The 57,671-nt window shown below is 46.9% G+C and carries 49 protein-coding genes and 1 riboswitch; of the genes, 27 read left to right on the plus strand and 22 right to left on the minus strand.

The features are described 5' to 3' along the window. The 4 genes from moeB to VNN20_00020 all read right to left on the minus strand — a co-directional run. Positions 1-1,127 (minus strand): molybdopterin-synthase adenylyltransferase MoeB (moeB, locus tag VNN20_00005; protein HWP90570.1); only part of this gene is annotated, 1,127 nt, incomplete at its 3' end. A 358-nt stretch (positions 1,128-1,485) separates the two neighbouring features. Further along, positions 1,486-2,121, minus strand: coding sequence for a hypothetical protein (locus tag VNN20_00010; protein HWP90571.1), 636 nt, complete (start codon positions 2,119-2,121; stop codon positions 1,486-1,488). 89 nt (positions 2,122-2,210) lie between these two features. Further along, a riboswitch (cyclic di-GMP riboswitch) is annotated at positions 2,211-2,319 on the minus strand. A 200-nt stretch (positions 2,320-2,519) separates the two neighbouring features. Beyond that, positions 2,520-3,281, minus strand: a complete 762-nt coding sequence (locus tag VNN20_00015) for a DUF4159 domain-containing protein (protein HWP90572.1) — start codon at positions 3,279-3,281, stop codon at positions 2,520-2,522. 170 nt (positions 3,282-3,451) lie between these two features. Further along, entirely contained in the window at positions 3,452-3,676 is a 225-nt protein-coding gene (locus VNN20_00020; GenBank protein HWP90573.1) for a cold-shock protein, read from the minus strand. A 514-nt stretch (positions 3,677-4,190) separates the two neighbouring features. On the opposite strand from VNN20_00020, the gene VNN20_00025 reads away from it, so the two are divergent. Beyond that, positions 4,191-5,294: an aminotransferase class V-fold PLP-dependent enzyme gene (locus VNN20_00025; protein HWP90574.1), complete on the plus strand. Its 1,104-nt coding sequence runs from the start codon at positions 4,191-4,193 to the stop codon at positions 5,292-5,294. A gap of 84 nt (positions 5,295-5,378) precedes the next feature. Here VNN20_00025 and VNN20_00030 read toward each other — a convergent pair whose 3' ends face one another. Continuing rightward, a complete protein-coding gene (locus VNN20_00030; protein ID HWP90575.1) occupies positions 5,379-5,954 on the minus strand; it encodes a hypothetical protein in 576 nt (191 codons plus the stop codon). A 185-nt stretch (positions 5,955-6,139) separates the two neighbouring features. On the opposite strand from VNN20_00030, the gene VNN20_00035 reads away from it, so the two are divergent. The 3 genes from VNN20_00035 (at position 6,140) to VNN20_00045 (ending at position 8,004) form a co-directional block, all read left to right on the plus strand. After that, positions 6,140-6,730 (plus strand): hypothetical protein, encoded by a 591-nt coding sequence (locus VNN20_00035; protein ID HWP90576.1) that lies wholly within the window; start codon positions 6,140-6,142, stop codon positions 6,728-6,730. A gap of 95 nt (positions 6,731-6,825) precedes the next feature. Next, positions 6,826-7,389, plus strand: a complete 564-nt coding sequence (locus VNN20_00040; GenBank protein HWP90577.1) for an OmpA family protein — start codon at positions 6,826-6,828, stop codon at positions 7,387-7,389. 33 nt (positions 7,390-7,422) lie between these two features. Beyond that, on the plus strand, positions 7,423-8,004 hold the full coding sequence (locus tag VNN20_00045; GenBank protein ID HWP90578.1) for a hypothetical protein: 582 nt from the start codon (positions 7,423-7,425) through the stop codon (positions 8,002-8,004). A 134-nt stretch (positions 8,005-8,138) separates the two neighbouring features. On the opposite strand, the gene VNN20_00050 is transcribed toward VNN20_00045, so the two are convergent. From VNN20_00050 to VNN20_00060, 3 genes are all read right to left on the minus strand, one after another. Then, positions 8,139-9,170, minus strand: coding sequence for a mechanosensitive ion channel family protein (locus tag VNN20_00050; protein ID HWP90579.1), 1,032 nt, complete (start codon positions 9,168-9,170; stop codon positions 8,139-8,141). Between the two features lie 129 nt (positions 9,171-9,299). Further along, the gene (gene mgtE, locus VNN20_00055) at positions 9,300-10,610 is read right to left on the minus strand and encodes a magnesium transporter (protein ID HWP90580.1); all 1,311 of its coding nucleotides are present in this window, start codon (positions 10,608-10,610) and stop codon (positions 9,300-9,302) included. A gap of 32 nt (positions 10,611-10,642) precedes the next feature. Then, positions 10,643-11,890 (minus strand): diadenylate cyclase, encoded by a 1,248-nt coding sequence (locus VNN20_00060; GenBank protein ID HWP90581.1) that lies wholly within the window; start codon positions 11,888-11,890, stop codon positions 10,643-10,645. A gap of 808 nt (positions 11,891-12,698) precedes the next feature. On the opposite strand from VNN20_00060, the gene VNN20_00065 reads away from it, so the two are divergent. From VNN20_00065 to VNN20_00105, 9 genes are all read left to right on the plus strand, one after another. Further along, positions 12,699-13,013 (plus strand): hypothetical protein, encoded by a 315-nt coding sequence (locus tag VNN20_00065; GenBank protein ID HWP90582.1) that lies wholly within the window; start codon positions 12,699-12,701, stop codon positions 13,011-13,013. 160 nt (positions 13,014-13,173) lie between these two features. Beyond that, complete coding sequence (locus VNN20_00070) at positions 13,174-15,147, plus strand: methyltransferase domain-containing protein (GenBank protein HWP90583.1); 1,974 nt, start codon at positions 13,174-13,176, stop codon at positions 15,145-15,147. A 341-nt stretch (positions 15,148-15,488) separates the two neighbouring features. Continuing rightward, positions 15,489-15,659 (plus strand): hypothetical protein, encoded by a 171-nt coding sequence (locus tag VNN20_00075; protein HWP90584.1) that lies wholly within the window; start codon positions 15,489-15,491, stop codon positions 15,657-15,659. 9 nt (positions 15,660-15,668) lie between these two features. Next, on the plus strand, positions 15,669-17,651 hold the full coding sequence (locus tag VNN20_00080; protein HWP90585.1) for an alpha-1,4-glucan--maltose-1-phosphate maltosyltransferase: 1,983 nt from the start codon (positions 15,669-15,671) through the stop codon (positions 17,649-17,651). A 143-nt stretch (positions 17,652-17,794) separates the two neighbouring features. Then, on the plus strand, positions 17,795-21,175 hold the full coding sequence (treS, locus tag VNN20_00085) for a maltose alpha-D-glucosyltransferase (protein ID HWP90586.1): 3,381 nt from the start codon (positions 17,795-17,797) through the stop codon (positions 21,173-21,175). A 95-nt stretch (positions 21,176-21,270) separates the two neighbouring features. Continuing rightward, complete coding sequence (gene glgB, locus VNN20_00090) at positions 21,271-23,172, plus strand: 1,4-alpha-glucan branching protein GlgB (GenBank protein HWP90587.1); 1,902 nt, start codon at positions 21,271-21,273, stop codon at positions 23,170-23,172. A 282-nt stretch (positions 23,173-23,454) separates the two neighbouring features. Further along, positions 23,455-24,171 (plus strand): ribonuclease PH, encoded by a 717-nt coding sequence (gene rph, locus VNN20_00095; protein HWP90588.1) that lies wholly within the window; start codon positions 23,455-23,457, stop codon positions 24,169-24,171. Between the two features lie 159 nt (positions 24,172-24,330). Next, entirely contained in the window at positions 24,331-24,924 is a 594-nt protein-coding gene (locus VNN20_00100; GenBank protein HWP90589.1) for an XTP/dITP diphosphatase, read from the plus strand. 152 nt (positions 24,925-25,076) lie between these two features. Continuing rightward, a complete protein-coding gene (locus VNN20_00105; GenBank protein HWP90590.1) occupies positions 25,077-26,786 on the plus strand; it encodes a solute carrier family 23 protein in 1,710 nt (569 codons plus the stop codon). Positions 26,787-27,288: 502 nt separating this feature from the next. Here VNN20_00105 and VNN20_00110 read toward each other — a convergent pair. Beyond that, the gene (locus VNN20_00110) at positions 27,289-28,611 is read right to left on the minus strand and encodes a choice-of-anchor Q domain-containing protein (GenBank protein HWP90591.1); all 1,323 of its coding nucleotides are present in this window, start codon (positions 28,609-28,611) and stop codon (positions 27,289-27,291) included. Between the two features lie 195 nt (positions 28,612-28,806). Between VNN20_00110 and VNN20_00115 the strand changes: the two genes are divergently transcribed. The 3 genes from VNN20_00115 to VNN20_00125 all read left to right on the plus strand — a co-directional run bounded on the left by VNN20_00115 (position 28,807) and on the right by VNN20_00125 (position 34,225). Continuing rightward, a complete protein-coding gene (locus VNN20_00115) occupies positions 28,807-30,978 on the plus strand; it encodes a cation:dicarboxylase symporter family transporter (protein HWP90592.1) in 2,172 nt (723 codons plus the stop codon). A gap of 825 nt (positions 30,979-31,803) precedes the next feature. Next, positions 31,804-33,225, plus strand: a complete 1,422-nt coding sequence (locus tag VNN20_00120; protein ID HWP90593.1) for a class II fumarate hydratase — start codon at positions 31,804-31,806, stop codon at positions 33,223-33,225. Positions 33,226-33,439: 214 nt separating this feature from the next. Then, a complete protein-coding gene (locus tag VNN20_00125; GenBank protein ID HWP90594.1) occupies positions 33,440-34,225 on the plus strand; it encodes a glucose 1-dehydrogenase in 786 nt (261 codons plus the stop codon). 239 nt (positions 34,226-34,464) lie between these two features. Here VNN20_00125 and VNN20_00130 read toward each other — a convergent pair whose 3' ends face one another. Continuing rightward, positions 34,465-34,878: a hypothetical protein gene (locus tag VNN20_00130; protein HWP90595.1), complete on the minus strand. Its 414-nt coding sequence runs from the start codon at positions 34,876-34,878 to the stop codon at positions 34,465-34,467. A gap of 229 nt (positions 34,879-35,107) precedes the next feature. Between VNN20_00130 and VNN20_00135 the strand changes: the two genes are divergently transcribed. The 5 genes from VNN20_00135 (at position 35,108) to VNN20_00155 (ending at position 38,479) form a co-directional block, all read left to right on the plus strand. Then, positions 35,108-35,587 carry a hypothetical protein gene (locus tag VNN20_00135; protein HWP90596.1) on the plus strand — a complete coding sequence of 160 codons (480 nt, stop codon included), beginning with the start codon at positions 35,108-35,110 and terminating at the stop codon, positions 35,585-35,587. Between the two features lie 638 nt (positions 35,588-36,225). After that, on the plus strand, positions 36,226-36,777 hold the full coding sequence (locus VNN20_00140; protein ID HWP90597.1) for a sigma-70 family RNA polymerase sigma factor: 552 nt from the start codon (positions 36,226-36,228) through the stop codon (positions 36,775-36,777). Beyond that, on the plus strand, positions 36,749-36,952 hold the full coding sequence (locus VNN20_00145; protein HWP90598.1) for a sigma-70 family RNA polymerase sigma factor: 204 nt from the start codon (positions 36,749-36,751) through the stop codon (positions 36,950-36,952). The genes VNN20_00140 and VNN20_00145 overlap by 29 nt, the downstream gene beginning before the upstream one ends. A gap of 55 nt (positions 36,953-37,007) precedes the next feature. Continuing rightward, entirely contained in the window at positions 37,008-37,211 is a 204-nt protein-coding gene (locus VNN20_00150; GenBank protein HWP90599.1) for a hypothetical protein, read from the plus strand. Between the two features lie 164 nt (positions 37,212-37,375). Then, positions 37,376-38,479 (plus strand): glucose 1-dehydrogenase, encoded by a 1,104-nt coding sequence (locus tag VNN20_00155; protein ID HWP90600.1) that lies wholly within the window; start codon positions 37,376-37,378, stop codon positions 38,477-38,479. Positions 38,480-38,957: 478 nt separating this feature from the next. Here the strand turns inward: VNN20_00155 and VNN20_00160 are convergent, their stop codons facing one another. Beyond that, positions 38,958-39,410, minus strand: a complete 453-nt coding sequence (locus tag VNN20_00160; GenBank protein ID HWP90601.1) for a PIN domain-containing protein — start codon at positions 39,408-39,410, stop codon at positions 38,958-38,960. After that, positions 39,382-39,669 carry a hypothetical protein gene (locus VNN20_00165; GenBank protein HWP90602.1) on the minus strand — a complete coding sequence of 96 codons (288 nt, stop codon included), beginning with the start codon at positions 39,667-39,669 and terminating at the stop codon, positions 39,382-39,384. Before VNN20_00165 ends, VNN20_00160 begins: the two co-directional genes overlap by 29 nt. Before the next feature lie 525 nt (positions 39,670-40,194). Between VNN20_00165 and VNN20_00170 the strand changes: the two genes are divergently transcribed. After that, positions 40,195-40,584 carry a hypothetical protein gene (locus tag VNN20_00170; GenBank protein HWP90603.1) on the plus strand — a complete coding sequence of 130 codons (390 nt, stop codon included), beginning with the start codon at positions 40,195-40,197 and terminating at the stop codon, positions 40,582-40,584. A gap of 69 nt (positions 40,585-40,653) precedes the next feature. On the opposite strand, the gene VNN20_00175 is transcribed toward VNN20_00170, so the two are convergent. The 5 genes from VNN20_00175 to VNN20_00195 all read right to left on the minus strand — a co-directional run bounded on the left by VNN20_00175 (position 40,654) and on the right by VNN20_00195 (position 47,757). Further along, positions 40,654-43,110 carry a sigma 54-interacting transcriptional regulator gene (locus VNN20_00175; protein HWP90604.1) on the minus strand — a complete coding sequence of 819 codons (2,457 nt, stop codon included), beginning with the start codon at positions 43,108-43,110 and terminating at the stop codon, positions 40,654-40,656. A 48-nt stretch (positions 43,111-43,158) separates the two neighbouring features. Beyond that, positions 43,159-43,530 (minus strand): four helix bundle protein, encoded by a 372-nt coding sequence (locus tag VNN20_00180; GenBank protein HWP90605.1) that lies wholly within the window; start codon positions 43,528-43,530, stop codon positions 43,159-43,161. A gap of 17 nt (positions 43,531-43,547) precedes the next feature. Then, positions 43,548-45,617, minus strand: coding sequence for a sigma 54-interacting transcriptional regulator (locus VNN20_00185; protein HWP90606.1), 2,070 nt, complete (start codon positions 45,615-45,617; stop codon positions 43,548-43,550). Between the two features lie 366 nt (positions 45,618-45,983). Continuing rightward, the gene (locus VNN20_00190; protein HWP90607.1) at positions 45,984-46,814 is read right to left on the minus strand and encodes an adenylate/guanylate cyclase domain-containing protein; all 831 of its coding nucleotides are present in this window, start codon (positions 46,812-46,814) and stop codon (positions 45,984-45,986) included. 109 nt (positions 46,815-46,923) lie between these two features. After that, positions 46,924-47,757, minus strand: coding sequence for a nickel-binding protein (locus tag VNN20_00195; protein ID HWP90608.1), 834 nt, complete (start codon positions 47,755-47,757; stop codon positions 46,924-46,926). A 353-nt stretch (positions 47,758-48,110) separates the two neighbouring features. Between VNN20_00195 and VNN20_00200 the strand changes: the two genes are divergently transcribed. After that, complete coding sequence (locus tag VNN20_00200; protein ID HWP90609.1) at positions 48,111-49,175, plus strand: cobalamin-independent methionine synthase II family protein; 1,065 nt, start codon at positions 48,111-48,113, stop codon at positions 49,173-49,175. A 288-nt stretch (positions 49,176-49,463) separates the two neighbouring features. Here VNN20_00200 and VNN20_00205 read toward each other — a convergent pair whose 3' ends face one another. Further along, positions 49,464-49,754, minus strand: a complete 291-nt coding sequence (locus VNN20_00205; GenBank protein ID HWP90610.1) for a hypothetical protein — start codon at positions 49,752-49,754, stop codon at positions 49,464-49,466. A 204-nt stretch (positions 49,755-49,958) separates the two neighbouring features. On the opposite strand from VNN20_00205, the gene VNN20_00210 reads away from it, so the two are divergent. The 3 genes from VNN20_00210 to VNN20_00220 all read left to right on the plus strand — a co-directional run bounded on the left by VNN20_00210 (position 49,959) and on the right by VNN20_00220 (position 51,594). After that, positions 49,959-50,501: a hypothetical protein gene (locus VNN20_00210; protein ID HWP90611.1), complete on the plus strand. Its 543-nt coding sequence runs from the start codon at positions 49,959-49,961 to the stop codon at positions 50,499-50,501. A 71-nt stretch (positions 50,502-50,572) separates the two neighbouring features. Beyond that, entirely contained in the window at positions 50,573-51,022 is a 450-nt protein-coding gene (locus tag VNN20_00215) for a hypothetical protein (GenBank protein HWP90612.1), read from the plus strand. 140 nt (positions 51,023-51,162) lie between these two features. After that, the gene (locus VNN20_00220; protein ID HWP90613.1) at positions 51,163-51,594 is read left to right on the plus strand and encodes an FxLYD domain-containing protein; all 432 of its coding nucleotides are present in this window, start codon (positions 51,163-51,165) and stop codon (positions 51,592-51,594) included. A 122-nt stretch (positions 51,595-51,716) separates the two neighbouring features. Here the strand turns inward: VNN20_00220 and VNN20_00225 are convergent, their stop codons facing one another. From VNN20_00225 to VNN20_00240, 4 genes are all read right to left on the minus strand, one after another. After that, positions 51,717-54,092: a multiheme c-type cytochrome gene (locus VNN20_00225; GenBank protein HWP90614.1), complete on the minus strand. Its 2,376-nt coding sequence runs from the start codon at positions 54,090-54,092 to the stop codon at positions 51,717-51,719. Then, entirely contained in the window at positions 54,089-55,549 is a 1,461-nt protein-coding gene (locus VNN20_00230; protein HWP90615.1) for a cyclic nucleotide-binding domain-containing protein, read from the minus strand. Before VNN20_00230 ends, VNN20_00225 begins: the two co-directional genes overlap by 4 nt. Before the next feature lie 243 nt (positions 55,550-55,792). Further along, on the minus strand, positions 55,793-56,437 hold the full coding sequence (locus tag VNN20_00235) for a DUF1326 domain-containing protein (protein HWP90616.1): 645 nt from the start codon (positions 56,435-56,437) through the stop codon (positions 55,793-55,795). Positions 56,438-56,529: 92 nt separating this feature from the next. Next, entirely contained in the window at positions 56,530-56,862 is a 333-nt protein-coding gene (locus tag VNN20_00240) for a hypothetical protein (protein HWP90617.1), read from the minus strand. A 360-nt stretch (positions 56,863-57,222) separates the two neighbouring features. Between VNN20_00240 and VNN20_00245 the strand changes: the two genes are divergently transcribed. Continuing rightward, on the plus strand, positions 57,223-57,582 hold the full coding sequence (locus VNN20_00245; GenBank protein HWP90618.1) for a hypothetical protein: 360 nt from the start codon (positions 57,223-57,225) through the stop codon (positions 57,580-57,582). The last annotated feature ends 89 nt before the right edge of the window (positions 57,583-57,671 follow it).

Below are 57,671 nucleotides of genomic sequence, written 5' to 3' on the forward strand. Positions count from 1 at the left end.
AGCGGGTCGTAGTTGATGGCCCACTCGTCTATTCCGCCTTTAAGGCTTTTCACCTTTTTGAATCCAAGGTTTCTTAAGAATGTGGTTGCTCTCAGGCTTCTTACGCCGTGATGGCAGTGTACGACTATCTCATCCGCCGTGTCCAGTTCGTTTACCCTGGAGTGAAGCTCGTTAAGGGGGATCAGTTTAGAGCCTTCCAGGCGGCAGATTTCGTACTCGCCCGGTTCTCTGACGTCAAGAATAACTATGTCTTTTCCATTCTCTAGAAGTTCGTGAAATTCGTCTACCGTTATTTCCAGGTCCTCTCCGGTGATACCCTCTTCGCCGCGGCCAAGCCCGCAGAATTCCTCATAGTCTATAAGTCCTTTGATCGTAGCATTTTCTCCGCAGATGGGGCAATTGGGGTCTTTTCGGAGTTTCAATTCCCTTATCTTCATCTCCATCACGTCGAGGAATAGCAGTTTTCCAATGAGCGGGTTGCCCGTTCCCAGGATCAGCTTTATCGCTTCTGCGGCCTGCATGGTGCCGATTATTCCCGGAAGTATTCCCAAAACCCCTCCTTCGGCACAGCTCGGGACCATTCCCGGAGGTGGGGGTTCCGGATAGAGGCAGCGATAGCACGGTCCTCTCATGGCGTCGAACACGCTTACCTGCCCCTCGAATCGGAAAATACTTCCGTACACGTTGGGTTTTCCGAGGAGCACGCAGGAGTCATTAACTAAATAGCGTGTGGCAAAATTATCGGTGCCATCCACCACAATATCGTATTTTTTAATTATGTCGAGGGCGTTTTCCGATGTCAGCCTGGTATTGTAGGTATCAATTTGTATTTCCGAGTTGATTTCATGAACCCGTTCCTTTGCCGATTCTACTTTGAGCTTTCCAACCTTGGCCTCGCTGTGAAGTATCTGTCTCTGGAGGTTACTGAAATCGACTACGTCAAAATCCACTATGCCCAGGCGTCCTACGCCCGCCGCCGCCAGGTAGAGCGCTAGAGGGGACCCGAGCCCCCCTGCGCCTATACAGAGCACGCTGGAAGAGGCAAGCTTTTCCTGTCCTTTAACCCCGACCTCGGGCATTATCAGATGTCTGCTATAGCGACTGATTTGCTGGTTTGTAAGAGCCATTACCGGTTACCTTCCTTTAACTTGAGAATTCCCTGTGGCTTGCCACAGGGTTACCTTATCTATCCTCCCCCTTGATGGTGTAGGATCAAGGTGGGGGGTGATTCACCCTCGCCTTCATCCCCTCCCATCAAGGGAGGGGAAATTTTTGGATACCCTGCAGTTTGCAGGGTGGTTCATTTCTAAATATTGAAGATAAAAAGGTTAATATAAAATTCTCTTGTTTTCAAATGGGTTGCCTTATCCCACCGTGGACTGGGTAAGTTCAGGCAGATTTATATATTAAGATGGTGAAATCAGGCAAAAGAGGCAGCTTTTTAGGCTGCCTCTCAATTTTTCTGGTAGGTGAGCGCGGTCTATCTTAATCCCTAACTATGAAACCGGTGATGAACTGTCGGGGAACATCCCCAATCTCTTCCATATCTTCGTCCTGGTCGGTTATCAAGACGTGAACCGAATCGCTTGGGCCAAATTCCGACAGGTCAGCGTAAAATCTCCCTCTTCCTTTACTGTCGGTCGTAAATGACCCGAGATAAACCAAGTAAGGGAGTCCCTCAGAACTGTTACTAACTACAATTGAGGGCGGCATTGGCGGTTCTTCATCATCCGGGAGACACTCTTCCTCTACACACTCGTCAGGCTCTGGCGTGGGCTCGGGCTCCGGTTCGGGTTCGGAGCAAACATTGTTCATGCCCGGTGTATAAACAAAGAGCACATCATAGGTTTTATTAGGCACTGTACCCCTCACTCTCAGTTCGAGTTTTCCATGATGAGCGATTCTAACCCTGCTTTGCTGGGACATTTCTAGGGGGTCGGCGCCTAGAAGTTCACTTTCTGCTTCGAGTCCGCAGAGCATTGTAGTCTCGCTGCATTTGACAAGAGGGGCCTTGAATTCTTGAAAATTTGAATCCCTTGGTCCAGCCTTGGCGATAAAGCTAATTCCAAAAGCAAAAAATACTACCAGAAAAGGCATCATTCTTTTTGCTTGCTCTAGCATGACTTTCCTCCTTTTGTCCTAACTTTGGGATGGAGGCTAGCCTTGCGGGTTTTGTGAATTAAGGGTGGATATATATAAGTCAACCCTAATTCGGCAACCCAGCCGCCTTGTCCCGTGAGATAGTACTAACTGCGTCTCATGGGATTTAGGCCTGCGGCTTTGCGTCCCATCCTTTCGAATGGTTTGCCCTTTCGTCAGGACTTTGATTTTTATTGAGGTCCATTAACGCAATGTCTATACCAATTGGACAAGGAAGAGGTTTAATACAATTTATCGTAATAATTAATGAATTTTCTTTCTTCGAAATCTGGCGAACGTGTTGATGAGAAGAAAAATGCACAGATAGTTACAAACGTTGCACAGTTGACAATTAATGTAAGTATCTTGTCTTACGTTAATCAGAGGCTCATTTCTCTTCGTTTTATGAAGGGAGTGTGTATCTGGTCCTTTTTATAATTCCCGGTCAGGGCATAAATTATGACGTTTATTCCCAGTCTGAAAGCCAATTCCCGTTGAGGCTCTCCGCCGGGGATACATTCATACATCCATTTACCGAATTCGTCTTCAGACCATGCACCGCCCAAGTCGTTTCTTGAATAAATTACCGAGGTCCTTTCCTCATCGCTAAAGGTGATTCCCTCGATATAAGGCTTGACTATTTTTCTGCCGCTCGGGGAATTAAGGAGATAAAATGACTTAAAAATTACGTGCTCGGATGGAATCCTGCCGAGAGGGAATTCAGGAAGGATGTTCTTGAATTCATCACGTATCTGGGAGTCGAAGGGGGAATACTCTTCTCCGGAAACGTCGTCTATAAGGAGTGTCCCTCCTAGCTTGAGGAATTTTCTCAGTCTTTTGATTTCCGGTTCGGTAAAGGGTTCAAAACTATTGCTTCCAGCGATGTAAATGAACGGGTAAAGGAAAAGGTCCTTATCCATGATTTCTATCGTCTTTCGCACGAAAGAGGTTTTTACACTGGTTCTTAAATCAAGCCAGGTCATCAACCGGTTAAAAGCCCTCGGTCTAGGGTCCCAATCGCCCCGATAAATAAGCTGGCAAAAGTAAAATTTGGAGGACTGGTAAGAGCCTAGGAGGGGAAGGGAGAAGACCCCAATCCCCCCAGCAGTAGTGATTCTGATAAAATCTCTTCTAGTTATCACCTTATGTTAATATTGTGCGTTAAGAATCATGGTGTCAAGGTATTTACGGTAGATAGAGGCGGGATATCTCCCTAGGTTTTCTATCTACTGACAAAACCCTAATTAACCAGAAATAACACCAAGAACTGGGAAGGCTTACAGTAATAGCCCAGTCTTCTTAATAAGTTTTGTTAAGAAGCTTTATTCTGCTGTATTTTAAAGACCTTTGATGCCTGCGGTCCGTTTGGTCCTTCTGTTATCTCGTACTCGACTATCTCGCCCTGGGTCAGGCTCTTATATCCTTTTCCCTGGATCGCGCTATAGTGGACAAATATATCCTTTGTCGTTCCCTCCTCTGCTTCGATAAAACCGTAGCCTTTGGAGCTGTTAAACCATTTAACCTTTCCTCGTTTCAAAGCGAAAGCCTCCTTAAACATTACTAATTAAGGGCTTTACTATTGCACGTTTTTAAAATTTTGTCAACAGGGACGTACTTCTATCCACAGGGATTATATTCTGGGACATATTTTATTCTCTATTTGCCAAATATAAGCCTGAATAGGGTTTTATTTAAGATTAGAAAGTCATAGTTTTGAAAGGAATAAAGAAGGTTAATACATTCTCTAATGTTTAGAGTCTATGCTGAACTTTTGTTAATTTAGAAATTCAGTCAAATAGGTTTTTAGTCAAGGGTGGGCATTGCTAATACCGTATGAATGAAATGGAAGGAACGCTTACCTGCACTGAGCTTAGTCGAAGTATATGCGTTCACTACGAAATTTGGTGATAATTACCCGTTTAGCACAAGATGAAATTCTTAAAATGTAATCTTCATTTGATTCCTATAATGGATTAGGTTAGCTTTCTTTTCAAATGAACGAACGGTATTTGACGGAAGAATCGATAGAGTACTACAGGAAAGAGTTTCCCGTGACCAAAAATTACATTTATCTCGACCATGCCGGGGTAGCTCCGATATCCTTGAGGGTAAAAAGTGCGGTAGAGGGGTTTTTGAAGGAGGCTTCCGAGGCCGGTATTTTCAAGTATCAGGATTGGATGGATAGACTTAGTGTCGTCAGGACGAATTGTGCGAAACTAGTCGGTGGTGAGGCGGAGGAGGTAGCCTTCGTAAAAAATACTTCGCATGGACTTTCAATCATCGCCGAGGGGCTGGACTGGAAGGAAGGAGATAATGTGATCTTCTTTGAGAGGGAATTTCCGTCGAATGTCTATCCCTGGCTCAATTTAAGAAGAAAGGGAGTAGAGATTAGAGAGATTCCATCTCGTGGCGACAGTATTCTGGTCGAAGATATAGAAAGGCTTATGGATTTGAGGACAAGGCTCCTAACCATGAGCTCCGTGCAGTTTTCCAACGGATTTAGAATTGATTTAAAGAGTGTGGGAGAGCTATGTGCCGATAAGAATGTTTTATTCTGTGTTGACGCTATTCAAAGCCTCGGAGTAGTACCAATGGATGTCAGGGATTTCAAAGTCGATTTCCTTTCAGCGGACGGGCATAAGTGGTTATTGGCTCCTGAGGGAACTGGTATATTCTACTGCCGGAAAGAGCTTGCCGAAAAAATCAACCCTCCGCTTGTCGGTTGGAAGAGCATAGTGAACGAGTCTGATTATGACAGAATCGATTTCCGTCTTAAAGAAAACACGCTCAGGTTTGAGGAAGGGTCCCTCAACGTCATGGGAATTTTAGCCCTTGGCGCTTCGATTGAACTCCTTATGGAGGTTGGCATTGAAAGAATTGAGGGCAGAGTGCTGGAGCTTGGCGACATTATCATAAGAGAAGCGGAGAAAAGGGATTTTGTGGTCAGGACCCCAAGAAGCAGAAAGGGGAGGGCGGGTATCGTTTCCTTTTCCGGAAATTTCGACCCACTTACTCTCAAAGATAAATTAAAATCCCTTGATGTCGTGGTTAATGTGAGAGGGGGAGCGCTTCGGGTGTCTCCACATTTCTACAATACTGAAGAAGAGATATCGAGGCTTTTTGACTCTATAGATAAGGTTTTGCAATCTAGGTAATTGAGGTGTAGGGGCACGCTGCAGCGTGCCCATTTGCAATAGAAATAATTGAACCGCTTCAGAAGGGTCCAACATGTTGAACCCCTACTGAATAATAATCTCTTTTTCGACTGAGGCCGATTTGTCTGAGTTTTGGTCTCTTACGGTAAACACTGCTTTATATGTTCCTGGAGGAACACCCGTCAGATTAAGAGTTATATTGGTATAAAGGTCGTGAACCGGATTTCTGGAGTCAAATTCGGCATCGAGGAATTTCTTCTGTTCGAGAAGCGCTTCACCCTTATCATCTTTAAAACTCAGATCCGGGAAAAATCCACCGGTGTATGTTTCTCCTTTCTTCACAAAAACGATATTTTTCGGTTCTAAGTAAAAATAAAGGACTTCGTTGCTTTCATAAATGTTGTTTGCCCTTGGCTCGAATGCACTGAAATAGGGAGCCTCTCTTCTTACCGGGTAGAAGTTTTCTATAACCATTGGCGCTTTTAATCTTACTTCTTCAAGTGCTTCCTCTATGAATTTTACCGATTCGGCATATTTGCCGGATGAATAAGCTGTTGAAGCCTCTTGAAGTTTTACTTCTACAGAGGACTCGGACATTGACTCAGAGTTCATGCTGAAAAATAAAATTGCCAATACAGATAAGAATTTTATGTGATTCATATGAGCTACCCCCTGGAATAATGAAATCTTCGTACAAATTATTATTGTAGCTAGCCGATAATACCAGGTAAGGCGAATAAATGGAAATGGGTTTTAGCATGGCAGAATACGCCCTGACTCGATTGACAATACAAACTCATTTTTGCTATGATATGGAAAAATCTTAATGTAGTAGGAGGATTAGCATGCGATTAAAAATCAATTTGAGACGGATGAGGGCCTTCTTTCAAATTTTTTTTATTTCTTTAGCGATTTCACTCTATGCTTCTGGCTTTCCTAAAGCTCAAGAAGAGGAGGGAATTATAGAGGTGGAAGAGGTTGAGGAGGTTACTCCGCCTGCCCCTGCTTCCACGCCTGCTGCAAAAACTCCTTCAGTTATAGCTACGACGGACGGTGAATATCCGGACATAAGGGTGGAAGTCACAGAGCTCAAGCGCACAAGCGGCAATACGGTTACATTAAAGTTTACGATAATTAATGATTCGTCCGAGGATATGAATTTCAGCTACGACTTTGGTGAGGCAGGGCAGTACGAAACGGGTGATTTTAACAGCATAGGTGGGGTCAATCTTGTCGATGCGGCTGGCAAGAAGAAATACCTTGTGCTGCGGGATTCGAACGGCAAATGTGTATGCAGCCGCGATTTAAAAAGTATCAAACCCGGGGCGCGCGCCAAACTTTATGCCAAGTTCCCGGCCCCTCCTGAGGAGGTAGAAAAGATAACCATAGAAATACCCCACTTTATCCCGATGGATGATGTTCCTATAAGCAAATAGGGAGTGATTGATTTCGGGGGTTATGATCAGGTCTTCGTTTGGTCTCGCTCTGTAAGGGACCGGTTTGAATTGGGCATCAGCAGAGGGAGGTTATCATGCCAAATTTGATTTGCTTACTAAAAAGAGGAGGGAGCCTCTTCTTGATCGTTAGTATGTTTATTTGTGTTGATATTTTCCCGGATGTAGCAGAAGCGCAAGTAAGTCTGGAAACGCGAGTTGTGGATCTCATTTTTAGAGTGGAGAATCTAAAAGGAGCTACACAAGACATCGAAGTAAAGGAAACCGAGACCGAGATAAGAATTGAATTGTCCGGGGATATCTTGTTTGATTTTGATAAGTGGAATATACGCCCGGCGGCAGAGCCTGTTCTTACCCAGGTTGCGGAGGTTATAAATCAGTATCCCGATGCCGCCGTTTTGATAGAGGGATATACAGACTCAAAAGGCTCGGATTCCTATAATCTCCGGCTTTCAGACAAGCGCGCTGCTTCAGTGAAAGATTGGCTGGTGAGAAAGGGTAGAGTTGGCAATAAAAAGATGACCACAAAAGGCTGGGGGGAAGCTAATCCCGTAGCTCCAAACGAGAATGCGGATGGAAGCGATAACCCAGAGGGCAGGCAGAAAAACCGAAGAGTGGAGATAACGGTGAAGAAGGGGTAGAAAGATTTTTGTCTTTTATTGGTAGTAGGTCCAATGTCGGATGACCGGTTCTCACATTCAACTTACCTGGTTCGCAAAAAACTCTTTTCGCTTTTTGGCAGCAAGTTTCATATCTATGGTCCTGATGGAGAGGTTGTTTTGTATTCAAGGATGAAGCCATTTAAGCTGTGGGAAGATATAAGTCTTTATACCGGTGAGGATATGCAAACCGAGGTTTTGTCTATTAAAGCCAGGAACATAATTGACTTCGCTGCCGCTTACGACGTAATGGATGTTATAAGCAAAGAAAGGATAGGTGCTTTAAAGAGAAAGGGTTTTAAATCCATTCTGAAAGACGAGTGGATTTTCCTGGACAACGAGGGTCGGGAGATTGGCTTTATAAAGGAGGATAGCAGGCTACTTGCCTTTCTAAGGCGTTTTATTACTAATATAATTCCACAAGAATTTCATGGCTACATTAAGGGAACACCGGTTTGCACATTCAAGCAGCTCTTTAATCCTTTCGTTTTGAAAATCAGAGCCGATTTTTCCGGGGACGTTAATGGTCTACTGGATAAAAGACTGGGAATAGCAGCGGCTGTACTTTTATGCGGGATTGAGGGAAGACAAAGATAATCCATGAGATTTGCTTGGCTAATTGTACATTTTCGACTCACTCTCTCTATAAATACCGCTCCTGATATTGTAGGGGCGAATCTTGTACTCGCCCAGGATGCTTATGAAATGGCAACAGAAAGGGCTTCTGCACACTAATTACTCTTTTCGCCTATCTTCTCTACGACTTCATTCAAAAATCCCTCGACGGACATGCCCTTCTTTGCGGCTATTTTTTTTATAAGCTCGTATCCCTCCTCACCGGACAGGGATTTACTGTTCCCCTTTTCATTTATGTTCAGTTCAAAGGGCTTGCTGGCCTCGCCAAAATAGACGCTTAGGTGAGGGAATGGAATTTCAATTCCCTTCTGGTCGAATGTATTCTTGATTCTCCGCCTGAGCTCCCGCCCTACTTCCCACTGCTTGAGCGGCAGGGTGGTAATAATGCATTTTATGGTTACCTCTGAGCTTCCGAAGTTGTCCACCCCGAGAATATTCAGCGGTTCGAGTATTAACGGGCCGAAGGTCTCGTCTTTTGACATCTCCTCTCCGATCTCTTTGAGCACCTTTATTACATGATCGACGTTCTCTTTGTAGGCGACTCCCACATCTATCACATACCGGGAAAATCCCATGCTCCTGTTAGATAGTGTGTTTATGGTCCCATTCGGGAATATGTGGACGGTTCCCTCAAGGTCTCTCAACACGATGGTCCTAAGATTAATCTGTTCGACCAGCCCTCCCGTCCCATTTATCTCGGCAACATCTCCCACCCGAACCTGGTTTTCCATGATTATGAATAGGCCGCTGATTATATCCCTCACCAGGTTCTGAGCGCCGAATCCGACGGCTAAGCCGACGATGCCAGCGCCAGCTATGATTGGAGCGATGTCCATGCCCAACTCTCTCAGTATCATCATGATGGCTATAAGGGTAAGTGCTATGGATGTTGCCTTTCTCAATAGGTTGCCTATGGTCTTAACCCTTTTCTCCGTCTCTACGGCGGATACGAATTCCCCTTCTTTTAATACGATGTTTTCTAACCTTCCGATAAGAACGTAAATCAGCTTCACAAGAACGTATGCCCCGATAGCTATCACCACAATACGAATTCCAGAGGTTAGAAGCCAATTAACGAGGTTTTCTAAAAAAGCTTCATTAAATATCGAAGAAAAGATACTAGGCATTTGCTTTTCCCTCCTTTGCTGAAGTTAATGAAGAACCACCCCAAGCCTCGATGGGTTCGATTCGGTTGTTATCAGGAATTGTTACGAAAGTATAACCGAGTACCCCTTTTTATTCCAAGATTAACCCCTTCAGACCAGGAAGTTCTGGAACAATACGGCAAATCCCAAGAAGGCGAAAAACCCCAGCACATCGGTGACCGTAGTCAGTATAATGCTCGATGATTGAGCCGGGTCCAGGCCCATAGCCTTCATGGTGGTGGGAATCAACGCCCCGGCCAAACCGGCCGCGACCAGGTTCACGACCATGGCTAATCCGATCACCAGTCCTAAAAAGGGGTTTCCCTTCCACACCCAAGATATGGCAGCGGTTACCAATCCTATAATCAGCCCATTCAGAAAACCGATCTTTGCTTCCTTAAGTACCAAGCTTCTTACTCCATTGGGCGAAATCTCCCGCATTACCAGTCCCCGCATCACAACGGCAAGGGATTGAGAACCGGCATTGCCGCCCTGCCCGGCAACAATGGGCAGAAAAACGGCCAGTACGGTTATTTTTGCGATTGTATCCTCGAATAGGTTTACCACCGAGGCGGCGAGGAAAGCTGTGGCCAAATTAATATGAAGCCATGGCAGTCGTTTCTTCAACGAAAACCAGATTGGGGAGAAGGCGCGTTCATCCCCGCCCGCTCCAAACATCTTCTGTATGTCTTCGGTTGCCTCCGCTTGAGCCTGGCTAATTAGTTGGTCTGCCTTTACGATGCCGAGCAGGCGTTTTTCGTTATCCACCACCGGGGCCGCAAAGAATTTCCGCTTGGAGATTTCGTTTGCCACCTCTTCCCGGTCTGTAAAGGCGTTTACGGAAAATACCTCCTTTCTCATCACCGATTCGAGGGTTTCCTGCCCTTGGGCAAGGAGAAGGTCCCGCATGTTCAGCACGCCGACCAGATGGTTTTCCGAGTCTATGACATATACATAGGATGCCGGAGATTGCCTGTGAGCCACCGAGCGTATTTTTTGGATGGCATCTTCGACACGCACGTCGGAATGAAAGGCCAGGAATTCCGTGGTCATGATGCTTCCGGCGCTGTCTTTGGGATAGGTCAAGAGTTCTTGAATTCGCCTTTTTGTTTTCTCGGAAAGATGGCCAAGCAATTTTTTTCTAGTTTCATCGGGGATTTTTACTAGCATCGCCGCCCCTTGCTGGGGCTCCAGGTTCTCGACTATCTGCTTGAATGTATCGGAGGGGACCTCTTGCAGAAGGGCCGCTGCCTGCCTGACCTGTAAGTGGGGAAATATCCTTGCAGAGAGGGATGGAGGTAGGGCCTTTAATATTTCAACCGCTTTTTCTTCGTCCATTGTCTCGAGGGTATGGGTTGCGGTGAGGGGATCATACTCGAAGAATTTGGTGACAAAAGGCAGTAATGGCGAATTGGCTTCCATCGGGATGCACCCCCTTAGAAAAGTTAATTGGGTTATCGTGCCTGGTTTTTTGACTCAAGGCGTACTTCAATTCTATGGGGTTCTATAGACTCTAATTTGATATCCTTCGGATAAGATAGATTAGATTCGGAGATATTAATCGTTTTTATACCGTCTTCGACAGAATTAGGTATCTTCAGGGATAATTTGATTTCATTCTCGTTCAGGAGATAGAAAGCTCTGTGCTCTCCGGAAAAGGTCACCTTTAATTCCTTTGGCTCTATGTCGGTTACTTCGTGTTGTGATAGTATGGCGGAACTCTCTATGGGGATGATAAAACTTCTATATACCGGCCTGGAGCCGTAAACGAAGATAAACCAAAGAGAAATGGTTATGAGAAGTGCTAGGGCTTTTTCTCTGTAATTCTTCGTGAATATTGAATACCATGGTTTTTCCAGGCTATAAGGACTCATTTCTTCATAGAAGTTTTCCAGGAGCAAGATCAACTGTTCTGGCCCGACCTGGCGGATATCACCGTTCCTGGCTGCCGCAATCGTTCCCCGTTCTTCCGAAACTACAAGACACAGGGCATCGGTAAGCTCGGATAGTCCTAGGGCTGCGGCATGGCGCGTTCCAAGATTTCCTAGCTTAGCAAAATTCTTCGAAAGCGGCAGATGGCATGAGAACTTGGAGATGCGGCCTTTTTCTATTATGACGGCGCCATCATGGCCGATGGAATGTTTATCGAAGAGGCTCTTGAGAAGGGGCTCGCTTATTTCCCCGTTCAGGTCAACTCCGCCATCAAGGTATCTAATGATAATATCCTTCCCGGGTATAACAACTAAAGCTCCAGTACTTTCCCTGGCTAAATCAATCAGGGTTCTCGCCAGTATCTCAATTTCTCGGTGAATTGAACTGGTTGATCTTTGGTTTTCTAAATCGTTGTTTATTCCCCAAATAGGTAAACGCTCAAAGAAACTTCTAATCTTATGCGGTATATCCTCGAAGAGCTGCCTAAGCTTTTCTGGCACTTTTCCGAATAGCTGTCTTAGCTCTTCTTGGAAGATAACGATTATGGCAACCAGTATCACCGCAAAAAAAGCCTGGAGCACAAATGTGGTGAGGACTAGATTAAACATTCGGGCGAACAGGTAAACCAGGCCGATTATTATAATGCCGGTCAAGACGAATGTAGCCTTTGTCCTCTTGAACCAGACCAGGACCGTGTAAATCAAGACTGACATGAAAAGTATGTCCAGGAATTCTGAAATTCCGATTTCCTTGAGGAATCCTAAGCTCACCGGGTTTTATTTCCTCAAATTTTTAAGATGCTAAAAATAGAAATATGATATTGCGCCTTTCTGCTTAATCTTCAACAACTAGCCCATGGGTTATGCTTTGGTATGGACCAATCATAACTACAATACAATTTATACTAAAAACATAGACAAGGCTAAAATTATTTTAGCCTTGGTTAAGGCTTGATTAAATACCGCAATAAACCACAAGGCTTAAAGAATGATTCTGGTCACTGCTGTCCAAATCATATAAGTTCAAACGGCATATTAGATATTTTGTAATATAAGTTTCTAGAAATGGGATTGCTTCGGTCGTGGAATTTATCCCTGCGGCTAGACTGCCCTGAGGAAATCGAAGGATTCATGGCAGGCCCTGAGCACTTCCACTTGCTGTATAGGGTTTGAAATAAGTACATCGGCATCCTTCGACGATGCTCAGAGCCTGTCCTAAGTATAACGAAGGAATGAGCGGATGCATGCATCCGCTGGTAATGAGGAATAAAAAAATCCGTTCGTCCTGAGCCTGCCCTGAGCTTGACGAAGGGCAGAGTCGAAGGGCGAACACCTCAAGAAAATCCATCCTTCGACCGTGCACAGAGTTTGTAGTTCCCGGAATTCCCTCCTTCTTCTCCCCGTGAGATAGTAAAACTTATCTCATGGGGTGAATCACTAACCCAGATCCCCGCCAAGCAATCTCTGTATTTTGGACAAGCTTGGATTTTTGTATATTTTTACCCGCTTTTGATTACTCGTTGACAGAAAGCGGGGAAGATGTAAAATCCAACACTATCTATAATAATGAGGTGAAAAGATGAACATCATCATAAGTCTAGTTATCTCTGTTATGTTAGCTATTGCATTATTCAACTTTACTACGGTCAACGCCGATGAAGGGGTGAAAGACTCGCTTTCTGGTGGAATAACCCTGGCCCAGGAGGGTGAGGGCGAGTATTTCGAGGACCCAGAACAGTATGAGGAGCCGGATGATCGGGTGTATGAGGATGAAGAAAACTATGAAGATTACGATGATTATGGAGATGAGGGTGCCGGTGAGGAAATTGAGGAACCTTACTATCCGGAAGAACCAGACGTAGAAGAGGAGCATGAAGAGCCGAGTGACATCTAAAATCATCGTCGCTGGCTGTAGAGATGCCGCATCTTATCCCCGGTTACTCGGTAAAAGTTTTCCCGGAGTATAATATCTTATATGGTAATCCATCCTTTTCTGATAATATAGTTATCAATTCAGCATAGTTAGAGTCTTTTTAGGAGGGGAAGGTAAATAAATGGAGGAAGTCAGGTCTCATAAAAAGAGAAAAAATCACCTGGGAGAGACAAGGTCTCTTGGCCCGGTCCCTAATCTTGAGGAGCATGTAAGGCCTGATTGGTGGAGGCTCATTTTCAATGCTACCTACTTAAAAACTGATGCCGATGTCGTCGATGACCATCGTATCACCAAGAGGGAAGTTGACCTATTCTCTGAGATATTAGGCTTATCGCAGAAGGACCGGGTTTTAGACCTTTGCTGTGGCCAGGGGCGTCATCTTATCGAGCTAGCAAAGCGCGGATTCCAGGATATCGAGGGCCTGGACCGCTCTCATTACTTGATACAAAAGGCGAAAACACAGGCCAAGAAAGAAGGGCTCAATATCAAGTTCCGGGAAGGTGATGCCAGAAAGTTACCCTACCTTTCTGACACTATGGACGTGGTCATGATACTGGCTAATAGCTTCGGCTATTTTGAGACTTTGCAGGACGATTTGAGGGTGTTGAGGGAGGTATTCAGGGTTCTCAAGCCGTGGGGGAGGCTGCTCATAGATGTCACCGACGGCGAATACCTGAAAGAGCATTTCCAGCCCCGGTCCTGGGAGTGGATCGACAAAAAACATTTTGTGTGCCGGGAGCGTTCTCTCTCCGTAGATGGCCAGCGGCTAATTTCGCGCGAGGTGGTTACCCATGTGGAAAAGGGCGTGATAGCCGACCAGTTCTATGCGGAGAGGCTATACACCCGCGACAACCTGAGAGACCTTCTCAAGACCGCAGGCTTTAGCGATATAACCTTTCACGGTGAGCTCTCTCCCGACTCCCAGCGGAAGCAGGACTTGGGGATGATGGAGAAACGAATAATTGTTACTGCGGCGGTGAGAAAGGAGTGGACTTCTATAAAGAAGAAAAAGGAGACCGTGAAAAATATCGTGGTGACCCTGGGTGACCCGTCAAAGCCGGACCCGTTAAAGCCGCTAGGTATCTTTGACGACGACGACTTTTACACTATCGACCAACTCAAAAGCGCATTGAGAGAGTTGGAACGAAAAAGCAATTACCATTTCAGCTACATTACCAACCACGACACGTTCATTCAGGATTTATTAACGCTAAAGGAGAGAGGAAAGGTTGACCTCGTGTTTAATCTCTGCGATGAGGGTTATTACAACGAAGCCCGGAAAGAGCTGCATATTCCCGCACTGCTAGACATACTGAAGATTCCGTACACCGGAGCAGGCCCACAGTGCCTGGCATTCTGCTATGATAAATCACTGGTACGCGGTATCGCCAAGGAGATGGGAATACCGGTGCCCGATGCCTTTTTCATCAAACCTGAGGATACGGTCTTCGAGCTTCCCTTTAGCTTTCCGGTCATCGTAAAACCCAACTTCGGGGATTCCAGTTTCGGCATAACGGTTAGAAGCGTATCCCATAGCGTGGAGCAGCTCACCAGCGCTATTTCCGAGATCAGGGAAAAGTTCGGCTACGATAAACCGCTACTGGTCGAGGAATTTCTCACCGGAAACGACCTCAGCGTGGGAATTATCGGAAACACCCTCGAATCTTATACTGTGCTTCCGATTACCGAAGAGGACTACTCCATACTCCCCCCCGAAATGCCCAGAATATGCGGATACGAGGCAAAGTGGCTGCCTGATTCTCCTTACTGGAACATTAAATCCGTTCCGGCGAGGCTTAAGGATGACACGGAGAAATTCATAATCGAATGCTGTTTAAAGCTGTATGAGAGGCTAGAATGTCGCGATTACTGCCGGTTCGATTGGAGATTAAACTCAGAGGGCAAACCAAAACTGCTTGAGGTTAATCCTAACCCCGGATGGGTCTGGGATGGGCATCTGGCCAAGATGGCCGCCCATATGGGAATTACCTATCCCCAGATGCTCAAGATGATTCTCCAGGCAGCCGAAAGAAGGCTAAAGCTACTCGAAGAAACCGAACCTGATAAGGACCATGTAGGCGCGGCGAAGATGTAAGAGTCTGAACTAAGTGGTCAGTTTTCTCTTAGTGTCAGTCCGTTCGTTATAACTTACGAATTCAACTCTCCAGTTCAATTAGTAAAGGAGCATGAGTTTAATTATCTCTCGATATTTGATATCATTTTATAAAAAAACTTCTTAAATAACTGGTAGTGCCGTTTAACTACCGTCAAGGATTTGAAATAACTAGATAAAATTTGTTATCATGGATTTCAGGACGGTCAGTCTTTGAGATTTATTTTTCTTCGGGTTTTAACCTTGTGATTTCCGATGCAAGTTATAGGTTATGTATTAACAAACTTGCCCAAAATAAGAGATTGATTTTTGGAGTTGGCCTGATGAAGCAAAGGACTTCAATAAAGGGTAAAGAAGAAGCACCCTCCTTCTTTTTCCTCCACCCTTGCGGGGGAGGATTAAGGTGTGGGGAGCTTATTTTCATTCACCCCCATCCCTTCGGCTTCGCTCAGGACAGTGTCCATCCCAGCCTTCCCACTCAGGTAGGGAAGTAGAGAGTCGGTATGATTGAAGGAAGAAAAAGGGTGATAATAGAAAATGTAAAACCGGAGGTTGATTGCGGCCGTTTTCCTATAAAAAGGGTCGTAGGGGAGAAGGTTGCCGTCGAAGCGGATATCTTTGCCGATGGCCACGACTCTGTCTCGGCCTTGCTTCTATATAAAAGAGGAAAGGATAAAGAATGGATAGAAGTTCCTATGAAGTTAATCCAGAATGACCGATGGAATGCGGAGTTTACCGTCGAGGAAGTCGGGGTTTACTCATATACACTGGCAGCTTGGGTTGACCATTTCAAAAGCTGGCGGAAGGCTCTCCAAAAGAAATACGATGCCGGTCAGGACATTGGAGTTGACCTTCTAATCGGGGCTGAATATGTTGAGCAGGCGTCGAAGCGGGCTTCGAGGGAGGATAAAAAGAAACTCTTGGCTTTTGCCGACGTCCTAAAAAATAATAAAGCCGGAGACGAGTCCGAAACAGCCGCTTTTAGCGAAGAGCTTGCCGAGTTAATGGAGAGATATCCAAATAAAGACACTGCCACCAAATACGAAAAAGAACTAAGGGTTGTCGCAGATAGGGAAAAATCGCTCTTCAGCGCCTGGTATGAGCGGTTTCCACGGTCTTGCTCATCGGAGCCGGGCAAGCACGGGACATTTGAAGACCTGGAAAAAATTCTTCCGGAGATAGCGCGTATGGGCTTCGATGTTATATATCTTCCGCCGATACACCCGATCGGAAAAACCAATCGCAAGGGCAAGAACAATTCACCCATTTCCAAGCCGGACGACGTGGGCAGCCCCTGGGCAATCGGAGGAGAGGAAGGCGGGCATAAGTCCATTCATCCGGAGCTTGGAACATTCGAAGATTTCGAGAGATTGTTGGATAAAGCCAAGGCTTATGGAATAGAGGTAGCATTAGACCTGGCGTTTCAGTGCTCTCCAGACCATCCCTACGTCAAGGAACACCCCGAGTGGTTTAGATGGCGGCCGGATGGGACGGTCCAGTATGCAGAGAACCCTCCCAAAAAATACGAAGACGTGCTTCCCATAAACTTCGAGACGGAAAACTGGGAAGAGCTCTGGGAAGAATTAAAGAGCGTCGTTCTATTCTGGATTGAGAAAGGCGTTCACATATTCAGGGTGGATAATCCCCATACCAAACCTTTTCATTTCTGGGAATGGCTCATCAAGGAAGTGAAGAGGGATTATCCCGAGGTTATCTTTCTATCGGAGGCCTTTACCCGGCCGAAGGTCATGTACTATCTGGCTAAAGTTGGATTTACCCAATCCTATACCTACTTCACCTGGAGAAATACGAAGAGCGAGTTTATAGATTATCTCACCGAGCTTACTGATACCGATGTTGCAGAGTATTTTAGGCCAAATTTCTGGCCAAACACCCCGGATATACTGCCGGAACATCTCCAGTTTGGGGGAAGGCCGGCTTTTATCATGCGCCTGGTGCTTGCGGCAACCCTCTCATCCAACTACGGAATCTACGGGCCGGCGTTTGAGCTCTCTGTGAGCGAGGCTCTACCAGGGCGGGAAGAATACTTCAACTCGGAAAAGTACGAAATAAAGCGGTGGGATTGGGACCAGCCGGGGAACCTTAAGGATATAATAGCCAGGGTCAACAAAATCAGGAGAGAAAATCCCGCCCTTCAATCCACACGGAACCTGAAATTCTACGAAGTGGATAATGACTATATCTTATTCTACGGTAAGGCAGCGGAAGAGTCATCGAACGTCATACTGGCCGTGGTCAACCTGGACCCATATCACACCCAATCGGGTTGGGTAAAGGTTCCCATTTCGGAGCTCGGGATTGATCCCGGCCAACCCTATCTTGTGCACGACCTTTTGAGCGAGGATAAATTCATCTGGCAGGGAGAGAGAAATTATGTGGAGCTTAATCCACATATTCTTCCCGCCCGCATCTTCCGGGTCAGGAAAAAATTGAAGAGGGAAACGGACTTTGATTACTTTATGTAGAAAAGGTAGCCACGGATGAACACGAATTTACTCGAATGACAAAATCGAAAGGGTAAGTTTGAAGCACGGTATTACTATAATGATTCTGTTTTAATTCGTATTTATTTGTGTGGATTCGTGGCAAATAGTCTTAGGAGTTTTTAATGTCTCAGAACGGAACCTATCTTGAAGACAATCCTATATGGTATAAGGACGCCATAATTTACGAACTTCATGTGAAAGCGTTCTACGACAGCAACGGCGACGGAATAGGGGATTTCAAAGGACTAACCGAAAAGCTCGATTACCTGGAGGACCTGGGTATCACCGCTCTATGGCTTTTACCTTTTTATCCTTCGCCGCTAAGGGATGATGGCTACGATATAGCGGATTACATGAACGTTCATTCTAACTATGGGACGCTCAGAGATTTTAAGGAATTTCTGAGAGAGGCCCATAGAAGGGGAATCCGGGTTATTACCGAACTCGTCGTGAACCACACCTCGGACCAGCATATCTGGTTTCAGAGGTCGAGGAGGGCAAGGCCTGGTTCCTCCTGGAGAAATTTTTATGTCTGGAGTGATACGCCCGAAAAATATAAAGATGCTAGGATAATATTCAAGGATTTTGAGACATCAAACTGGGCCTGGGACCCGGTGGCCAAAGCCTACTTCTGGCACCGCTTTTACTCCCACCAGCCGGACCTTAACTACGATAACCCTCAGGTTCAGAGGGCCGTCTTCCGGGCTATGGACCATTGGCTGGACATGGGGGTAGACGGACTACGCCTGGATGCGGTTCCCTATCTATTCGAGAGGGAAGGGACGAATTGCGAGAACCTGCCTGAAACCTACGAGTTTTTGAAGAAGCTGAGGTCATACGTTGACAGCAAATTCAAGAATAGAATGCTGCTTGCCGAGGCCAACCAGTGGCCGGAGGACGCTGTGGCCTATTTCGGAGGAGGGGATTTATGCCACATGGCTTTTCATTTTCCCTTGATGCCTCGGATGTTCATGGCATCTTGGATGGAAGATAGATTCCCCATAATCGACATCCTGGACCAGACCCCTTCTATTCCGGAGAGCTGTCAATGGGCACTTTTTTTGCGTAACCACGATGAACTAACCCTGGAGATGGTGACCGACGAAGAGAGAGACTATATGTATAGAGTCTACGCCAAGGACCCGAGCGCCAGGATAAATCTGGGCATCCGCAGGCGCCTGGCTCCACTATTGGGAAACCACCGGAGAAAGACGGAGTTGATGAATATTCTCCTTTTTTCCATGCCCGGAACGCCGGTCATTTACTACGGAGACGAAATCGGAATGGGGGATAATTATTACCTTGGCGACAGAAACGGCGTTAGGACGCCGATGCAGTGGAGTGCAGACAGAAACGCCGGGTTCTCCCGGGCCAACCCCCAGAAGCTTTATCTTCCCATAATCATAGATCCGGAGTACCACTACGAGGCTGTTAACGTGGAGAACCAGCAGAGAAATTTCTCATCCCTTCTCTGGTGGATGAAGCGGGTTATAGGCATGAGGAAAAGATTCAAGGCCTTTGGCCGAGGCAGTATTGAGTTTCTAAATCCGAGCAATCCGAAGGTTCTCGCCTTTATACGCGGTTATGAAGAGGAGAACATACTGGTGGTGGTAAACCTCTCCCGCTTTTCTCAGGTAGTGGAACTCGACCTCGCCAAGTTTTCGGGATATATACCGGAGGAGGTCTTCAGCGGAAATAGATTTCCGCCGATAAAGAAGGATTATCCTTATGTCCTAACCCTGGGCTTTCATGATTATTTCTGGTTCCTGCTACGTAAGGAGCAGGAAGTAACTAAAATCAGGAAGAGGGAGGTTATACCCGAGGTGAGTATAAGCGGCTCTACGGCTTTAGTTCACAGCTCCAGACCCGGTAGAAATTGGGATTGGGTGCTCCAGGGAAAGGCCAAGGAGCAATTAGAGAAAGATATACTGCCTTTATACATACAGGAGCGCAGGTGGTTTGGCGGAAAGGCCCGGGGTATTCAGGGGGTTAAAGTAATCGAAAACATCGCTGTTGAGAAGGATTCCTCTGGCTCCCGCCTTCTTTTCCTCGAAGTCAGGTATACCGAGGGGACACCGGATACTTATCTTCTTCCACTCTCCTTTGCATCTGGAGACGAGGCAGAGAAGCTCATAAAGGAAAATTCTCAAGGGGTCATTACTCGAATAAAATGGGATAAGGCAGAGGGAATAATCTACGATAGTGTGTACGACGAGGAGTTTCGTATGACTCTCCTTTCGATGATAGCCAAGAGACATACGGCCAAGGCAAGCATGGGACAATTAGTTGCATATACCGGGAAGTTGTTCAAGAACTTGGACGATGAAAAAGGGTCAATCTCAAAAAAATCTCAGGTCTTCAAGGCGGAGCAAAGTAATACCTCAATCCTTTACGGAAACGAGCTTTTTTTCAAACTCTACCGACGACTGGATGAGGGAGTAAATCCGGATTTAGAAATTGAGAGATTTCTGACCGAGCGGGTGTCCTTTCCCAAGGTTCCGCCCTTTGCCGGCACTATAGAGTATAGAAAGCCGGGGTCGGAGCCAATAATCCTGGGCATCTTACAGGGCTTTGTCCCCAACCAGGGAGATGCCTGGAGATACAGCCTCGATTCTCTGAGAGGTTATTTCGAGAGATTGCTTTCCAGAGAAAAAGAGATCGGAGAGCTGCCTAAGGCCCCGGCCACTCTTTTGGATTCAACTCAACAGGATGTCCCCGTACTCGTTCATGAGCTAATAGGAGGAGTCTATCTGGAAATGGTCAGGCTCCTGGGGAAAAGGACTGCTGAGCTTCATCTGGCGCTTTCTTCCGATGACACAGACCCAAATTTTGCTCCGGAGCCTTTCTCAGTTTTATATCAGAGGTCGCTTTATCAGTCCATGCAGAGTCTTACCAAGAGGGTTTTTGGACTCCTCAGGAAAAATTTAAAGAACCTACCCGAGAGCCTGAGAGAAAATGCCGACTTTATATTAGGTTCGGAAAGGCAGATAATGGACTGCTTTAGGTCGCTTTTCAAGAAAAAGATATCGGCAGTAAAGATAAGAATCCATGGGGATTATCATCTGGGCCAGGTTCTCTTTACCGGAAACGATTTCGTAATAATCGATTTCGAGGGCGAGCCGGCAAGGCCGTTGACCGAGAGGAGACTGAAGAGGTCTCCGTTAAGAGATGTGGCCGGAATGATAAGGTCATTTCACTATGCGGCTTATAACTCTCTTCTAAAGCCGGCAGTGGCTATTAAATACGAAGATGTGCAAAAGTTAGAGCCCTGGGCCCTTATCTGGTATAAATACATAGCGGGGGTCTTTTTACACTCTTATCTAGAAACGGCTAAAGAGGCTCCCTTCATTCCCAAGGATAGAGAGGAGCTGGATGTGATGCTCCGGGCTTACCTTATGGAGAAGGCCATATACGAGCTTGGTTATGAGTTAAACAATCGCCCCGACTGGGCTGTGATTTCGATGAAAGGGATAAGGGAGTTGCTAAATACCGTTGAGAGTTAAGAGTTGCGAGTTTCGAGTTAAAATCTTTTCCTCTAAACCCAAGACTCGAAACGCGAAACTCAAAACCCGTAACTCGGAACCGAAAGTGAGGTGTCATGAGTAATACAAGTTTTTTTACCGAGCATGATATATATCTCTTCAAGGAGGGTAGCCATTTTAGGCTTTACGATAAACTAGGCTCCCATCCGACCGTAGTGGATGATAGGCAAGGCACATACTTTGCTGTATGGGCTCCTAATGCGGAAAGGGTTTCCGTTATCGGAGAATTTAACGGCTGGAACCAGGACTCAAACCTTTTAGATGGGAGATGGGACGGCTCGGGTATTTGGGAGGGATTTATTCCAGGGATTGAAAAGGGCACGGTTTATAAATACCATGTGGCCTCTAAGTACAATCGGTACAGCGTGGATAAAGCCGACCCCTTTGCTTTCTACTCTGAGACCCCGCCCAAGACTGCATCCCGGGTATGGGAAATGAATTATGAATGGAATGACCATGATTGGATGAAGAATAGAGGTAAGCATAATGCGCTCAACGCCCCTTTCTCCATATACGAGGTTCATCTCGGCTCCTGGAGACGAATTCCCGAGGATGGAAACAGATATCTCAATTACAGAGAGATGGCGCATTATCTGGCTGACTATGTAAAGGATATGGGTTTCACCCATGTGGAATTTTTGCCGGTAATGGAGCATCCGTTTTACGGCTCCTGGGGATACGAGACCCTCGGTTACTTTTCTCCAACGAGCAGATACGGAACCCCGGAGGATTTTATGTACCTGGTCGATTATCTTCACCAAAATGGGATCGGTGTGATCCTGGATTGGGTTCCTTCTCATTTCCCGGGCGACGAGCATGGATTAGTCTATTTTGACGGCACGCATCTATACGAGCACGCCGACCCGAAGAAGGGATTTCACCCCGAGTGGAACAGTTATATATTCAACCACGGTAGAAATGAGGTACGCGCTTTTTTAATAAGCAGCGCTCTCTTTTGGCTAGATAAATATCACGTAGACGGTCTCCGGGTGGATGCGGTGGCCTCTATGCTTTATCTCGACTACGGAAGAAACGAGGGCGAATGGATACCCAACCAGTACGGCGGCAGGGAGAGTATAGAGGCAATTAGCTTCATAAAGAGGTTTAATGAGGCGGTTTATGGAGAGCATCCCGGCGTGCAGACTATAGCCGAGGAGTCAACTGCATGGCCGATGGTCTCAAGACCGGTTTATGTAGGTGGTCTCGGCTTCGGCATGAAGTGGAACATGGGATGGATGCACGACACCTTGGATTATTTCTCTATGGATTCCATCTACCGGAAATATCACCAAAACCAGCTCACCTTTAGTATATGGTATGCATTCTACGAAAATTTCGTCCTTCCACTCTCGCATGATGAAGTGGTGTATGGGAAAGGATCGCTCGTCGGAAAGATGCCCGGGGACGATTGGCAGAAGATGGCGAACCTGAGGGCTCTCTATGGTTATATGTATGGACATCCGGGGAAGAAGCTTCTCTTCATGGGAGGAGAATTTGGGCAGTGGAACGAGTGGTATCACGAAACCAGTTTAGACTGGCATCTTCTTGAATATCCTCCTCATCAAGGGATACAAAATTGGGTTAGAGACCTGAATCATTTTTACAAAACAGAACCGGCTTTATATGAGCTGGATTTTTCGATTGACGGTTTTCAATGGATCGATTTTCGAGATTCGGAGCAGAGCATAATAAGCTTTATCCGGAAGGCCAGGAACAATGATGATGTAATACTGGTTGTCTGTAACTTCACCCCTGTCCCCAGGTATAACTACCGGGTGGGTGTACCGCGAGGCGGATTTTGGAGGGAGGCTTTGAACAGCGATTCCCGGATATACGGTGGAAGCGGCCATGGAAATTTAGGGGGTGTCGAGGCAACGCCTGTACCGAGCCACCAAAGATACTACTCCATTTCCCTGACTCTGCCCCCGCTGGGAGTTCTTTTTTTCAAGAGCGGGTGAAATAACATTGACGTCGATTTCGTGATCCTTACCGTTTGCTTAGGATTTAGATTTTTTTGAATGCTGCTTAATTTGAGAATTCAACGGGGCTTACCCGAAGTTAACCTTTTCCTCCCCCTTGATGGGGGAGGATTAAGCTGTCCTGAGCGAAGTCGAAGGAGTGGGGGGTGTTTCACCCTCGAAATTTTCGGATATTCCGTGGCTTGCCACTGGTAGCTTCATCAGGATAAAATCTTGCTTGAAATGCAACTCAAGAATATTTACTAAAGGAGTTCCCCAAATATGCGCTCGGATGGAAGGCAATCGGATGAGATAAGGCCGGTAAAAATAACCCGCGGGGTTATGAAATATGCCGAGGGGTCGGCATTGATTGAGATGGGAGAGACTAAGGTAATATGCGCGGCTACGATCGAGGAAACTGTTCCGCCTTTTCTTAAGGAAACGGGTAAAGGGTGGATTACGACGGAATACTCTATGCTCCCCCGGTCTACAAAAACGAGAAACGTTCGTGATGCGGTCAGAGGAAGGGTCAGCGGAAGGTCGCAGGAGATACAGAGAATCGTTGGGCGCGCTCTGAGAGCGGTGATAAATCTGGAGAAACTTGGGGAAAGAACCATTATAATCGATTGCGATGTGCTCCAGGCAGACGGCGGCACGCGCACTGCTTCTATCACCGGAGCTTTTGTTGCCCTAAGCGACGCAGTTCAGCATCTTTTTAGAGAAGGGATATTCCAGGAAAACCCAATCAGCGATTACGTAGCCGCTGTTAGCGTAGGAATCGTGGACGGAGAGATGATCCTGGATTTGAGTTATGAGGAGGATTCAAAGGCCGAAGTGGATATGAATGTGGCCATGACCGGGTCGGGTCTCTTGGTCGAGGTTCAGGGAACGGCGGAGTCAAAACCGTTTGGAAGGGAGGAGCTAAACCTGATGATTAACCTTGCCCAAGAAGGGATTTTAAGACTCATAGCCAAGCAGAAGGAGATCTTGGCGGAGTAAGTTTAATGATTTTCAGTCATGAATATACACGAATGGACACGAATGAAGGATTTGAAAATCCAGATGAAGGCTGGTTTCAAGATTTCCCTTACTTTTTAATTTATCCGAGCTAATTCGTGCTAATCTGTGGCTAAATATTTTTTTTCACATAATGAGCTGATGATAAAAGAAATTGTTCTTGCCACCAAAAATCGGGGAAAGATAAAAGAATTCAGCGACTTGTTAAGTCCGGTATTTGGCCGGATTATATCTCTCCGAGAATTCAATAACATTCCGGAAATAGTGGAGGACGGAGAAACATTCAGCGAGAATGCTCTCAAAAAAGCACGGGTCATTTCTAAACTAACCCAAAAAATAACCCTTGCCGACGATTCCGGATTAGAAGTAGATGCCCTCGGAGGCCGTCCCGGCGTTTTTTCCTCGCGGTATGCCGGAGAGAATGCCGGTGATGAGGAAAACATCAATAAGCTATTACGAGAACTCAAAGGAGAAGCCAACAGAAATGCCCGGTTCGTATGTTGCCTCGCCCTGGTATTTCCTGATGGAAGAGAAATTACAGTGGAGGGCAGGTGCGAAGGGGTGATTGTGGAGGATCCGAGAGGTGAGGGCGGCTTCGGTTACGACCCGGTCTTCTACCTACCGGAGTTGAACAAAACCATGGCTGAGCTCACCCTAGAGGAGAAGAACCTAGTAAGCCACCGGAGCCGCGCCGTGAATGCTCTTATAATGTATCTCAACGGGCAGAAGGATTGAGAAAGATAGTGGTGTATACTTGTCCAAAATAAGAGATTGCCTCGTGGAGGTCTGAGGTAGTGATTTTATGGCATGATTGATGAAACAAAGATTACGGCAATATAGCCTCTAAATTCTACTCCTGGTTTCACGAATGAGGAAAAAGCGTCCTGATGGCCACTCGTCCTGATGATTTGATCTATACCGTTGATGACTTCCCGCCCTGGCCGAGGTTGATACTTCTCGGCTTACAGAACGTGGTACTGATTTCCATCTATCTGGTCTTCATCGTCATAATATCAAACGCCGCCGGCAGTCCCCAGCATGTCACGGTCAGTGCCATAAGCCTGGGTATGATTGCCGTTGCCATCGCCACGATGCTTCAGGCAATTTGGAAAGGTCCGGTAGGCTCAGGGTTCCTGGCCCCGCCGGTATTCTCGGCGATATATTTAGGTCCGTCCTTATTAGCGGCGAAGGCAGGGGGTTTGCCCGCCGTGTTTGCCATGACCATATTTGCCGGAGCAATCGAGGTTTTGCTGTCCAGGTATTTACAGCACCTCCGCGGCGTGTTTCCCCCATCTGTATCCGGCTTCATAGTCCTGATAGTGGGAATAGAACTCGGATTAGTAGGCATGGACCAGGTGCTCGACGTAGGCGCATACAAGGGCCCACAGTTCAGCCAGCACTTATTTGTGTCCGTGCTTACTTTGGCCATCATCATAAGCTTGAGCGTGTGGTTCCGCGGATTGATGAGACTCATGTGTTCCATGCTGGGTATAGTTGTCGGCTTTCTGGTGGCCATTCCACTCGGTTTGGTTGAGGCGAAATCATTGGAGCTTTTCTCTAGTGTGAAGCTATTCGCCTTGCCCGACCCGTGGTTTATTTCTTATCATTTTGAACCCTCCTTAATTCCGGCATTTCTCACCGCCGGTGTGGCATCTGCGCTCCGTACGATTGGGGTAATAACTACCTGCCAAAAAATCAACGATGCCGACTGGAAGCGTCCGGAAATAAAATCAATCAAGGGCGGCATGCTGGCCGACGGCATAGGCTGCATGCTGGGAGGGTTATTAGGCGCGCCGGGAATGAATGCGGCGCCTAGTCTCGTGGGTGTTTCCAAGGCTTCCGGTGCTACCAGTAGATACATAGCGTTCTCGGCCGGTGTCATATTCATACTAATTGCCTTTTTGCCAAAAGTGGCTTCGGTGTTCTTGCTCTTGCCCATGCCGGTTGTGGGGGCAGCTTTGGTAGCCAATGCGTCCTTCATGATGGCCGGGGGCATACAAATCATGGTCTCGCGGAATATAGATACCCGGGTGACCTATGTTATCGGCGTTTCCCTGCTGCTTGGCTTGAGTAGGAAGGTATTTCCGGGCTACTTCGAGCAACTGCCCCACACATTGCAGTTGGTGACGGGTACAGTCCTATCCCTTGCCGTTATATGCGCCGTGCTCTTGAATCTCCTCTTTCGAATAGGCATAAGGCGCACCCAGGTTTTTGTTTTTGAGGAATCGGATATCTCGCTTGAGCGTCTGACGAAATTCCTTCAAGCGCAAAAGAAATCCTGGGGTCTCAGCGAAGAGGTAATCGAGCGTAGCGTATCTACCACGACCCAAGTCGTACACCACCTACAAGAAGTACATTTAATCCTGGGATCGGTGAAAATACTGGTGAGCTATGACCAGGTCGACTTGGTGATCAATATCGAATATCAGGGCACTTTGTTGTCATTGCCCAACGTCGGACAGAAAAAAAGGGTGTTTGTGGAAGAGGAAGCGTTTGCATACGGCCTGGCCGATTTTTTGACCGGTGTCTATCCGGATAGGATGGAGCTTTCATCAAAAGGAAAGAATGCTAACATCCGTCTCTATTTCAGCGCTTGAGCAAGGACTGATTTCCCTATTGTGATCGCTGTTGAAGTTGTCTTAAAATAGTATGTTAGACAAGGCAAATAGTTTGAGGAGGGGTGTATGAGAACAATAATATCTTTGAGTATTTTTTCCCACTTTTGTACTTTCGATAGTTTCTTGCAAATCTCCTGAAGATGGCCAAAGGGACCTCGAAAAACTCCAGTGGACATGGCAATTAGTCTCAGGAGTGGTCGACGGCGAGGAACTCCCTGACGAAGAAGTTAAAAACACCCAGATTATGATAAAAGGCAACACCTTCGTGCTTCCACATGCATCCGAGTAGGTACAAGTCCTAAAGGAGCTTTTATAATTAATTCGGATACCGACCCTATGAAATAATCGATTTGATGTTGGATTATTAGGCATAGTCCAGACTCTTGGTGTCGAATTATAATCAGTTATACATCTCTCAGTTATTTTGTACTATGCCGAATTCTAGGATGCCTACTTCTGAAGCTATCATCTTGTTATGCCATTAAGTTATATTCCTTCTCCACACCCTCCTTATTACAATGAAAATCGGAATTAGGAGATAAAGTGGTATTGAAGGTTTAACACCAACCGATGCGATAGAGCAACCACCGCCTCCCTGGCTCTCAAGAATATCTGGTATTCCATCATTATCACTGTCCTCTGCTTCGAATGCCCCGATGTCGCATCTAGTTCCTTGAGGCCTTGTAATGCCGCGCTGGTCTGTATCAGGCGGAGGACAATCTGGATTGCCGGCGTCTATAGCCGGGCTACCAGTTAGCAAAGCCTGAGTTTCAGTAGGCCCCCCGTTATCCTGGAGGGGACCGAGTTTGGGGTCGGTATTGGGAAGATCTCCGGTAGAGGTAAGGCCGCAGGAGTTTCCGCTCTCCAGATTGTATCCTAATGACGTGATACTGCCTGAACAGTCTCCTCCCGATGGAGTGTTAGCAACGATGCTGCTGCTCAATTGAACTGTGCCCCCATTGTTAAAGATGCCACCGCCACCCTCGAAAGCCGTATTTTCGCTGATCGTGCTGTTAGTAATGGTCATCATACCCTCGTTAAAGATACCACCACCCTGGTTTGCCGAATCTCCATTTATAGTGCTGTTAGAGATGGTTACAGTGCCATTGTTATTATAGATACCGCCTCCACCGACTTCTGCAGAATTAGATGAGATGGTACTGCTGGTGACAGTTACAGTACCCCCGTTAAAGATACCGCCGCCTCTACCCTGGGCTCCATTGCTACTGAGGGTACTATCGGTGATGGTCAGTACTCCATCGTTAATGATGCCGCCCCCTATATCGGCCATATTGCCGCTAATAATACTATTATTAATGTTCATAGTGCTCTCACCATCGATTAAGATGCCTCCACCCTGGCCTGGAAACACCCCGCCCATTACTACGGTATTGTTGCTGATTATGCAGTTATTCACGTCCACCGCCGAGGAGAAGCTGGAAATGCCGCCACCTAAGGTACCCATGCCGTTTTCTATTGTCATGCCTTCAATAGTTACAGTAGCAGATCCGACTGCAAATACGGGCGCGCCGTTTTGTATTCCTTCTACGACGGTATTATCAGCTCCAGCCCCTTGCAGTATAAGGTTCTTACTAATACCCACGTTCTCTTGAAATGCCCCTGCGGCTATATCAATCGTGTCGCCCGAAGAGGCGGCATCAACCGCCTGCTGTATGGTATTACAGCTAGGGTTGGCCGTCGTACATGCATTTGAACCATCTCCGGGAACATTCCAAGTTGTTTGTCCCCACACCGGAACTGAGACGAGGGGAATTAGGTTTCCCATCACCGCTGTCATTGCCATCACGGCCAGTTTTTTTCTAGTTCCCTTCATATCGTGGTTCCTCCTTGCCTCTTCTACTTGAGATTATCTCAAACTATAGACATGAAATCAATAGATTGTTAATATGAATGGTCAGATGGTAGGAACGGCTCTAACCATTCAGTAAATCATTAATTAATTACCTTAAGAGCACAGCGTTCCGAATTAATCCTTTCCATGAAGATCAGGACAATAGGACCGGCGGGCCGGCTAATTATAGGGGCAATTCTGGGTATTCTTGCCGGGGTGTTTTTTGGGGATTACTGCAAGGTTCTAAACCCAATCGGCGTGGGCTACGTGATGTTGCTACAGGCCCCCATTTATCCTTTACTGGTAAGCGCCTTAATCCATGGTCTAGGAACGTTAAGCCCTTGTACATTCGGCAGCCTTTTCAAACGAGGGTGGATATTCTATTTGGCTGCCTGGGGTATTACACTGGGGGCAATCTTCATACTAGTCCAGGCTATCCCCCGGGTAAACGCCCCTTTCGTGATAAATCCGGCCCAAAAGGGACAGTCAGCGTCGAGTATACTTCAGCTTTTCCTTCCGGCTAATTTATTCACCGACATAGCGGGCAACCTTGTCCCGGCCGTGGTTATCTTCAGCGTTCTTTATGGACTGGCTATTCAGAGGTTCAAAAATAAGGAAAACATCCTTAACGTTTTTGATGCTATCAGCACCGCAAGCATTAAGATCTGGAATTGGGTGGCGATACTGGCGCCAATAGGGGTATTTGCCCTTTTCGCCGATTTAGCCGGAACGGTCTCGCTGGCCCAGCTCGAAAGCTTAACTCTATATATCCTGTTATTTGCCATCGGCTCTGTAATACTTGCATTCTGGGTGCTCCCGGCGGTGATAAGCGCCCTTACCGACCTGCCGGTCAGGAGGCTGTTGAAGACAATGAGAAATGGCATTATCATGGGCGCGGTTACTACTATTTCTGCAACGGCTATCCCATATGTTATTGAGGCCGTGGGAAAGCTTGCCGCCGAGCATAATATAACCGATGAAAAGAGAGAGACGCTCGTCAAAACAACGGTCTCAATCACCTATCCGTTAGGTCAGTTAGGCAATCTCTTCGTATATCTATTCATGTTTTTTTCCTTCTACTATTTCAAACAGCCGGTTGATATAATGGAACAGGTTCTCTTGCCAATACTAACCCTGCTATCTTCTTTCGGCAGCCCCACTGCCGCAGTAAACTCTGTGGCTTTTTTGAGTGCCTGGTTGAATATTCCCGGCGATGCCACGGAGCTATTCGTGGAAACGCTGGCAATCACCCGTTACTTCCAGGTTATTGCCACCGTTGTGGGATTTTACTTCATTCCCATACTAGTGCTTTTTGCCTTCTACGGGAGGTTGAAGATCAGCCCTTTGCGGTTGATTTCCGGTCTAGTTTTTCCAGCATTAATATTCGGGATCATTACATTTGGTCTTTTTCATCTCGAAGGATGGCTCATTCCGCAAAGGGTGAATACTTACCTCTCCTTTTCTCTTCCGGAGAGCGTGACAAACGGGGTTGATGTAACCGTTCACAAGACGGCCGAGACGGTTGAAATTAAACCGGAAGATGCATCTTTGAATGAAACCAGCCTTGATCGCATCAAAAGAACCGGTGTGTTGCGTGTGGGCTACAATGTATTCCCAATTCCATTTTGCTACCTCAACAATAAGGGAGAGTTGGTTGGATACGACGTTGCCTTTGCCTACGAATTAGCCCGTTCTTTGAATGTGAAACTGGTTTTTATTCCATTTGACTGGGATAGCCTTGTGAAGGACCTGAAGGCTAGCCGTTATGATATTGCCATGGCCGGCATATATGTCACCAACGAACGGATAGAGAGCGTAAAGGTGTCCAACTCCTATTTTAGGGGTCCGCTGGTAATGGTCGTCCCTTCAAGTCAGGCCCATAAATTTCTCTCTAGACAAAGGATAGCAAAGATAGAAGACTTGAAGATCGCGGTCTTCTATGACCAGGTATTCCTCAACCTGGTGAACGAGACCTTTCCGCAAGCTCAGATGAAGGTTGTTTCCAACCTCGAGGAAATGGCCAGTTTTAATGGTTTTGATGCGGTTATCTGGACTTTAACCCAAGGGTCTATTTTAGCCAGCATGAAGCCCGGGCTTAGCGTTGTAGTACCAGAAGATTTGGGCCCTCCCTTTCTTTTCGCTTATTTGATGCCCCCCAATTCAAACGAACTACGCGAATACGTGAACTATTGGCTGGACCTGAAAGAAGACGATGGGTTTACGAAGAAGATGAACGATTATTGGATTCTAGGAAAGCCCTCAGCCGACCCATCGCCCCGCTGGAGCGTTATTCGAAACGTGCTTCACTGGATTGATTGAGGTTAAATTCGAGGCGATTAACTCACCGCCGAAGGGGTTAATGGAGCAACTAATACCCTAGAGACGCATGGCAATGCGCCTCTACTTGGGTAAATAACTTCTATACGTTGTACTCTTGACTTGAGAATTTCCCCAGGCTGGGAGGCTGTTATTGCTAGGGATGTAGTTCCCTGACTTCCTCCCTCCCCGTCATTGCGAGCCGCTGTCTTTTGGCGGCGTGGCAATCCCGTATTTAGATTAATCATTAGACTGTTTTTTACATGTACTACTCTCCCTGTCATTCCGAGTGAAACGAGGAATCTTTCTTTAGATTTCTCCCCCCATGAGATATGACCCCGTGGGATAGTAAAACTTATCCAATGGTTCTCACGGGGTATTCGAAATGACATTCGAGTCAGAGTGCTCCGGTCGTGGAAGTTATCCTTTCGACTAGCTGTATAGGGTTCCGAGTAAGTACATTGGTATCCTTCGACGTGGCTCTGGATGAGCGGATGTACACATCCGCTGTTAACCACGAATAAAAATCCCGTTCGTCCTGAGTAGTTCGACTAGCTCACTACAGGCTTAGTCGAAGGGCGAACACCTCAAAAAATCCTATCCCTTCTTTTTGCAGTGAAGCAATCTCTTACTTTGGACAGGTTTGTCTGGGAATAACATTTTAGTCCTTATATTTAAGCTGACTACACATCTTAAATATGTTATATATTTACCGTTCACCGGCTAGTTTCCCATAACAATAGATGTTGCCTATCGACCGCGTCGATTAGGCTTTATAGGATGATTTAAAAGGCCTGAAAACAATCTATCCAAGGAGGGTTTTTGAAGATGTCAACTATGGAATATAGAATCGAAACCGATTCGATGGGGGAGATGAGGGTTCACGTTTCCGCCTATCATGGTGCTCAAACGGCCAGGGCAGTCGAGAATTTCCCGATAAGCGGTATACGTTTTCCGAGGGAATTCATAGCTGCCATGGGGATGATAAAATTGGCCGCGGCTGAAGTAAACATGGAACTGGGGCTTCTTACTAAGAGAGTGGGCAAAGCAATAATCAGGGCAGCTAAGGAAGTAATAGAAGGCAAGCTGGACGATCATTTTGTCGTGGACATATTCCAAACCGGTTCGGGTACTTCCACCAACATGAACACCAACGAGGTCATCGCCAATCGTGCCAATGAGATGATGGGGGGCAAAATAGGAGATAAACATCCGGTGCATCCGAACGACCATGTCAACATGGGTCAATCCAGCAACGATGTTATTCCTACGGCCATTCACGTATCGGCACTCGAGTCCATAGAAAAAAATCTTCTTCCGGCTCTCAAAAAACTTCAAAAGGCGCTGGATAAAAAGGCAAAGGAATTTGATCGGATAGTAAAAATCGGGCGCACCCATCTTCAAGACGCAACACCAATACGGCTGGGGCAGGAGTTTAGTGGTTACGCCAGCATGGTTGAGCATGGAATAAGAAGGGTTGAGAGTAGTAGGAATCATCTCTCCGAGTTGGCAATCGGGGGTACGGCGGTTGGTACGGGGATTAACACACATCCGGAGTTTGGAAGGCGCATGGCTAGGAAGCTAACCCAGATGACCGGGGTGCGTTTCAAAGAGGCGGAAAATCACTTCGAGGCGCAGGGGGCGAAGGATGCTGTCGTCGAGACAAGCGGGGCGCTCAAAACAGTGGCAGTGAGTCTCACTAAAATAGCAAACGACATAAGATGGCTGGGAAGCGGGCCTAGGTGCGGCATAGGCGAGATACTTATTCCGCCAGTCCAGCCTGGTTCGTCCATCATGCCCGGTAAGGTAAACCCGGTGATTGCCGAGTCGGTATGTCAGGTAGCGGCTCAGGTGATTGGGAATGACGCCGTAATTACGATTGGAGGAATGTCCGGAAATTTCGAGCTAAATGTTATGATGCCAGTTATGGCTCACAACCTTCTTCAGTCTATTACTCTGCTGTCCAATGTTGTCAATGTTTTTACCGATAAATGCATAGTCGGCATCAAGGCGGACAAGAAGCGGTGTGAGGACATGATCGAGAAGAGCTTGGCCATGTGCACCGTTCTTGCTCCGATTATCGGCTATGACGCTGCGGCTAAGCTGGCAAAGGAGGCATACGAGACCGGAAAAACAGTAAGGGAAGTGGCTTTGGAAAAAAAGATAATGCCCGAAGCCGAGCTGAGCAGGGTGCTTGACCCGTGGTCTATGACTATGCCCGGAGTCACAAGCTGGAGCGCCGGCGGGTAGAATCGGTAATAATACGATTAATGTAGAGACGCAAAATCTTGCGTCTCTACAAATAGTTAATACCGCTGGACACGAACAGAGGAGACCTTCCATCTGAAGTCAGTTGGTACACCGGCAGGTTGTCTAGATAGTATAATAGGAGTGACTGGAATGTACTCTTGTCCTTTTATGCCCGAGATTTTTAAAAATCAGTTTTTATTCAGGGAGGGTTGCCATGAATGTAAAACAACTCTTTGACCTTACCGGAAGGGTGGCAATAGTCACCGGTGGATATACCGGGATTGGGAGACAGATGGCGGAAGGGCTTGCCGAAGCCGGGGCCAATCTAGTCATCTGCGCAAGGAATTTTGACGGCTGCGTTCAGGCGGCCGAGGAGATTAAGAAAAATACCGGTGTGGAGGCTATCCCACTTAAATGCGACGTTTCAAAACACGATGACGTCCAAAAAATGGTAAACGAGACAATCGCCAAATTCGGCAAAATCGACATACTGGTCAATAATTCGGGCATAGCAATGGGCGGACTTCCGGAGGATACCAGGTTAGAAGATTGGGAACTCGTGCTTAAGGTGAATTTGACCGGCACCTTCCTCTGTAGCAAGGAGGCGGCCAAGTTCATGATTAAGGCTAAGAGGGGAAAAGTCATCAATATCGCATCGGTCATGGGTTTTCAGACAACCGAGCTGGTGAGTGCGCCGGCATATGTGACGTCTAAAGGGGCAATAATTACGCTAACCAAAGATTTGGCTGTTAGGTGGATACCGCACAATATAAACGTGAACGCAATAGCCCCCGGATGGTTCCCTTCGGGCATGACCGACCCGGTTCTTAGCCCGGATAAGATGGGTCTAGGAGATAGCCTGCTGCGCTCTATTCCGGCAAGGAGGTTTGGCGGGGATGACGACCTCAAAGGAGTCACAGTCCTCCTTGCTTCTCCTGCATCAGATTACATAGTGGGAGAGACTATTCTCGTAGACGGCGGGACGCTGGCGAGATATTAGAATTGGCGAATGACTCTTACCACGTAAGGAATTTATATAAATTCCCTCTTATTAACCGGGTCTTAAAATTTAATCAGAAAACTCGCCCTTCGACAAACTCAGGGCGAACGGCAGGTGCATTTGAATCGAGCTAGTCGTCTGGCTCATCAAAGGCCGTTCGTGGTGAGCCTGTCGAACCATGAACGGCGATTATGAGTCTGTGATTTAGAATCGTACATTTTATTCATTGGCAATAGGCATTAATCCACAACCGGTGTTGCCCCTAAAACCTCAATCCTTGTCGGGGTCATGAATTGGGACCCGGAGCCGAGGGTTGTACCGCCTTTTAGATAAGTTCCTTTACTTTGTGGTGGCAATGTTATGGGCAGAAGACCGGTCTCCTGGCTAATTGTGATGCCTTCCTGAGAAGCCGAAGTGGAAGTGTAATAAACCCTTACCTTAATATCTTTATACGCTATGTCACTGGTGTTCTCGATCGTCACGTGATGTATGATGGCTACAGCGCCCCAGGTGCCGTATACGGACCAGTCGGTGATTTTGACGTACCACTCCGGGTGTTCTACCATAAAATTCTTGGTTTCAATATCCTGAGCTTCTCCACTCGTGCACAAGATGCCAATCGCTATTAAAAAGCTTAAGGCTACGCGCTTCAATTTGGTCCTCTCTTACCTTAACTTGAGAATTCCCTGTGGCTTGCCACAGGGATACCCTTATCCATCCTCCCCCTCGATGGGGGAGGATTAAGGTGGGGGTGATTCACCCTCCCCTTCATCCCCTCCCATCAAGGGAGGGGAAACTTTCGGATACCCTGCAGCTTGCTGCAGGGTGATTCATTTAACATGATATATTAGATTACGTCGTTGTCGAATCGGATTCGAGGAAATGAGAAATTCTTTGATGCCGGTTTTTGCCGGGTTTGTGGCTACCTTAGTTATGGCCTTGATTATGTTTGTGGTGCGGTTATATCTGGGCGCTCCGTTCATTCCGGAGCTTCTAGCCCAGGGGCTTCTCCCCACCTATTCGGCGGGCTTGTCTGATTTCTCATCTATTACATCTGCCGAGTTCTCAGTCTTTATATTATCGACTTTAGCTCATTTGGGTGCAGGGACGATTCTCGGTGCGTTTTTCTTGTATCAGTGCCAGAGGTTCAAGTTGAGAAATCCGGTTTTACTTTCACTTGCCTACTCTATCCTTCTCTGGCTTGTATTTTCTGCTATTTTACTCCCGCTCCTCGGTTTTGGCTTTTTCGGTCAATACTTCTCTGGTATTCCAGCAATCGCCAATACCGCTCTTTTTATCTTCTTCCTGGTTTATGGTCTTGTTCTGTCTTTCTTTTTAGTTGGGGGGTGCAGAAGAGGATAGAAATATAGTCTGCTATGTGACGTCAGCACAAAACAATTAGAAACTAATAGCATATTCGCAAAACAAGGGTCTTCGACAGATGAAAACGCCTTTTTAAAATCGGGTTACTCTCTTTTTATGTTTGCCGTGCAAGTGCTGTCCTGACTATACTCATCCTTCGTCTCCGCTCAGGATGAAGAGATTTTACCGTGATTTATCCCTCTTCATGGTGAGCCTTTCGACTGCGCTCAAAGCCTGTCCTGAGCCTGCCGAAGGAATAAACTCCGTTGAACCATGGATCTTTCTAACACTAATATCTTTTTTTCAAGGGATTGCTTCGTCGTTTAATTTATCCCTTGGGCAAGCCTGTCCTGAGGGAATCGAAGGGCTCAGGGCAGGCTCTGAGTCTGCCGAAGTACTCCTCGCAAATGACACGCAATGTCATAACCCTCCCCTTGTGTCCCCCCTTACTAAGGGGGAATTAAAGAGGGGCTGCTTCTTTTTATCCGTCATTGGAGCCCTTTGATTACCATAAGACCAAATGTGACAATCAATCTCTTCTTTCAGACGAGTTTAGTGTTACATATAAATCCAAAATTAACCCCCAAACGTATATTAGCTCGAACTGCTTAGTGATTAAGGATTTAAGGAGAGCGATAATGGAACAGGTCGGCACAGTGGCGAAGGAGACAGCAAAGATATTTCACCTGGACGATATCGAAGAAGCCCTTATGATTGATTCTATGCCAAGAGAATACACTGTGGATGTGTTGATGCCCAATTATAAGGCTTTAACCGATAAGGAGTTGATTAGAAGGTTTACGGAAGATGATGACGAGGAGGCGTTTAACGAGATCGTCAATAGATACACGGATACGATTTACCGTACTGCGCTCAGAATCATCAATAATCCTAGTGACGCCGAAGAGGTCCTGCAGGAGGTCTTTGTAACCTTGATAAAAAAGCTGGACACGTTCGGCGAGGAGTCAAAATTCTCTACCTGGTTATATAGAGTAGTGGTAAACACTAGTTATATGTATCTAAGGGCTGAGAGGAAAAAGAATGAAAGCGAAATGAATCTCCCGGATTACGTTTCTTATGACCAGTCGGGAAGGCTTAACGGAATACGAAATAAGGATTGGAGTTATGAATCTGATATGGCTCTTCATGAGTATGGAGAGAATGGAAATCATCGAGAATGCGATAAGTGAGCTTCCAGAGTATAATAGGGTAGTCTTCCTATTAAGAGACGTCGAGGGTTTAACTAATGAGGAAGTGGCAAAGGTATTGGGAATCTCTCTTCCCGCAGTCAAGTCTAGAATCCGGCGGGCAAGGCTATTTTTAAGAGATAAGTTGTCAGATTATTTCTATGAATGGAGAAAGTAAGGCAGAGACGCATTGCCATGCGTCTTCATAAATACAAGGTTAAGGAGGGTTTGAAATGACCATAACGATAGCCCCTTTTACCATAGATAGAAGCCATGACTGCAGTACTCCCTCTCCTGTATATGCAAGAGATGGACTCATTACTACCATCACTTACTGGGGAATCTATATTGACGACAAGAACATTTCTTACACATCCAGCAAAGAGCTCGCTGAGAAGACAAAAGTGTGGATGGAAAAGTGGTTAAGGCTGACTTAAAAATATGTGAGTTCGATGTCGAAAATATCATTGCGGCGGAATCAGTTAGAATCTAATTTCCCCTCCCATCCCTCCTCCTTCGAGGGGGAGGGTTAGGGTGTTAACCGTTACATTAAATTTTTGCCACTGCTGAGTTATATCGAACTCCTAATAGGAGGTTTACTATGAAGGCAATTGCGGTTTTTCCGGGGAAGGCAGGAAGTATTCATCTGGCCGAGTTACCAAAACCATCGGTGGATGATGTACCCAACGGGCGCGGCGTGCTGGTTAAAGTGCTCCGGGTGGGTGTGGATGGAACGGACAAGGAGATTAACGCCGCTGAATACGGTCAGGCCCCTCCCGGATACGATTTTCTGGTTACCGGTCATGAATGCTTCGGGCGAGTGGTGGAGGTGGGAGAGAACGTAACGGAGCTTGAGCCCGGCGACTATGTTGTTCCTACGGTTCGCCGTCCAGGCAAGAGCTTTTACGACCAGATCGGTCAGTACGACATGACCACCGATGATACATACTACGAGCGAGGCATCAATCTTCGCCACGGATACCTCACCGAGTATTTTGTCGACGAGCCTGAATACATAGTGAAATACCCGGTTGGTCTTCGTCAAATCGGGGTGCTGCTTGAGCCGACAACTGTAATCGAGAAAGGTATCATCCAGGCATACGAAGCTCAGCGAAGGCTAAAAATCTGGAGGCTGAAACGAGCGGCGGTGCTAGGCGCAGGAACTATAGGACTCCTGGCTTCGATGTCCCTCAAGATGCGCGGTCTTGAAGTAACCGCATTCGGCCGGCGTTCAGCTCCATACAAAAATTCCGACCTCCTTTCTGAAATAGGCGTGCGATATCTTTCTACGGCAGAGATTTCCCTAAAAGATGCGGCTTCCAAGTACGGCCCGTTTGATATCATATTCGAGGCAACGGGGTTTTCTCCGATCGTGTTTGAGGCGATGGAAAGCTTGGGCAAGAACGGTGTGCTAATTCTATCAAGCGTGACCGGAGGAGACCGCAAGTTGGAGATTCCGGCTGATGCAATTAACCTGGGGTTTGTCTTGGGAAATAAAGTTGTAGTCGGGACGGTTAATGCTAACCGCGATTACTTCGAGGCAGGGATTTATGACCATGCCCGCGCCGAGGCCCAGTTCCCGGGCTGGCTTTCCAAGTTTCTCACCCATCCGGTCGACGGTCTTGAGAACTATAAGGAGATGATGAGGCTTCTAACCGAGGAGAAAGAGGCGATAAAGGTCTTTGTGAACGTGGCCAAGGAATAGAACGTAGGGAACACACATGTGCGTTCCCTACGTGCAGAAAGAAGCAAGAAAAGAGACCCAGTTACTATTTAACGGAGTCAAGACCCTTCGTCCTTAGCCGAGACTACCCTGAGCCTGAAATGCAATGCGGGAATGTCTTACACGCTAAGTCATAATCAATCCCGCTCACCCTGAGCTGCGTCGAAGGGTGAGCTCCTCTTGCTAAAGCGCATCCTTCGATTAGACTCAGGATGAGCGGACTTGCATCCACTGTAAGAGCGTCAAGGAATTAAAACCGCTGGGATCTGGTGTACCCCCGATGAATTCGTCGAGGGTCAAGAGGGAGGAGGTCAGGGAACCGCATCGCAATGACATTCTGGGAAAATCGGTGAATGTTCTATTTCGATTAGCATAACTATTCATAGAGACGACCCGTCGGATTTCTTCCACGCCAGAGAGCGCTCTAAGCCGGGAGCATTCGGTATGACTAAAGAAAGCATTATACTGAGTTTAGTATCTGTTTCGGCGTTCTAACCTTAAGGTGAGAGATTTTTTCTAAGTGTTTGATGTTCCACGTACATATTTGGAAAACACCGTTGCCGAGAGCGGTCGCCGCCAAATAGACGTCAAAAATTCTTTCTCTGATAGCGGCAAAATCTTTGAGCAGAGATAGAAAATCCCATATCGTTTCATCCTTTGGCGCGATAACCTTTAAAAACATCGTGTATTGATTAATTGCTTCCTGAGCTAGTTCCATGGAGGCCGGTTTTTCGACCCGCTTAACATTGGTCACAGTAGCCATAAACTCGAGGATGTTTTGCTGTGCAACACAGGCGTGTAACTTCCCGGAAGCAGCTAATTCTAACAGAGCCTTAGAATTTGAATGCTGCACTTCCCCTTTGTTAAAGGCGGCGACTAAAACGTTAGAGTCTATCAGCCAATACCTGGTCATAAAGTTCTTCTCTATCAGTTATTTTAACTCGACCCAGATTTGTGGAGATTAGCTTTTCCTTGCCATGCGCCATTTCTCTTACATGACTCCCTTTTCTCTCCAGTCCACTATTGACCAGTTCCCAAACTTTCTCCGAAACGCTCTTTCCCTCGGCTTCGGCTATCAATTTCACCCTGCGGATGAGGGTTTTTCGCCCCTGAGGAATGGAAAGCGTAATCTTGCCTTTTTCTAACGTTCTGTCGGTCAGCTTACGAGCCATTTTCAGAACCTCCTATATTCAGCATACCACTTTGAAGTGGTATCATCAAACTTTCTCAACCTTTTTACAGAAACTAGAATAAAAAAGTCCATCTTCGTCAGGACAGGCATGTCAAACTACCAACGGCGGTCTGTGTCAAGTGTCCACTAACTAAATGATCATTGGCAGAACCCAGGCATAACTATTTGTAGAGACGACCCGGCGGGTCGTCTCTACACAAAGGCCCTCTAAGCCCGGGAACATTCCGGCATGACCATGAATACGACTGTCATTCCCGCATAAGCGGGAATCCATAATTTAACCCCTTCAAATATGAATTTAGTCTCTCTATACAGGGCGTATGGCCATACGCCCCTACGAGATGGTAAGGCAATTCGTCATATTGATTTGAATTTAGATTTTTTGTGCTTTATGATCATAACCCGATAAAGCAACAGTTTGCAGTATGATACTGTACTACATTTTTGCAGGATAATAAGTAGTTTGGCGAACGTCGCCAGTATGGGCTCAAGCAGGAGCAGACTGATGAAATTGAACAAGGACAAGATGACGGTGGGACAGAAGGCCGCGTTTACGAAGAAATGGCGAGAAGCATCTAGAAAGGCTCACCGCACCGGAAAGAATGCCAAAACCTTCACGAAGTATTTTCTTGCTAAGGGCGGGTATAGGTATATGGATCTTGATAGCAAGAAAGGATACGAATACGAGGGTGTCGTCGATCTTATTGCCGTGAAGCGAGATACGAAGGACCCTGATCTACTCACTATCGTCTTGTTTCAGGTGAAGGGAGGTCGAGCACGAATAACTCGGAACGAAGTAAAGCATCTCCGTAAAGCAGTACGCCGCATTACCGTTCAGTGGAACGTTGCTGAGAAACCGGGTAAGGCCGTAAAGTTCAAAACACCATTGCTCTAAAGCATCTCGAATACCTTCAATCGAACAGCCGTACAACACTATAATGTCTCGGATGTAGCAATCTAAAAATTACTTTGGCCTCTTTATCCCCAGCTTCTGCATCCTAGACCTCAGGGTATTTGGATTAATTCCCAGGATGGTAGCGGCGCCCTGCTTTCCGTGTATCACCCAGTTGGTCTGCTCCAGCGCCCGAATTATGTGCGTACGTTCGACCTCTTCCAGTGTTTCTTTGACCCCGGTTTCAGGGACCGGGTTCAACCCCAATACGGATTCATCAATCTGGATGGTCGGGCCAGCCGAGACGACGGCCGCCCGCTCGATTATGTTCTGCAACTCCCTGATGTTTCCGGGCCAGGGATAGTTAACGAGCTTATTCATTGTTTCTTTGGAGATTCCCTCAACCTGCTTGCCTAACCTCTTAGCAAATTTAGTGACGAAGAAATTCACCAGGAGCGGGATGTCCGCTTTCCTTTCCCTTAGCGGCGGAACCTCCAGGGGGAAGACGTTCAGACGATAGAAGAGGTCTGACCGAAAGGCCCCGGACTTTACGGCATCGGAAAGGTCCCGGTTAGTAGCAGCGATAACCCTCACGTCTGCCTTGATTGGCTTACTGCTGCCCACCCGTTCAAATTCTCCCTCCTGAAGGACGCGCAGGAGTTTCACTTGCGTATCCAGGGGCAACTCTCCGACCTCATCCAAGAAGATTGTTCCCCCGTTAGCCAGCTCGAACCTTCCGATTCTTCTCTGCAATGCGCCGGTAAAAGCGCCCTTTTCATGCCCGAATAGCTCGCTCTCTACCAGTCCAGCAGAGATTGCCCCGCAGTTTACCTTGACAAGAGGACGGTCTTTACGCGGGCTCAAGTTGTGAATTGCTCTCGCTATCAGCTCCTTTCCTGTTCCTGTCTCGCCATAGATTAAAACGCTGGCATCGGTTGAAGCTACCTTCTCCACACTGCGAAGCGCCTTGTGGAGCGATTCGCTTTGTCCTATGATCTCTTCAAAATTGTATTCGGATTTGATTTCTTCTTGCAGATAAATGTTCTCCGCCTGTAGCCGGTTCTTAAGCTGTTCGACTTCCGAGAGCGCTCCCCGTAGTGCTTCCTCTGCCCGCTTACGCTCGGTAATATCCTCGACCATGGCAAACGTATAGATGAAATTTCCGTTAACGTCGCGTACCGACGAGCAATTCGTGTTTGCCCACATAAGCGAACCATTTTTTCTACGGTAACGCTTCTCGATTCTAAACTCCTTGCGTTTTCCTTGGACCAGTTCACCGAATACTCTTTTGCTTTCAGGAAGGTCTTCTGTAAGGGTCACTTCCCTAAAGCTTATTTCTTTTAGTTCATCTTCGTTGTATCCAAGCATTTCCTGGAATGATTTGTTGACCTGGACGAATTTCCCATTGGCATCGTTGATAGAGATTCCAATCGGGGCAGACTCAAAAAGAGTCCGGAAGCGCTCTTCACTTTTTTTAAGTGATTCCTCCGCTTTCTTTCGTTCGGTAATATCGGTCACGAAAGCATAGAGGTATTCCGGTTCTCCAGCCGCATTACGGTAGATATCGGCTATTAGCTCCACCGGTACCAGTGTTCCATCTTTCCGGATGTATTCTTTCTCGTACCGAACTGGAATTCCCTCCGTCATTAAGCTGGTGATTTGCCCTGCTTCGAATTCATGCCATGGTTCTGGAGTAATTTCCTGGTAGGTCATAAGGTGTAATTCTTTAGAGCTGTAACCGGTTAGCTGTTCATAGGCGTGATTGAACCTGATTAATCGTCCATCCAGGTTGCTTACGGCTACGGGCTGATTTGTTTGCTCTATCAAGTCATTGAGAAACCGAAGTTCGTGGGCTGTTTTCCTGAGCGTTTCTTCCGTCCGCTGGCGCTCGGCGATGTCAGCGGCGACTGCCTCGAGGTGCTCGAGAAACATGTCGGTTGAGACGTAGTACGGGTTCTTATGAACCGAGTCCTCGCGAATAATCAAGGGGTGTGTCTCGAAACCGCCATGATGCACGATGTGGCCGGGCAACCCGCGCATGTCGTACATGCACACGACGACGCAAGGGAACTGTTTTGTGGCATCGGTGACTTTGGCCTCAAAAGCGAGCAGGTCCTCCTGGTCAGGCCAGTTGTGCTTGAACCACCCGATGTTCCCGAGGAGTCGGACGAGAGGAGTGCCGCCAGCTATTGCTTGTTCAAAGGTGGCAGCAATTGTTTGCAGGATCGCATCACCGGATGAATTCCCGCGCAACACGGTCAACCGTCGCTTGGCCTGCAAGGCTTCGACATCGAAGCCTCGTTTTCGCAAGATCTTAAATACAGCTTGGTTGGCTTCATCGTGGCCAAAGATTACGCAGTGATCGGTGCCGAGTAACCCCGCTTCTAAGAAGCCAACAGCATCGGCGAACTCTTTGTCGGTTTCCCAGAAGTAGGCGACGTGGGCATGAAGAGGGACATGCTCATCTTTAATGCCCAGCTTGACTGAAGGCGGCTCAGACAGTGTTGGATGAGGTTTCCTGTTTTTCATCGAAGTTATTGGGAATTGGGAATTAGGAGTTTGGAATTAGTAATTAGCTCAACCTCTGGTTCCTAAGTTCTTTATAAGCGCGTTTATCATTTTACCAATTCTCTCGATGTTTTCTTCAAGTTGGCTTAATGTATTCTGATCGATGTAATTCAATCTATGGGAGATTATTAGTTGGGTTTCCAACTCCATTAAAGACCCTCTGGCGATCCTCAGAAACTGAACGTATTCCCCTGTTTTCCCTCTTCCCCAGCCCTCGGCTATATTAGTTGGTATTGATACCGCCGCCCTTTGAATCTGAGAGGTTAAAGAGTATTGCTCTTTTGGGGGAAAGCTTCGAGTTAATTCGTAAATTCCTTCTACCAGTTTTACTCCCTCTTGCCAAACCTTCAATTCCTTGTAGCTTTCCACGTTTTCACCCAATTCCCAATTCCTAACCCCTAATTCCTAACCCCCGGCCTTCTTATTCCCAGTTTCTGCATCCTGGAGCGAAGGGTATTGGGATTCATGCCCAGTAAGGAGGCGGCGCCCTGCTTGCCGTCGATTATCCATTTTGTTTTTTCCAGAATATACAGAATGTGAGTACGCTCGACGTCTTCCAAGGTATCGGAAGCTTGGCTTTTTGAACCGACATTTAGTCTTAAGAGGGATTCGTCTATCTCTATCTCCGGGCCTTCCGAAACGACCACGGCCCGCTCTATGACGTTTTGTAGCTCCCGGATGTTTCCGGGCCAGGGATAGCTCGCCAGCCTGTCCATGGTATTCTTTGAAACTCCCCTAATCTCCTTGCCGTGTTTACGGGCGAATTTGGTGAGGAAGAAGTTAACCAGAAGCGGGATATCTGACTTTCGTTCATGGAGCGCCGGGACCTCAATCGGGAAAACGTTTAATCTATAGTAAAGGTCTGACCGGAACAACCCGTTTTTAACGGCGTCGTTAAGATTCCTGTTTGTGGCGGCGATGACGCGTACGTTTACTTTAATGGGTTTACTGCTCCCCACGCGCTCAAACTCTCCTTCTTGAAGCACCCGTAGGAGTTTTACTTGCGTGTCCAATGGCAGTTCGCTGACCTCGTCCAGGAATAATGTTCCCTTGTCTGCCAGCTCGAATCTGCCGATTCTTTGCTGCACTGCCCCGGTAAAGGCACCCTTTTCGTGGCCAAAGAGTTCACTCTCAAATAAACCCGTGGCTATTGCCCCACAGTTGACTTTGACCAGTGGCCGGTCCTTCCGCGGGCTCAGGTTATGTATGGCCCGGGCCAGGAGTTCTTTTCCGGTTCCGGTTTCCCCGCTTATTAGTATAGTGGTATCGGTATGGGCCACCTGCTCAACCTTTCGTAACACCGTCTTGATTGATTCGCTATGCCCTATTATTTCTTCAAAGTTGTATTCTGTCTTGATTTCTTCCTGTAAATAAGTTTTTTCTGCGTGCAGTTGGTTTTTAAGCTGTTCCAATTCGCGCAGGGCTTTCCGCAAAGCCTCCGCCTGCTGTGCATTATTGATCGCAGTCTCGATTTGGTGCGCCACGATTTCGAGCAAATTCAACTCTTCTTCGTCGAAGGCGTTTCTTTGAAGGGAGAGTATAGTTATGGTTCCCCATGTTTTCCCCTCGTAGCGAATGGGCATACATAAATAACTCTTTACCCCCATTTCTCTGGTTGCAGGGTCGATAAAAGTATCTATGTCTGCATCCGGGGAGTACCTGGGCTTTCCCTCTGTAATAACCTTCCACCTGAAACCTTTTGGGTAGGGGATTCTTCTCAACCCTTCAATATATTGGTTTGGGTAGCCCCTATGCGCCTTCAAGACTACTTCCTGTTCTTCGACGAGGTAAATGGTAACGCCGTCAGCCCGGTCTATATTCTTACTCAAGACCTCGACGGCATTTTCAAAAACGTCCTGTAGGTTGATTGATTGGTGGACGGCGCGAGTTACCTTGCTGATGATGGTCTCGTAACGATTTTTCTTAGCCAACTGTGCGTAGCTTTCCCTGAGTGCATCCTCCGCCCGTTTTCTCTCCAGTTCGGCCCCGGCTCTGGCAGCAAAGATCTGGAGTATGGACATTCCGGTCGGTTTGTCCGGCAAAGGTTTATCATCGAGAGCGGCCAGATGCCCCAGGACATTTTGCCAGGAATCCCTAATCGGGATCCCTAAAAAGCTCTCGGCCTGCCACTCGGCCAGACCCAGGTCTCTTGGGAATAATGACTGTAAATCATTAGGGTAATAACACACGTTCCCGGCAATGACATTTTCACAAGGGGTGCCGGCCAGGGCATACTCGAAGTTATCTCCAAAATCTTGACCCGCCCAAAAAGCGAGGGTACGGACTCTGGTTAGGGTTTTATCCGTACACTGCGTAACAAATGCATAGCGTACACCTAGGGCAGATGCAAGGTGGTGGACCAGTGAGCGAAAAAAATCGGGGCCGGTAGACGAAGCTGTTCCTTCGGCTAGGTGTCTCAGCAACTCCGATTCAACTGCCGCTTTCTTATTCCCTTCCTCATCGTTCATGATTTAACTCTGAATTGTGAAGACTGACTCCCGTACAATATAGCTTTCAAACTAACCCGAATCAAGAAATTGGCCTTTGCAAACTGGTTTAGGCGGAATGGGGATTAACTATTTGGTCTCTATACATCCGGATGGGCTTTAATGAATTCGAGCCATATTCACCCTGCCGGTTCCTGCCAGTTTAAAATCGGCCTACAGCAACTACTGTCCAAATCATATCCGTTCAAGTAACCCGTGTATGTCCTGATGACATTAGTTTTTAGAAATGGGATTGTGGTCGTGGAATTTATCCTTTCTTTTTGCGGTGAAGCAACCTCTTATTTGGAACAAGTTCAGCCTACTGCACAAATTTGGGGTGCTCTGTCATTAGCCTAATTTCTTTACCCAAACGTCTACCGGTTCCTTTCGGCCTTTGAGCTCCAGATGATACGCTGTCATATCATTGGTTTTAAGCCCAGCAGCGGCTCTTGTGGCATCACTCAACATAACTTCTCCTGCCCGGGCCTCGGATGCAAGCCGTGCTGCCACATTTGCAGTGTCTCCCAAGACGGCTATATCTGCTACACCGCCCTCCGTGCTCACGGCGCCGACGAAGGCCACACCGGTATGAATACCCACTCCTACCGGTATCCATGGCCCCCCCGGGTTCCCATGGCCCGTTACTCGAAGTATTTCCTCTCCGGCCTCTAATGCCACCCGAGCGTGCGAAGCTCCGGCTATACCCGGCACAAAGAAAGCGGTTACCTCGTCGCCTATCAACTTCTCCAGCAGGGCATTCCTCCTGAACAGTACCTTGGTCGTAGCCTTGTAAAAGCGGTCAATCAGATGGCTGAATTCAGCCGGGCTCATACTTTCGGCCAGCCCGGTTGACCCGCGAACATCCGCAAATAGCATGGACTGCTCGATCTCTGCACCTCCCCGATACTTACTGGCAGCCCTTTCACACACATTGCACAAATAAGGATTCATTCTGGAGGCTTCGAGCCCTATGAGGGTCCGGACCAACGTCCCTCCTATTCCGCCAAACGGATAATAGCATATTCCACATCGCGGGTCGGTGGGGAGCAATTTAGCGATGGGACGAAGGAACCTCGACTCAAACCACGGAGACCGGACGAATTTTGGGCACTCCCCAGTAGTCATATAGGTTCGCCACATCTCCTCAGCGAGTGGGTCGTTCTCGGTTTGTCTAGTCATCTTAATGAACCCTCAGCAAATTCAAGGCATCCTCAAACCAGGTGTCGGGTGCCGCACCTGGTTGGTTCACTTACAATACAACCGCGGTAATGCAGTTAGGCACATTCTATCATCCCTGCCATCTTACCTCATACACCTGCACGGGATAGTCAAAACCCTTTAGTGCGATTCTTCCTAGATCCGTGAATAATGATTTCTCGCCCGGATATTGATTGAAGATGACCTCTGCGGCCAGGATCTGGCCGGGATCGGCGTAATTACAGATTCGAGATGCCAGTTGAACGGTCGATCCAAATAAGTCGTTATCCTCTTCGACGGGCTCACCGGCACTCAGGCCGATTCTCAGGTGCATGGGTGTTTCTTTATTTTGCTTATTGTAATTTGCGAAAGCCTTCTGAATAGCGATGGTACACTCGATAGCCTGCGGGATTGAGGTAAAAGAGGCCATGATGCCATCGCCTGTGTGCTTTACTTCACGCCCGTCATAGTCTCGCAAGGCAGTGCGTATAAGGGAGTTGTGAATATGGAGTAAATGTATAGCTTTGGCGTCCCCCAGTTGTGTGGTCATTGCTGTCGAGTCTTTCAGGTCTGTAAACATGATAGCGCGAAATGCTGAGTCGACGGCTGCACTGCTACTCGTTCCCGCGGTCTCCTTGGGCGCGGGGTCTTTTACCCTGCCCAGGAAGGCTTCTACGACCGTGGGGTCAACTTCGATTATCTCGTGAGGGATATCTCCATGTGCCTCATCGTGGGCTTTTCGGATACGCTCCTTGTTTGGGGCGTCGACAAGGCAGAAGGTGGTGCCACGTTTCTCGTCAAACCAGTAGGTAAGGAACTGAACCCCATATTTTTCTTGAATCTTGAGGTCCTTTTCGTGGGCAAGGGCAATCGCATGTCGAGTTGCGCCTTCAATGTTGTAGTGGCGATCCATATAGATGGGCATATCTAATCTCCGCAAATGTCTCCCTAGATTAGAATTAACAATAAAAATAGCAGTCTAATCTATGGATTATTGTTTCATTGTACTCGTCACATTCTGAAAAAACTAGGGTGAAAAATTAGTTGCGGAACTGATGGATTGTCACTTACGAAGCTTATACCTACTTATAATACGCGGAGCGGAATTCACCGTAGGAACACGACTCGGCGTGTTCCTGTATGACGGGTACGCCTTCCCTGCTCCAGCCGGAGGGGAAGTGTGACCACAATCTATCTCGCCGTCTTACCTAGGGTTGCACTCTAAGGGTTTGGTAAAGTAGAATATCAATTAACTTCAATTTTATTGGGGAGGTTAGCATGTTGATACCTACTGAGCCTATTGGCAGTATTCCCAGACCGCAGGAGCTTATCGAGGGTATAAAGGCGTTCGATGCCGGTCGCATCTCACAAAATGAGCTGGATTCACTATATCACTCAGCAATCCTCGACACCTTCAGGCTCTTTGAGGCGACAGGATCACCAGTTATTACCGATGGAGAACAGAGCAAGCCAAGCTTTGCAACTTACCCAATCCATGGGCTCAAGAACATCGCCCCTGACGGTGTTGCAATTCACTTTGCTGACGGTCATGTGCGCCGATTGCCCAGGTTGACGGGAGGCCCCTTCTACTATAAGACTTATGCTTACACATATTTGGAGGTAGCAAAGAAGTATGCTCATATTCCGGTAAAACAAGCGGTCATCTCAGCATCGGCATTGAGCCTTCTATACCCGCAAACTGACATCGAGGGCTATTCCAGACAATCTTTTATCGAAGACCTACTTCGCGAGAACGAGGCCGACATTCGCCACTGTCTACAGAAAGGTGCTTATAAAGTTCAAATCGATTTCACGGAGGGAAGGCTCGCCGTCAAGCTGGACCCAACCGGGAAGCTTCTTAAAAGTTTTATAGACCTTAACAACCGGGTGCTCGATCGTTTTTCGGCAGAGGAGCGAAAGAAAATCGGAGTTCATACCTGCCCCGGTGGAGACCGGGACTCGACTCACAGCGCAGATGTGGACTACGCTGGACTTTTACCGGATTTGTTTGAACTCAAGGCTGGGAATTTTTACATTCAATTGGCTAGCGAGAGTGACCGTCCCAAGGTTCTCAGGATAATTAAAGAGCACGTAAAACCCGATCAAAGGATTTTCATCGGAGTAATTGACCCGATAAATCCCAGGATAGAAACACCAGAGGAAGTAAGGGACCGGACTCTTGAAGCCGCCGAGTATATTCCGCTTAACCAACTGGGAACGACTGACGACTGCGGTTTTGCCCCGTTCGGCGACGATACTTCCACCTCTAGAGAGACGGCTTTTGAAAAGATTCGCGCCCGGGTTCTTGGTACTGCCCTGGCCGCCAAGGTACTCCGGGTCTGATAGGATCAGCACTGCTCGAAAAGCAGGGAAATTCTTAGAGTGAGCGTAAAACTTCTGAGTCACCTATATATGTGATCTCATAACCTTTGGATGAGAGTACTCCTTTATATCCGGGTGATTCGGAGAGAATTGAAAAAGAGGTAATATCGTCGCTGAGTCTGGCTATTACGAAGTATCCCCTTATCTAAGTTCTAAGACATGGAAGTGGGGGTAAATAAAACGGTTACAGGTCTAACCAAGGGGCGGTCTGAATTTTGTTTTAGTTATTCTTTTACCGACAAGGTCGGTTTATTTCTTACGACCACTTGCCGCTACTTTAGCCTCGATTCGCTGGACTCGGGTTAAAACCTGTTTGAGAAGCTTTCCGTTTTCGTCTATTTGTTTTTTGTTTCGGTTAAGTAACTCTCTATTTTGCTTAATTTGTTTCTCATTCTGGACAGGTTGTTTATAATTTCGCTCGAGAAGTTCCCTATTCCGCTTTATGAGCTCAGAATTACTATTCGCAGTAGAACTTATATTTTTTAACTGTTCCTTAAGGGAACCTAACTCCGATAAAATCTTGTTTAAAATCTCCTCCATAATGGCCTCCTTCTAATCGAATATTGGTCTTTATAAGGCAAGTAAGTCCAAAATTTCTCGTTATGCTACACTTTTTGTGTTTCCTTTGTCAAGTGTATTAAATGGGGTGATACATAGACTCTTTTCATAGCTTTACACGGGGTGCTTCGTTTGATAGTATAGTGCTAAAGTTTTGTACCCGACTTAGATGAGTTAAGAAATCACGTGCCGAATGAAAAGATTAATTTCCTTTTAGAAAGTTATAAGGATACGGAGAATCTGATTCGTCTTTGTGATGCTAAAGCAGCAGGAATTATTACTATCTTAGCCTTTATGTTTCTACCGCTAGTAACTCCATTGAAAGGAACTGTAATTAGAGTTTTTGAGAAAGGAGAGGGCGTCTCGGAGTTAATAATGGGGGCAGTGTTAATAATCCTTATACTCGGTTTTCTTGGCTCTGCTTTGTTGACCTTTTCTTATATGTTTAAGACGGTAAAGCCCAGGAAAAAGGTTTTGGAGCACAGTTTTGAGACCAAAAATGTATTTTGGTGTCTTGATATTTGCCAGATAGTAGAGAAACACGGAGCTGACCACTTTAGGGATTTAGTCAACCAAATAGATAGTTTCGACAATGAATTAATTAAGGCGGTAATTATCATCTCCCAGATAGGGAAAGAAAAGCTACAAGCTATCGATAAAGCGAGTCAGTATTTGAAATATACGGCTATATTCTGGTTATCATTGATCGCCATTACCATCTTTATTTAGAGATTTGGGATACAATCTAACCAGGTGAGTTTTTCCTCTATCTATGCTGTAGTTTTGACACTAGAGGGGGCTTGTGCTATATTGCGGAAACATTCATCGCTGAGTATATAAATAAAATGGAAGAAATCGAGAGGATAACTCTTACCCTTCTATACTGCTTTATATTTGTGTTAGCGATAGACGTAGTACAGTCCAAAAGCAGAGAGTGTCCCGAGGGCACGATGAAGGTGCCTAATTCCAATATCTGTATTGAGAAAGTTAATCCCACCAGAGCAGCCAACTTCAAGGATGTATCCATGTATTGTCTTTCTCGAAATCTGGATATTTGCCTAGCTGAACAAATCGTAAAGGCGTGTCAGGAGGGATTAATAAAAGTACCATCGGTTCAAAGTCCTATGGTATTTCTTACGTCAAGTGGAATGTTCGTGAGCATGATGCCCGATTGCAACATTTCTAAAACAGGTCCTATCGGCTCTAGTGAAAAAGAACAGTTTTTGTGCTGTGCTAAGCTTTCTAAATAGTTTATGAGTAGGTATTCAGCCACTAAGGCACAAAGGCACGAAGGAGAAATATGGGTTTTAAAGTCTTAATGCAGTTAAAAGAATTATTCTCTAATCTTGGTGTCTTCGTGTCTTTGTGGCTAAATAGTCACAAATAGTTTATGAATACGCAGGAATTAAGAAAACGAGTTCCAGGTAATTTCTTCTACTTACTAATCCTGTCATTTCTCTTGATTATTCCGGCATCCGGAGAAGATTATGTAATTCGGCTTAAGAGTCTGGATGTATCAAAGGTTTCCGAGGAGCACTTTCAGATTAAAGGAGAGATAGTAAACAACACCGATACGGAACTAAAGCGCGTCTCCATAAAATTTAAGATTTACGATCCATCCGGGGAGGTGATTGAGGAAGACCAGATTTTGCCCTTTGTTAATCCAATTCCACCTCGGGGCAGTTCTCCATTTCTAATCCCGATCAGGTATTCTCGGAATATGGAGATGGATAAGATCACCATGCACTTTATAAACCTGGTTGGGAATGAACTAAGTGTAGACCCTAATGGATATTCACTGGAGATTAAGGTTCCTAAATAAATTGGATTACGATGTATGATGCCGGATACACGATGCAAGATGAGTTAAGTATCATGGATCATGGATCATGAATCATGAATCATGAATCATGAATCATGCATGCATAGATCATGTATCGTGAATCATAGCTTTTTAATTGACTTAGCCACTCCGTTTTCTACCTCAATCTCAACCTTGTTGCATATTGAAATTCCCTCTAGGAGCTTAGGGTCGATTTTTATTACGCGCTTTTCCCTCTGAGCATCGTAAATACTAACGCTCCCGTTTTCCTTATCCATTGACATTACCAATCCTACTATCTTCTGCTCGGAAGAAGCAGAAGAACCGACTATTTTCTCCACACCGGTAGCCGGAGATAAATCAATTTGCCGGTCACCGCTGGCCAAGCCATTCGCCTTTACCTCAATTAGCTTAGATTCGGTTGCCATATCTATGATCTTCAATCGTTTTTTAAGTTTTTCATCAAGCCCTAATCGGTCAAATATCAAAGGCGAGAGGTTCCTAAATCTAAGTCGCACATCCAATTTGATTGGTCCCTTGACGTCGGGGGGAACGGAAATCGGGTAGATTCCAGTTCTGGTCTCGAGAGGTGGTATTCCATGTTTTACGAATTTGTTTGCCTGGCTCGTCAAGAATACGTCGTCCTCCGTCCCGTCTGGATTCACCCTAATCATCTCCGATTGAAAGTTAACCAAATATTTATCCAAGGGAGCTGCATCCAATTTCACCTCCTGACTGCAACGGTTACGCAAATCAAGGTTTCCGTCCAGGTCACCCGAGACAAATAGCAGTCCATCCTCTGCATCCTTTGCAATAACCTCAATCCATAACTGACGCTCAACGGTGAATCCGGAGGGAAGATGGTGTCCCGCTCCGACGTTTGTTACATGCACCGCCACCTGAAACTGAGAGCCGGGAGCAACCGATTTGGGAGCCTCGACCTCCATCTTGGCGCTATCTTTATGCAGTTCGTAGACCTCCTGTATGTATTCCCTCTGAATCCTGGCGGTTTCATCGCGGTTGTCAGCGTAAGGGAAAAAGTCCACAAGGTGATAGTCCACTCCAATCATAGAGTGGTTTGAGATTGGTCTCTCCGGCAAATCCACACCGGCCATAATGGCAGCAGGACCCATCACTTTTTTCTGACCCGGTTTACCGGGAATCGACCTCATGTGACACTCTTGACAGGTTATACCTTTTTCTGCGTACACGCTGTTCTTCCACTCGGCGAAGGTTTCCTCAACCCGGAGTCCCTTGGGAGTAACCACGTCATGACAAGAGCCGCAAAACTCGGATGTCTTAAGATAATCGGAGTTGACGCTCTTATGAAAGTAGTTGCCTGCTGGCTTTGAGTCACCGTTAGTTCCTGTGCCAAAAGGCCCGTATTTCGTCCTGCCTGGCTCTAGAGGGAAGTCCCCGCTCACGAGCCCATGGTCTTTTGCTATAGTGTGGCAGGAGTCGCACTGGACACCCAGAACCCCGATCGGAGCCCTTTTCTCGTTTGGCATCAGAGCGTCTTCGCCTATGGCGATGCTTACGGGTGCGTGACATTTAAAACAGAAGACTCCCACCTTTCCCTTACTGTCCTCCTGAACCTTTAAATTTAGGACAAAAGCAACCGGGCTCACCTGCCCGTATGCGTGCATCGAGCCAATCCACTCATCGTACTGTCTCTGATGGCATTGTCTGCATTCCTGGGGGCTCCCGAAATCAGAAGCAGTAGGAGGGAATACTCTAAAGCTGTCGTCGAGAACGTGCAGAGTAACCATTACCATGAGTCCCGCAGTCACGAGAAGATGGGCGGCCAGCCAGCCACGAAATAGGGGCTTATATTTGAGCTGGCTTATCGATTGTGTCTCTAGCTCCGCCCTCTCTTCGAGAAGGGCAACCGCCTTTTCAAAATCCTCCTTCTCTTCTTCCGGAAGAATCTCCCCCTTTGCCCGGAGTTCCCACCAGTATTCTGCGTCCGGGGCTAGCGGGGCAGGGGTGTTAAGCTCAGAGCCTATTATCTTTTGGAATGGCCTCGATTTATTGTTCAATAAATCATTTATAGATTTGGTAACTTCGTCGAGCCGGGAGAGCACCTTTTCCTGTTCGGTGGCTATGGATGCGGGAACTCGGGTATAAAAATATCTACCCACTATACCGGTAACGATCACCAGGACGAGGAAGATCACACCGAACGTGCTGTAGTCCAAGCCAAAACGAAACTCGGCGTGGAGGGCTATTATGAAAAGAGCCAAGAGTCCCAGATATATGTGTGCTAAAAGCCAACTGTCCAACCTCCCCGGCATACCCCGGGCCAGGCGTTTACGAACTGAGTAGGTCATCACGAAAAGGATAAGAAGAACGGCCAGTATGCCCAGGAAATAGACGATGCCGTTTTCAATTCCCGGTGTTGGAAGGTTAGGTCCCCAGCGATAAACCGCCCAGAAGATAAACCCGGCAGCCACGGTGAATAAAACCCATTTCTTATGAGTCTGAGAGATACTCATCATAGATGCTTCTCCTTCTTGGGAATCACATCTTCGGTATCCCCAAAATACACCATTGGGTTTACCCATCGTATGGCATTTGTGGGACAGTTATTCGTGCAGGCCGTGTCCGGGTATCCCATGCAATTATCGCATTTAATAGCGAGATGCTTGGGCTTAAGCCTATCAGCCTTAGTCCATTTCTCTTCGCTAACCTCTTTTCTTCTCCCCAGCAGGACTCCTAGTATGTCAGACTTAGGCTCGTGCTTGGCAGGAACCATTTGAATGACATTATATGGACACCTTATAGCGCATCCGGCGCAACCTACGCATTTATCGTCGATTATGTAAATCTCACCGGTGGGTGCGCGTTTTATGGCGTCGAAGTTACAGATAAGACACACCGGGTCGTGGCATAAACGGCAAGCAACGGGGACGGATATGTCGGCAATACGGGTGCCCCGTCGGTCTAAACGTGGATAGCCGTGTCGATCCTCGCATGCATCTACACAATTGTTACAGTGGATACAGGTTTTGAGGTCTATTATCAGAAGACTCTCTGCTTGAATTATTCCCTTTTCCACCAGTGCTTCTAGTTTCTCTGCTTTAGCCGGGTCTTTCTGGAGCTTAAGGGCCTTGAGCTTTCGCTCCGTTATAATGTCTTTTATCTCATCGGCAAGCTTTGGATTTGCCTCGATCAGTCTGTCAAAATCCTCTTTTAAGACCTGAAGCGCTTCTATCTTGGTGAAAGCAGATACGGTGGCGGTGCGCCTCCCATCTCCAAGAAGTGCCATCTCACCGAAGTAGTTGCCCTGAGAAATATAAGCCATAATCTGCTCTTTCTCCTTTTGCTTTTTCGTAATTTTGACGAAGCCGGTACGAATAACATATAAAGAGTCGCCGACATCCCCTTCTCTGAAAATAACGTCTCCTTGGTTGTAAGACTTGAAACTTACCCCCTTCTCCAATTTCTCCAGCATGGCATCATCTAAGTTGGCAAAAAACGGCACCTTTCGGAGATAGGTCCTGACCGCTCGCTCAAAGTAAAAACCTTCGATGGTCTCCCTGAAGCGAGAGGAGTGCTTCATTAAATCCTTTAGCTCTTTGGCTGGTATCTCCAGCAGGTGGAGGTCCTCTTTAGCAGTCACAGTAGCACTCCGGGGATAACCGGAAAGAGCGGCCATCTCTCCAAATATGTTCCCTTCCCCCAGGAGAGCCAGTGTTAGATTTTTATATCCCGCTGTACTTATGCTTATTTCTACACTTCCCTCCAGGATAGCGTAACAAGTATCACCGTACTCTCCCTCCCGGCATACTACGGTGCCTGTTAGAAACTGTTGCAGTGTTGATTTTTCGAACAATTTATCCAAATCCTCAGCAGGAAGCTGAGAAAAAATATGCATACGGCCTAGTTTGTTTTTTACAGATACCCTATCTACTTCCATCCCTTCCTCAACTTCTTTACTGAGAGCTGGCCTCATAAGCCGGCCCCAAAATATTCAAGCCCTGTTCTACTTAGCTCCATTATAGCAAATAACATATTACATAACCATATCCATATGCTTGGATAATGGATATGGTTAGCGCTCAGCCGCTGCCGGAAGCGGGAGCGATGCAGTATCGGACGCTGGAGGCAGTCGGCTGCGACGCCTTGTTCGGCGGTCTCCGACCCACTCGTATTCTCGGTTTAGCCGGACAACTCGCAACGTTGGAAATGATGGTCCCTATCGTGAGCGGACCACCCCCTTGCCCGACTGGCGAAGAACCGTGAAATGACAGTAGGTGTCCGTGAGGTCGAGGGCGATTGAAGCCGTCGTCTTCGTGGTGCCACTGCCGATCTCCGCGACCTCGAACTCGATCCCATTCGGGAGGTCGATGCGAACGCGATGCTCAGCCCCCGTCGCAGCACTTCGGATCGGACGGGCCGTGGATTCGAGTACGCCCGGGATCACGATACGCGCTCTTCTCCTCTCGATGTTCACCTCGAACTCGATGCGTTTGAAAAGAGGGGGATGGACGGTACTCGACATCATCCGATAGACCCACCAGTGGGTTGCCCCTTCGTTGGTCTCGCCACCGTACAGGACTGTAGCAAGAGCGCCTCGTTGCTGGCTGTCCGCTCGCTCATCGATGATGGCCTGACACTCGCCGTTGCCCTCGTAGATCGGTCCCGGCCAGGCGTAGAGGAGGGCTGCACCGAGGCCATCGAGCGCCAAGTCTCCAAAGTGGCCCTTGTCGATGAGAACAGCCGCGAAGCCCCGGCAGTCTCCGTACGTGGGACGGGGTGACTCGAATTGGCAAGGACAGGCGTAGTCGCAGTTGCAATTGCTGAACTCGATGCCTTCTATGTACCAGTCAACCTGTGCCATGGTATCCTCCGTCAAAAGTACCGAATAGTTGCCGAACCATACTTTAGTATTCTCGGAGCACGCTTTTCGTGCATCTCCTTTTATGAAAATAGTTAATTCTTTTCCATAAGCATGCCAACCGCCTTCACCCCTCCTCGGTTTATGGCCATAGCAATGGGACAGATAGCGTCGCAATGTCTCTTCAAACGCAGGTCAAAAGCAACAACATTTTCATTCGCTACAAAACTCGTTCCCCAGTTGCTGAAACCCTCCTGTCTGTCAAGTCTGAGGTTATCTAGAAACTCCCTTTCCCTTTTTACCAGGTAGGAGTTAAGGCTTTCGGCTGAAGACGGTACAGCCGTCAAGTTATAAGAGATATGTACAAAAACAGACGACGTTGACATCAGGGTAATTGTCAATGCTGTGACCGCCAAAAAGGTTTTCATTTCTTATCGCTCCATATCCTGCTTTTTCCTGTACAGAAGAGAGTGCATAGTCCGTGCCAGATACAAGAAGCAGAGGGAAAAGTACGGCAACCTCCTTCAAAATAATGAATTTCCGGTTTTTAGATTTGAATATTGGAAAAGTGGATATATGCGTACCGGTAAACTTTGTTTACAGCACAGTAAACAAAGTTAACGGTTAATAGGTCATATCATAGAATTGTTTAGAGAAATTTGCGGCATGTAAAGACCCCAAAAATGTTATCAGACAAGGTGTTACATGCATTTATGGAATGCCCTTCCATATTTGGCCCACTCTTTGCCCTCTAGCAGAAACTGAAATCAAAAAAGGAGGTGAACAAGATGAAGGGAAAAACCTTTTTTATCCTCTTCCCAGCGCTGCTAGTCTGGCTCACCGTTTCATTAGCTGGTTCCGTTTTTGCAGGACAGGAAGAAGGAAAGAAAGTGACGGTGGAAGGTAACATAGTTTGCTTGATCCCGGATTATCAGAAGGGGACGGTTAACCCAGTGATCGCAACCGGGCCTTGTAATGAACTTCCACCACATCATCACCTTTTGGTGAGCAAGGATGGCAAGGTTTACACACTACAAGGTTTGGATCAGGGTATAAAGGCAATAGAGACAAATCCACACAGAACGAATGTGAAGATTACGGGTACGGCTCAGGAAAATCCAGGTGGCTGGGTTTTATATGTAGAGTAGGCTCTAAGGGTTAGAGCTTAAAATTGAGGGAGAGCTATATTTGGTCTCTCCCTCCAGAACATAATATAAAATAGTTCCAAGCAAGAACA

The sequence above is a fragment of the Thermodesulfobacteriota bacterium genome, from assembly GCA_035559815.1.
Lineage (GTDB): Bacteria > Desulfobacterota_D > UBA1144 > Nemesobacterales > CSP1-2 > DATMAT01.

Excerpts from the sequence above, each read along its gene's own strand:
- VNN20_00010 (HWP90571.1), bottom strand. The coding sequence starts at position 2,121 with ATGCTAGAGCAAGCAAAAAGAATGATGCCTTTTCTGGTAGTATTTTTT.
- VNN20_00030 (HWP90575.1), bottom strand. The coding sequence starts at position 5,954 with ATGAATCACATAAAATTCTTATCTGTATTGGCAATTTTATTTTTCAGC.
- VNN20_00035 (HWP90576.1), top strand. The coding sequence starts at position 6,140 with ATGCGATTAAAAATCAATTTGAGACGGATGAGGGCCTTCTTTCAAATT.
- VNN20_00040 (HWP90577.1), top strand. The coding sequence starts at position 6,826 with ATGCCAAATTTGATTTGCTTACTAAAAAGAGGAGGGAGCCTCTTCTTG.
- VNN20_00045 (HWP90578.1), top strand. The coding sequence starts at position 7,423 with ATGTCGGATGACCGGTTCTCACATTCAACTTACCTGGTTCGCAAAAAA.
- VNN20_00050 (HWP90579.1), bottom strand. The coding sequence starts at position 9,170 with ATGCCTAGTATCTTTTCTTCGATATTTAATGAAGCTTTTTTAGAAAAC.
- mgtE (HWP90580.1), bottom strand. The coding sequence starts at position 10,610 with ATGGAAGCCAATTCGCCATTACTGCCTTTTGTCACCAAATTCTTCGAG.
- VNN20_00065 (HWP90582.1), top strand. The coding sequence starts at position 12,699 with ATGAACATCATCATAAGTCTAGTTATCTCTGTTATGTTAGCTATTGCA.
- VNN20_00070 (HWP90583.1), top strand. The coding sequence starts at position 13,174 with ATGGAGGAAGTCAGGTCTCATAAAAAGAGAAAAAATCACCTGGGAGAG.
- VNN20_00075 (HWP90584.1), top strand. The coding sequence starts at position 15,489 with ATGAAGCAAAGGACTTCAATAAAGGGTAAAGAAGAAGCACCCTCCTTC.
- VNN20_00080 (HWP90585.1), top strand. The coding sequence starts at position 15,669 with ATGATTGAAGGAAGAAAAAGGGTGATAATAGAAAATGTAAAACCGGAG.
- treS (HWP90586.1), top strand. The coding sequence starts at position 17,795 with ATGTCTCAGAACGGAACCTATCTTGAAGACAATCCTATATGGTATAAG.
- glgB (HWP90587.1), top strand. The coding sequence starts at position 21,271 with ATGAGTAATACAAGTTTTTTTACCGAGCATGATATATATCTCTTCAAG.
- rph (HWP90588.1), top strand. The coding sequence starts at position 23,455 with ATGCGCTCGGATGGAAGGCAATCGGATGAGATAAGGCCGGTAAAAATA.
- VNN20_00100 (HWP90589.1), top strand. The coding sequence starts at position 24,331 with ATGATAAAAGAAATTGTTCTTGCCACCAAAAATCGGGGAAAGATAAAA.
- VNN20_00105 (HWP90590.1), top strand. The coding sequence starts at position 25,077 with ATGGCCACTCGTCCTGATGATTTGATCTATACCGTTGATGACTTCCCG.
- VNN20_00110 (HWP90591.1), bottom strand. The coding sequence starts at position 28,611 with ATGGCAATGACAGCGGTGATGGGAAACCTAATTCCCCTCGTCTCAGTT.
- VNN20_00115 (HWP90592.1), top strand. The coding sequence starts at position 28,807 with ATGAAGATCAGGACAATAGGACCGGCGGGCCGGCTAATTATAGGGGCA.
- VNN20_00120 (HWP90593.1), top strand. The coding sequence starts at position 31,804 with ATGTCAACTATGGAATATAGAATCGAAACCGATTCGATGGGGGAGATG.
- VNN20_00125 (HWP90594.1), top strand. The coding sequence starts at position 33,440 with ATGAATGTAAAACAACTCTTTGACCTTACCGGAAGGGTGGCAATAGTC.
- VNN20_00135 (HWP90596.1), top strand. The coding sequence starts at position 35,108 with ATGAGAAATTCTTTGATGCCGGTTTTTGCCGGGTTTGTGGCTACCTTA.
- VNN20_00140 (HWP90597.1), top strand. The coding sequence starts at position 36,226 with ATGGAACAGGTCGGCACAGTGGCGAAGGAGACAGCAAAGATATTTCAC.
- VNN20_00145 (HWP90598.1), top strand. The coding sequence starts at position 36,749 with ATGGAAATCATCGAGAATGCGATAAGTGAGCTTCCAGAGTATAATAGG.
- VNN20_00150 (HWP90599.1), top strand. The coding sequence starts at position 37,008 with ATGACCATAACGATAGCCCCTTTTACCATAGATAGAAGCCATGACTGC.
- VNN20_00155 (HWP90600.1), top strand. The coding sequence starts at position 37,376 with ATGAAGGCAATTGCGGTTTTTCCGGGGAAGGCAGGAAGTATTCATCTG.
- VNN20_00160 (HWP90601.1), bottom strand. The coding sequence starts at position 39,410 with ATGACCAGGTATTGGCTGATAGACTCTAACGTTTTAGTCGCCGCCTTT.
- VNN20_00165 (HWP90602.1), bottom strand. The coding sequence starts at position 39,669 with ATGGCTCGTAAGCTGACCGACAGAACGTTAGAAAAAGGCAAGATTACG.
- VNN20_00170 (HWP90603.1), top strand. The coding sequence starts at position 40,195 with ATGAAATTGAACAAGGACAAGATGACGGTGGGACAGAAGGCCGCGTTT.
- VNN20_00175 (HWP90604.1), bottom strand. The coding sequence starts at position 43,110 with ATGAAAAACAGGAAACCTCATCCAACACTGTCTGAGCCGCCTTCAGTC.
- VNN20_00185 (HWP90606.1), bottom strand. The coding sequence starts at position 45,617 with ATGAACGATGAGGAAGGGAATAAGAAAGCGGCAGTTGAATCGGAGTTG.
- VNN20_00190 (HWP90607.1), bottom strand. The coding sequence starts at position 46,814 with ATGACTAGACAAACCGAGAACGACCCACTCGCTGAGGAGATGTGGCGA.
- VNN20_00195 (HWP90608.1), bottom strand. The coding sequence starts at position 47,757 with ATGCCCATCTATATGGATCGCCACTACAACATTGAAGGCGCAACTCGA.
- VNN20_00200 (HWP90609.1), top strand. The coding sequence starts at position 48,111 with ATGTTGATACCTACTGAGCCTATTGGCAGTATTCCCAGACCGCAGGAG.
- VNN20_00205 (HWP90610.1), bottom strand. The coding sequence starts at position 49,754 with ATGGAGGAGATTTTAAACAAGATTTTATCGGAGTTAGGTTCCCTTAAG.
- VNN20_00220 (HWP90613.1), top strand. The coding sequence starts at position 51,163 with ATGAATACGCAGGAATTAAGAAAACGAGTTCCAGGTAATTTCTTCTAC.
- VNN20_00225 (HWP90614.1), bottom strand. The coding sequence starts at position 54,092 with ATGATGAGTATCTCTCAGACTCATAAGAAATGGGTTTTATTCACCGTG.
- VNN20_00230 (HWP90615.1), bottom strand. The coding sequence starts at position 55,549 with ATGAGGCCAGCTCTCAGTAAAGAAGTTGAGGAAGGGATGGAAGTAGAT.
- VNN20_00235 (HWP90616.1), bottom strand. The coding sequence starts at position 56,437 with ATGGCACAGGTTGACTGGTACATAGAAGGCATCGAGTTCAGCAATTGC.
- VNN20_00240 (HWP90617.1), bottom strand. The coding sequence starts at position 56,862 with ATGAAAACCTTTTTGGCGGTCACAGCATTGACAATTACCCTGATGTCA.
- VNN20_00245 (HWP90618.1), top strand. The coding sequence starts at position 57,223 with ATGAAGGGAAAAACCTTTTTTATCCTCTTCCCAGCGCTGCTAGTCTGG.